51 protein-coding genes, 1 tRNA gene and 1 pseudogene (1 of these 53 cut by a window edge) are annotated in these 57,475 nt (G+C 59.7%); 31 read left to right on the top strand and 22 right to left on the bottom strand.

Annotated features, from left to right (window positions below; all coding sequences use genetic code 11):
• Positions 1 to 452, bottom strand: partial view of a hypothetical protein gene (locus CP556_RS18600; RefSeq protein WP_098726972.1) — the beginning only. The gene continues 550 nt to the left of window position 1, outside the view; the window shows 452 of its 1,002 coding nt (coding positions 1–452); it begins with the start codon at positions 450 to 452; its stop codon lies beyond the left edge, outside the window.
• 128 nt (positions 453 to 580) lie between these two features.
• Entirely contained in the window at positions 581 to 1,951 is a 1,371-nt protein-coding gene (locus CP556_RS18595) for a hemolysin family protein (protein ID WP_098727476.1), read from the bottom strand.
• Positions 1,952 to 2,301: 350 nt separating this feature from the next.
• On the opposite strand from CP556_RS18595, the gene CP556_RS18590 reads away from it, so the two are divergent.
• Both CP556_RS18590 and CP556_RS18585 read left to right on the top strand, forming a co-directional pair.
• Positions 2,302 to 3,054, top strand: a complete 753-nt coding sequence (locus CP556_RS18590; protein WP_098726971.1) for a competence/damage-inducible protein A — start codon at positions 2,302 to 2,304, stop codon at positions 3,052 to 3,054.
• A gap of 203 nt (positions 3,055 to 3,257) precedes the next feature.
• A complete protein-coding gene (locus CP556_RS18585) occupies positions 3,258 to 4,223 on the top strand; it encodes a M48 family metallopeptidase (RefSeq protein WP_218011975.1) in 966 nt (321 codons plus the stop codon).
• Positions 4,224 to 4,287: 64 nt separating this feature from the next.
• On the opposite strand, the gene CP556_RS18580 is transcribed toward CP556_RS18585, so the two are convergent.
• The gene (locus tag CP556_RS18580) at positions 4,288 to 4,932 is read right to left on the bottom strand and encodes a metal-dependent hydrolase (RefSeq protein ID WP_098726970.1); all 645 of its coding nucleotides are present in this window, start codon (positions 4,930 to 4,932) and stop codon (positions 4,288 to 4,290) included.
• A gap of 192 nt (positions 4,933 to 5,124) precedes the next feature.
• Between CP556_RS18580 and CP556_RS18575 the strand changes: the two genes are divergently transcribed.
• The gene (locus tag CP556_RS18575) at positions 5,125 to 5,835 is read left to right on the top strand and encodes a helix-turn-helix domain-containing protein (RefSeq protein ID WP_098726969.1); all 711 of its coding nucleotides are present in this window, start codon (positions 5,125 to 5,127) and stop codon (positions 5,833 to 5,835) included.
• 113 nt (positions 5,836 to 5,948) lie between these two features.
• On the opposite strand, the gene gcvH is transcribed toward CP556_RS18575, so the two are convergent.
• Complete coding sequence (gene gcvH, locus CP556_RS18570) at positions 5,949 to 6,332, bottom strand: glycine cleavage system protein GcvH (protein WP_098726968.1); 384 nt, start codon at positions 6,330 to 6,332, stop codon at positions 5,949 to 5,951.
• Complete coding sequence (gene gcvT / locus CP556_RS18565; RefSeq protein WP_098726967.1) at positions 6,329 to 7,429, bottom strand: glycine cleavage system aminomethyltransferase GcvT; 1,101 nt, start codon at positions 7,427 to 7,429, stop codon at positions 6,329 to 6,331. The genes gcvH and gcvT overlap by 4 nt, the downstream gene beginning before the upstream one ends.
• A gap of 297 nt (positions 7,430 to 7,726) precedes the next feature.
• On the opposite strand from gcvT, the gene CP556_RS18560 reads away from it, so the two are divergent.
• Together CP556_RS18560 and CP556_RS18555 are read left to right on the top strand one after the other, a co-directional pair.
• A complete protein-coding gene (locus tag CP556_RS18560; RefSeq protein ID WP_098726966.1) occupies positions 7,727 to 9,208 on the top strand; it encodes an aldehyde dehydrogenase family protein in 1,482 nt (493 codons plus the stop codon).
• 350 nt (positions 9,209 to 9,558) lie between these two features.
• On the top strand, positions 9,559 to 10,029 hold the full coding sequence (locus CP556_RS18555) for an NYN domain-containing protein (RefSeq protein ID WP_098726965.1): 471 nt from the start codon (positions 9,559 to 9,561) through the stop codon (positions 10,027 to 10,029).
• A gap of 18 nt (positions 10,030 to 10,047) precedes the next feature.
• Here the strand turns inward: CP556_RS18555 and CP556_RS18550 are convergent, their stop codons facing one another.
• Positions 10,048 to 10,320, bottom strand: coding sequence for a DUF7513 family protein (locus CP556_RS18550; RefSeq protein WP_098726964.1), 273 nt, complete (start codon positions 10,318 to 10,320; stop codon positions 10,048 to 10,050).
• Entirely contained in the window at positions 10,317 to 11,888 is a 1,572-nt protein-coding gene (locus CP556_RS18545; protein WP_098726963.1) for a Na+/H+ antiporter NhaC family protein, read from the bottom strand. Before CP556_RS18545 ends, CP556_RS18550 begins: the two co-directional genes overlap by 4 nt.
• Before the next feature lie 229 nt (positions 11,889 to 12,117).
• Between CP556_RS18545 and CP556_RS18540 the strand changes: the two genes are divergently transcribed.
• The 6 genes from CP556_RS18540 (at position 12,118) to CP556_RS18510 (ending at position 20,084) form a co-directional block, all read left to right on the top strand.
• Positions 12,118 to 12,969, top strand: a complete 852-nt coding sequence (locus CP556_RS18540; protein WP_098726962.1) for a TatD family hydrolase — start codon at positions 12,118 to 12,120, stop codon at positions 12,967 to 12,969.
• A 169-nt stretch (positions 12,970 to 13,138) separates the two neighbouring features.
• Complete coding sequence (locus tag CP556_RS18535) at positions 13,139 to 13,717, top strand: DUF2150 family protein (RefSeq protein ID WP_098726961.1); 579 nt, start codon at positions 13,139 to 13,141, stop codon at positions 13,715 to 13,717.
• A 99-nt stretch (positions 13,718 to 13,816) separates the two neighbouring features.
• Positions 13,817 to 15,910 carry a hypothetical protein gene (locus CP556_RS18530; RefSeq protein WP_141551713.1) on the top strand — a complete coding sequence of 698 codons (2,094 nt, stop codon included), beginning with the start codon at positions 13,817 to 13,819 and terminating at the stop codon, positions 15,908 to 15,910.
• A gap of 115 nt (positions 15,911 to 16,025) precedes the next feature.
• Positions 16,026 to 17,363: a hydroxymethylglutaryl-CoA synthase gene (gene hmgB / locus CP556_RS18525; RefSeq protein WP_098726959.1), complete on the top strand. Its 1,338-nt coding sequence runs from the start codon at positions 16,026 to 16,028 to the stop codon at positions 17,361 to 17,363.
• A 724-nt stretch (positions 17,364 to 18,087) separates the two neighbouring features.
• Positions 18,088 to 18,759 carry a hypothetical protein gene (locus CP556_RS18515; RefSeq protein WP_098726957.1) on the top strand — a complete coding sequence of 224 codons (672 nt, stop codon included), beginning with the start codon at positions 18,088 to 18,090 and terminating at the stop codon, positions 18,757 to 18,759.
• A gap of 149 nt (positions 18,760 to 18,908) precedes the next feature.
• A complete protein-coding gene (locus CP556_RS18510) occupies positions 18,909 to 20,084 on the top strand; it encodes an AI-2E family transporter (RefSeq protein WP_098726956.1) in 1,176 nt (391 codons plus the stop codon).
• Positions 20,085 to 20,108: 24 nt separating this feature from the next.
• Here the strand turns inward: CP556_RS18510 and CP556_RS18505 are convergent, their stop codons facing one another.
• On the bottom strand, positions 20,109 to 20,888 hold the full coding sequence (locus CP556_RS18505; protein WP_098726955.1) for a DUF2270 domain-containing protein: 780 nt from the start codon (positions 20,886 to 20,888) through the stop codon (positions 20,109 to 20,111).
• 205 nt (positions 20,889 to 21,093) lie between these two features.
• Here CP556_RS18505 and gcvPA point away from each other — a divergent pair, with 205 nt between their 5' ends.
• Both gcvPA and gcvPB read left to right on the top strand, forming a co-directional pair.
• The gene (gene gcvPA, locus CP556_RS18500) at positions 21,094 to 22,431 is read left to right on the top strand and encodes an aminomethyl-transferring glycine dehydrogenase subunit GcvPA (protein ID WP_098726954.1); all 1,338 of its coding nucleotides are present in this window, start codon (positions 21,094 to 21,096) and stop codon (positions 22,429 to 22,431) included.
• Positions 22,428 to 23,951, top strand: coding sequence for an aminomethyl-transferring glycine dehydrogenase subunit GcvPB (gcvPB, locus tag CP556_RS18495; protein ID WP_098726953.1), 1,524 nt, complete (start codon positions 22,428 to 22,430; stop codon positions 23,949 to 23,951). Before gcvPA ends, gcvPB begins: the two co-directional genes overlap by 4 nt.
• 113 nt (positions 23,952 to 24,064) lie before the next feature.
• On the opposite strand, the gene CP556_RS26115 is transcribed toward gcvPB, so the two are convergent.
• Complete coding sequence (locus CP556_RS26115) at positions 24,065 to 24,241, bottom strand: DUF7838 family putative zinc beta-ribbon protein (RefSeq protein WP_176548244.1); 177 nt, start codon at positions 24,239 to 24,241, stop codon at positions 24,065 to 24,067.
• 132 nt (positions 24,242 to 24,373) lie between these two features.
• Between CP556_RS26115 and CP556_RS18490 the strand changes: the two genes are divergently transcribed.
• Positions 24,374 to 24,907 (top strand): cob(I)yrinic acid a,c-diamide adenosyltransferase, encoded by a 534-nt coding sequence (locus tag CP556_RS18490; RefSeq protein WP_098726952.1) that lies wholly within the window; start codon positions 24,374 to 24,376, stop codon positions 24,905 to 24,907.
• Between the two features lie 130 nt (positions 24,908 to 25,037).
• Here the strand turns inward: CP556_RS18490 and CP556_RS18485 are convergent, their stop codons facing one another.
• Complete coding sequence (locus tag CP556_RS18485) at positions 25,038 to 25,232, bottom strand: hypothetical protein (protein ID WP_098726951.1); 195 nt, start codon at positions 25,230 to 25,232, stop codon at positions 25,038 to 25,040.
• Positions 25,233 to 25,376: 144 nt separating this feature from the next.
• A complete protein-coding gene (locus CP556_RS18480; protein ID WP_098726950.1) occupies positions 25,377 to 25,793 on the bottom strand; it encodes a DoxX family protein in 417 nt (138 codons plus the stop codon).
• A 400-nt stretch (positions 25,794 to 26,193) separates the two neighbouring features.
• Here CP556_RS18480 and CP556_RS18475 point away from each other — a divergent pair, with 400 nt between their 5' ends.
• Together CP556_RS18475 and CP556_RS18470 are read left to right on the top strand one after the other, a co-directional pair.
• The gene (locus tag CP556_RS18475) at positions 26,194 to 26,460 is read left to right on the top strand and encodes a DUF7553 family protein (protein ID WP_098727474.1); all 267 of its coding nucleotides are present in this window, start codon (positions 26,194 to 26,196) and stop codon (positions 26,458 to 26,460) included.
• 40 nt (positions 26,461 to 26,500) lie between these two features.
• Positions 26,501 to 26,574 (top strand) — tRNA-Val (locus CP556_RS18470).
• A 1,309-nt stretch (positions 26,575 to 27,883) separates the two neighbouring features.
• On the opposite strand, the gene CP556_RS18465 is transcribed toward CP556_RS18470, so the two are convergent.
• The 3 genes from CP556_RS18465 to CP556_RS18455 form a co-directional block, all read right to left on the bottom strand.
• Positions 27,884 to 28,663, bottom strand: a complete 780-nt coding sequence (locus CP556_RS18465) for an HNH endonuclease (RefSeq protein ID WP_098726949.1) — start codon at positions 28,661 to 28,663, stop codon at positions 27,884 to 27,886.
• Positions 28,664 to 28,737: 74 nt separating this feature from the next.
• On the bottom strand, positions 28,738 to 29,781 hold the full coding sequence (locus CP556_RS18460) for a tyrosine-type recombinase/integrase (RefSeq protein WP_176548243.1): 1,044 nt from the start codon (positions 29,779 to 29,781) through the stop codon (positions 28,738 to 28,740).
• Between the two features lie 782 nt (positions 29,782 to 30,563).
• Positions 30,564 to 31,523, bottom strand: a complete 960-nt coding sequence (locus CP556_RS18455) for a restriction endonuclease (protein ID WP_176548242.1) — start codon at positions 31,521 to 31,523, stop codon at positions 30,564 to 30,566.
• Between the two features lie 792 nt (positions 31,524 to 32,315).
• Here CP556_RS18455 and CP556_RS25470 point away from each other — a divergent pair.
• Positions 32,316 to 33,017, top strand: a complete 702-nt coding sequence (locus tag CP556_RS25470) for a hypothetical protein (protein WP_141551712.1) — start codon at positions 32,316 to 32,318, stop codon at positions 33,015 to 33,017.
• A 711-nt stretch (positions 33,018 to 33,728) separates the two neighbouring features.
• On the opposite strand, the gene CP556_RS18450 is transcribed toward CP556_RS25470, so the two are convergent.
• The 3 genes from CP556_RS18450 to CP556_RS25465 all read right to left on the bottom strand — a co-directional run bounded on the left by CP556_RS18450 (position 33,729) and on the right by CP556_RS25465 (position 37,605).
• Positions 33,729 to 35,384: a bifunctional DNA primase/polymerase gene (locus tag CP556_RS18450; RefSeq protein ID WP_255291501.1), complete on the bottom strand. Its 1,656-nt coding sequence runs from the start codon at positions 35,382 to 35,384 to the stop codon at positions 33,729 to 33,731.
• Between the two features lie 279 nt (positions 35,385 to 35,663).
• Positions 35,664 to 36,674, bottom strand: coding sequence for a tyrosine-type recombinase/integrase (locus CP556_RS18445; protein WP_098726946.1), 1,011 nt, complete (start codon positions 36,672 to 36,674; stop codon positions 35,664 to 35,666).
• A gap of 562 nt (positions 36,675 to 37,236) precedes the next feature.
• Positions 37,237 to 37,605, bottom strand: coding sequence for an Ig-like domain-containing protein (locus CP556_RS25465; protein WP_141551711.1), 369 nt, complete (start codon positions 37,603 to 37,605; stop codon positions 37,237 to 37,239).
• Positions 37,606 to 37,789: 184 nt separating this feature from the next.
• Between CP556_RS25465 and CP556_RS18435 the strand changes: the two are divergent.
• A pseudogene (locus CP556_RS18435) lies at positions 37,790 to 38,424 on the top strand (IS6 family transposase).
• A 356-nt stretch (positions 38,425 to 38,780) separates the two neighbouring features.
• Complete coding sequence (locus CP556_RS18430; protein ID WP_098726944.1) at positions 38,781 to 40,508, top strand: sensor histidine kinase; 1,728 nt, start codon at positions 38,781 to 38,783, stop codon at positions 40,506 to 40,508.
• Between the two features lie 51 nt (positions 40,509 to 40,559).
• On the opposite strand, the gene CP556_RS18425 is transcribed toward CP556_RS18430, so the two are convergent.
• Positions 40,560 to 41,678, bottom strand: a complete 1,119-nt coding sequence (locus CP556_RS18425; RefSeq protein WP_098726943.1) for a response regulator — start codon at positions 41,676 to 41,678, stop codon at positions 40,560 to 40,562.
• Between the two features lie 175 nt (positions 41,679 to 41,853).
• On the opposite strand from CP556_RS18425, the gene CP556_RS18420 reads away from it, so the two are divergent.
• Together CP556_RS18420 and CP556_RS18415 are read left to right on the top strand one after the other, a co-directional pair.
• On the top strand, positions 41,854 to 42,675 hold the full coding sequence (locus tag CP556_RS18420; RefSeq protein ID WP_098726942.1) for a winged helix-turn-helix transcriptional regulator: 822 nt from the start codon (positions 41,854 to 41,856) through the stop codon (positions 42,673 to 42,675).
• A 250-nt stretch (positions 42,676 to 42,925) separates the two neighbouring features.
• A complete protein-coding gene (locus CP556_RS18415) occupies positions 42,926 to 43,567 on the top strand; it encodes a DUF7344 domain-containing protein (RefSeq protein WP_098726941.1) in 642 nt (213 codons plus the stop codon).
• 121 nt (positions 43,568 to 43,688) lie between these two features.
• On the opposite strand, the gene CP556_RS18410 is transcribed toward CP556_RS18415, so the two are convergent.
• The gene (locus CP556_RS18410) at positions 43,689 to 44,228 is read right to left on the bottom strand and encodes a DUF7344 domain-containing protein (RefSeq protein WP_098726940.1); all 540 of its coding nucleotides are present in this window, start codon (positions 44,226 to 44,228) and stop codon (positions 43,689 to 43,691) included.
• Positions 44,229 to 44,628: 400 nt separating this feature from the next.
• Here CP556_RS18410 and CP556_RS18405 point away from each other — a divergent pair, with 400 nt between their 5' ends.
• From CP556_RS18405 to CP556_RS18375, 8 genes are all read left to right on the top strand, one after another.
• The gene (locus CP556_RS18405; protein ID WP_098726939.1) at positions 44,629 to 45,441 is read left to right on the top strand and encodes a SipW-dependent-type signal peptide-containing protein; all 813 of its coding nucleotides are present in this window, start codon (positions 44,629 to 44,631) and stop codon (positions 45,439 to 45,441) included.
• A gap of 139 nt (positions 45,442 to 45,580) precedes the next feature.
• Positions 45,581 to 45,718, top strand: coding sequence for a SipW-dependent-type signal peptide-containing protein (locus tag CP556_RS25460; RefSeq protein WP_141551710.1), 138 nt, complete (start codon positions 45,581 to 45,583; stop codon positions 45,716 to 45,718).
• Between the two features lie 67 nt (positions 45,719 to 45,785).
• Entirely contained in the window at positions 45,786 to 46,613 is an 828-nt protein-coding gene (locus tag CP556_RS18400; protein WP_098726460.1) for an IS5 family transposase, read from the top strand.
• Between the two features lie 132 nt (positions 46,614 to 46,745).
• Positions 46,746 to 47,996, top strand: a complete 1,251-nt coding sequence (locus CP556_RS18395) for a vWA domain-containing protein (RefSeq protein ID WP_098726938.1) — start codon at positions 46,746 to 46,748, stop codon at positions 47,994 to 47,996.
• A 233-nt stretch (positions 47,997 to 48,229) separates the two neighbouring features.
• On the top strand, positions 48,230 to 48,397 hold the full coding sequence (locus CP556_RS26110) for a hypothetical protein (RefSeq protein ID WP_176548241.1): 168 nt from the start codon (positions 48,230 to 48,232) through the stop codon (positions 48,395 to 48,397).
• Positions 48,394 to 49,578: a hypothetical protein gene (locus CP556_RS18385; protein ID WP_098726936.1), complete on the top strand. Its 1,185-nt coding sequence runs from the start codon at positions 48,394 to 48,396 to the stop codon at positions 49,576 to 49,578. Before CP556_RS26110 ends, CP556_RS18385 begins: the two co-directional genes overlap by 4 nt.
• 1 nt (position 49,579) lies before the next feature.
• A complete protein-coding gene (locus CP556_RS18380; protein ID WP_098726935.1) occupies positions 49,580 to 50,902 on the top strand; it encodes a signal peptidase I in 1,323 nt (440 codons plus the stop codon).
• Positions 50,892 to 51,743, top strand: coding sequence for a hypothetical protein (locus CP556_RS18375; RefSeq protein ID WP_098726934.1), 852 nt, complete (start codon positions 50,892 to 50,894; stop codon positions 51,741 to 51,743). Before CP556_RS18380 ends, CP556_RS18375 begins: the two co-directional genes overlap by 11 nt.
• Positions 51,744 to 51,839: 96 nt before the next feature.
• Here CP556_RS18375 and CP556_RS18370 read toward each other — a convergent pair whose 3' ends face one another.
• Positions 51,840 to 52,253 (bottom strand): hypothetical protein, encoded by a 414-nt coding sequence (locus CP556_RS18370; protein WP_098726933.1) that lies wholly within the window; start codon positions 52,251 to 52,253, stop codon positions 51,840 to 51,842.
• Positions 52,254 to 52,434: 181 nt separating this feature from the next.
• Between CP556_RS18370 and CP556_RS18365 the strand changes: the two genes are divergently transcribed.
• Both CP556_RS18365 and CP556_RS18360 read left to right on the top strand, forming a co-directional pair.
• A complete protein-coding gene (locus CP556_RS18365; protein ID WP_098726932.1) occupies positions 52,435 to 53,052 on the top strand; it encodes a metal-dependent hydrolase in 618 nt (205 codons plus the stop codon).
• Positions 53,053 to 53,152: 100 nt separating this feature from the next.
• Positions 53,153 to 53,743, top strand: coding sequence for a DUF2238 domain-containing protein (locus tag CP556_RS18360; protein ID WP_098726931.1), 591 nt, complete (start codon positions 53,153 to 53,155; stop codon positions 53,741 to 53,743).
• 861 nt (positions 53,744 to 54,604) lie between these two features.
• Here CP556_RS18360 and CP556_RS18355 read toward each other — a convergent pair.
• The gene (locus CP556_RS18355) at positions 54,605 to 56,560 is read right to left on the bottom strand and encodes an archaea-specific SMC-related protein (RefSeq protein WP_098726930.1); all 1,956 of its coding nucleotides are present in this window, start codon (positions 56,558 to 56,560) and stop codon (positions 54,605 to 54,607) included.
• A gap of 66 nt (positions 56,561 to 56,626) precedes the next feature.
• Positions 56,627 to 57,253 carry a rod-determining factor RdfA gene (gene rdfA / locus CP556_RS18350; protein WP_098726929.1) on the bottom strand — a complete coding sequence of 209 codons (627 nt, stop codon included), beginning with the start codon at positions 57,251 to 57,253 and terminating at the stop codon, positions 56,627 to 56,629.
• Positions 57,254 to 57,475: the final 222 nt, after the last annotated feature.

Here is a 57,475-nt window from a genome sequence, read left to right as displayed (position 1 = left end):
AACGGGGCGTCGACGTCCTCGCCGAAGGTGATGCCGTCCTCGAGGATGGTGTCGCCGTACAGGCCATCGTCGGCGTAGAATCCCGTGCTCGCGAAGGCGACGTCGCCGGCCTCGAACGTGCCGGAAACCGTCGCTCGAGAACAGGAGTCGAACGTCACGTTTCGTTCCGTCTCGCCGTTCGAGTCGTCACTCTCGTTCTCGGTGTCGTCGTCCGAACTCTCGTCTCCCGTGTCCGTCTCGCCGTCGGAACTATCGGTCTCCGCGTCGCTGTCAGCTGCCGAACCGTCGGTTCTTCCCTCGGTCCCGTTCGTCTCCGAGCCGGTCCCGGAATCCAGCCGGTCGGAGCCGTCGTTCGTTCCGTTCCCGCCGTCCGTTTCGTTGCCGTTTAGGTCGAGACAGCCCGTCAGTCCAACTCCGAGTCCCGCGGAGGCGATGAGTGTTCGACGGTCCATATCTGGACCAGTCCGCCCCGCACCATAAAATGTAGGAGAAATGTTATGTCCGATTACAGTCATCGGCCCGGACGTAACGGGTCGGATTGACATGTAACCCGTTCAAGGCGAAAATCGCCGTCGAGTGCTCAGCCTGAAGACTCCTCGGCCTCCGGAACGGCCTCACTGACGGTTACGCTCGAGACGCGAGTTCCTTCGACGGCTTCGACCGTTACCTCGTAGCCGTCAGCCTGTATCGCGTCGTCGACCTCGGGCGGGCGACCGAGACGGCTTAACACCAGTCCGCCGATGGTGTCGAACGCGTCGCTTTCGAACGCCGTTCCGAGGGTCTCGTTCACCACGTCCAGCGGGACGCCGCCGTCCATCTCGTAGCGGCCGTCGGCGAGTTCCTCGATCGAGGGCTCCATCGACGCCACGTCGAACTCGTCTTGAATCTCGCCGACAACCTCCTCGATGACGTCTTCGATCGTCAGGATTCCCTCGAAGGCGCCCCACTCGTCGATGACGACCGCCAACTGGACGTTTTGTCGGCGGAAATCCGCGAGCACCTCGTCGATCCGGCGCGTTTCGGGGACGATGATGACGTCTCGAGCGAGGTCGCGAGCGGTCGGCTCGTCGGCCGGTTCCTCGTCCGACTGCCCACCGCCGTCCGCGGCCTCGATCGCTTTGAGCACGTCTTTCGCGTGGACGAAGCCGATGACCGGTTCATCGGCCGTCTCGTCGACGACGGGGAACCGGGTGTAGTTCCCGCTCGCGGCGACGCCTCGGAGCTCCGAGAGGGGCATCCCGGCGCGAACGGTGACGACGTCCGGTCGGGGGACCATCACTTCGCGCGCGATCGTATCGCCCAGATCGAAGACGGCCTCGATCATCTCGACCTCGTCCGCGTCGACGGCTCCCTGGTCTCCCGACTGCGAGACGATGCGCATGATCTCTTTCGGCGTGTGGCTCTCGTCGCGCTCGGAGGCCGGCGCGACGCCGATGAGTCGCGTGAAGAAGTTCGCCGTCCCGTTGAACACGATGATTCCCGGGATGAAGATGTAGTAGAAGAACTTCATCGGTGCGGCGACGAGCAATGCGATCCGCTCGGCGTCAGCGATGGCGAGCGTCTTCGGGGCCAGCTCACCGAAGACGACGTGCAGGAACGTGATGATGCTGAATCCGATCGCGATGGAAACCAGATGGAGCGTGCCGGCGGGAAGCACCGGCCCCAGTACGGGCTCGAGGAGCGAGGCGATGGCGGGTTCGCCGACCCATCCCAGTCCCAGCGAGGCGATCGTGATCCCTAACTGGGTGGTCGCGAGGTAATCGTCCAGGTTCTCCTCGGCCTCCTGGACGAGCTTCGCCGACGACCGGCCCTCGTCGACGAGGGTCTGAATCTGCGTCGGCCGAATCCGGACGTACGCGAACTCAGCGGCGACGAAAAAGCCGTTCAGGAAGACCAGGAAGAGAGCGAAGAGGAGCCGCCCGAACGAGAACGCGAGATCCACTTCTACCATCAGTTCCACCCCGGCGGCTGTGAGCGATGCCGTCCCGTCATCGTCCTGTCGGGTCCGCTCTGTGCTCGAGTACCGATTCGATGGATTTCCACCGTCGATCCGACGGGACAACAACCATCGCTCGGCGGCGAAGACGAGACGGCAGTCCCGCCGCCGGTGAAGACGACCATACAGTCAGTTGGCACACGGGTTACAAAACCGTGGCGCTGGCGATCGCGAGAGCGTGCGATCCACAGCATGCTCGAGCGGTTTTCGGCGATCGGTCGACTGTCCCGACGCCGACCAGCAGTCGGATCCGCTCGCCGGTCGGGTCCCGGAGCCGATAACTACCCGGAACTCGAAGCCGGCCCATGAACGTGGCGATCGTCACCGTCGGCGACGAGATACTCGCGGGATCGACGACCAACACCAACGCGTCGTGGCTGGCCGAGCGGATCACCGAGCGCGGCAGCAACGTCGAGCGGATCCTGACGATCCCCGACGACCGCGAGCTGATAGCCGACTACGTCGCCCGGTGGAGCGACGCGTTCGACGCCGTGATCGTCACCGGCGGCATCGGCGGGACTCCAGACGACGTGACCGTCGAAGCCGTCGCCGACGGCTTAGAGCGGGAGTTCGTCGTCCACGGCGAGATCAAGGAGCGGCTGGTCGAGAAGGCAGCCGCGTTTCGGGACGAGAATCCGGAGATGGTCGAGGAGTACGATCTCCAGCTCGACATCGACGCGGCGGCCTCGATTCCCGAGGGCGCGACGCCGATCGTCGTCGACGAGGGGTGGGCTCCCGGCTGCATCGTCGAGAACGTCTACGTCCTGGCCGGCATCCCCGACGAGATGAAGGCGATGTTCGAGGCCGTCGCCGACGAGTTCCAGGGCGATGCAGTGGCCCGCACGATCTACACACCGGCACCCGAGGGATCGCTCCACGAGGCCCTCGAGGGCGTCACCGAGCGGTTCGACGTCGCGGTCGGGAGCTATCCGCGCAGCGAGAACCGACCCGGCCGGATCCGCGTCTCGAGTACCGACCTCGAGACGGTCGAGGCGGCGATCGGGTGGCTTCGGGAGCACGTCGAGACGACCGAGCCGCCGTCGACCGAGGAGACGTGATGGAGTGGCGGACGGCGAGGTTCTTTTACGGACGGTTTGCGGTGCGATCTCCATCTCCGTCCATCCCTCTCCGAGACGCTGAACTGGATCCATCATACCTCCGACTACGGAAACACTCCATTCGTCACGGCGAGCAGCTGAAAGTATAGACTCGATAGAATCGGTAGAAAATACTTGGTAGAGAACGGAGGTCGACATCTAAAATGCGACTGACGACACCGGTCGGACTCATAACCCGTGCGACGCTTGCGACGGTTACCAGTGTCGCAGTGCTCGCCGGTAGTCTTACCGTCGTACTGGTGATCGCGATCACCAGTGGAATGGTGTTTTCCGCGTATGCGGCCGATTTGCTGGGTTTCACTCATATTTCCCTTCCCAGTGTGGTATGGTCAGTCGTCTGGTCGCTTTGCGGTCTCTGTGCGGTCGTCTGGTTCACTCGAGCGATTGCAAGCGCCGTTCGAACCGGACGCGCCGATTTACTCCACCGAACGACACCTCTCTCGAAGACAGCGGTAGACGAACCGTCGACCATCGAATACACAGTTGGTCGTCTCGCGAGGCAGATAGATGTCCCAAAACCGCCGATACGAATCGACCCGACGGCGACGCCGCTTGCATACACGACATCCCGACCAGACGACCCGATTGTCAGAACCAGTCACGACGCGACGCCGGTTATCGTCGTCTCGCAGGGACTCATCGAGACGCTATCGGAGTCGGAGCTATCGGCGGTCCTCGCACACGAACTCGCCCATATTTCCAACGACGATCTTCGACTACTCACGGTGGTACTCGTCCCCCTCATCGCTGCCGAGACGCTTACACCGGACGAAGGGAGTACGTCAACTGTCTTCGAAGTCTGTGGCCACATCCTCAGTTTCATCGCAGTGATTGGAGTCGGTGTCTTCTCCCGAGGTCGAGAACTGGCCGCCGACCGCGCCGCTGCGGAGCTAACCGGCGATCCGGCTGCACTCGCGACTGCGCTCGAGAAACTCGACGAAGCAGCGTCTGCCAAACCGACAGCGGATCTTCGCGAACACGCTCGATCGACGAAAGCGATCACTATTCTTCCGACTGTTGGTGATGGACCCACCAGTACCGGTCTTCGTTCGACACACCCGCCGCTCGAGATGCGCCTCGAACAGCTTCGCTCGCTGGCGGCTGACTGATATGATGAGACGATAGTGACCGATTCGAGCGTCACTGTCGATCCGTGTCACAGGCAGTCCGCGATCACGCTGATCGGCGGTCCTCGACGATCCGAACGAGAACAGCTGTCAGTCCGGCGACAGTGAGGACGAACCGCTCGCCGGTCGCCGCGATGGGAAAGATTCGCTCGACCCCCGTGGCCGGTTCGTCTCGGGTGGGATCGAATCCCGTCCTGTAGTGGGTATCTTCGGTCGTCCCGCGCGCCGTCGACTCGGCGACACCTCCGGGATCGAGTTCGACGAACGTCTGGACGAGTCCGCGCTGGTCGGTGATGAGCAGCGACCCCGAGAGATCGTAGAACCGATCGTGGACCGGCCAGAAGAGATTGACGCCGTTGAAGAAGGCGTCGAACAGGACGTGTGCGAACAGCAACGCAGCGAGCGTGGTCCACGCGACGCGAGGCGCGGACCCACCCCACCGTTTCCGGACGATCGACTCCTCGCGGATCGCGCCGTCCCAGAGCAGGGCGGCGGCGGGGACGAGTACGATCCAGACGTTGTGCAACGCGGCGCGGTGGGTACCGGGGACGACGACGCCGATCAGCGTATCGAGATCGAGGAGGGCGCTACAGCCCATCACGAACAGGATCGCTCGCGTGTCGAACTCGTCGCCGAGCAAGGCGACACCGAGCAGCCCCGCGAACGCGACGTGGACGACGGTCGATGGCATATCCCGGCGACTCGAACCGTGGGGGCTTGATCTTTTGGGGCGCTCGAGCCGCTCTCGCCGTCGACCGATTGCTGATCTCGCTCGCCGGTCCAGCCGATCGATCGGCGATGCGGACATCGCTCGCTGACTCCGCCAGTCGAACGATCGACCCGTCTCCGGTAGCTACTTGGATCGACCGCACGACCGTCGCGTATGAGCGGACGCGGACCCAAACGGGAACTTGCGGAGAAAATCGCCGGGGAGATCACGTTGAGTGAGGATCCCGGGGCCACGCTCCGGAAGTGGCGCACCGACTTCAGCGTCTCACAGACCGATCTCGCGGCCGAACTCGATGTCTCGTCGTCGGTCATCTCCGACTACGAGAGCGGCCGCCGGGAGAGTCCCGGCATCGGCGTCGTCGGCCGTCTCGTCGAGGGGCTGCTCGAGATCGACGAGCAACGCGGCGGCGAGCGCATCAGACAGTACGGTCGGGTCCTCTCGGCGGGCTTCGACAGCGACATCGTCTACGACCTCCGGGAGTACGCCACGTCGCTTCCCCTCACGCGGCTGTACGACGACCTCGAGGCGACCGAAGTGGCCTCGAGCGGCACCGATCAGGTCAGCGGTCACACGGTCATCGACAGCATCGAGGCGATCACCCGCCTCTCGAGCGAGGAGTTCTTTCGGCTCTACGGACAGAGTACGAGTCGCGTGCTCGTGTTCACCAACGTCACGCGCGGGGAGGGCGTCGGCATCGCCCTCCGGATGATCAACCCGACGCCGAACGCCGTGATTCTCCACGGACTCGAGGAGGAGGACCTCTGGGACCACGCGCGGGAGCTCGCGCGAATCGACGGCTACTCGCTAGCCGTCACCTCGGCACCGCTCGACGACGTGCTCGAGCACCTCGTGACGCTCGAGTAACCCGGGGAACGCCGTCGTGTGAGCGGCTGCGCAGTCGACGGGTGGGATGGTATCGTCTGGCGTCCTCGACAGATCTGATAGCCGCTACAACGGATCCGTCATCGCAACGGCAGTCAGGCGATCTGGTCCTCGTATTCGTCGGCGGAGAGGAGGGCCTCGAGTTCCTCGAGGTCGTCGGCCTCGATCTCGAGCATCCAGCCCTCGCCGAAGGGGTCCTTGTTGACGAGTTCGGGGGCGTCGAACAGCTCGTCGTTGATCGCGACGACTTCGCCGCCGACCGGCGCGTAGAGGTCCGAGACGGCTTTGATCGATTCGACGACGCCGAACTCGTCGCCTCCCTCGAGTTCGTCGCCCTCGTCTGGGAGTTCGACGAAGACCACGTCGCCGAGCTCGTCCTGTGCGAAGTCGGAGATGCCCACGCGGACGACGCCGTCGGTCTCGAGTGCCCACTCGTGCGATTCCAGGTACCGTCTATCGTCGGGAACGTCGAAGCTCATTGTACTGTGTCGATGAAGGGTGTGGTTTCAACTCTTGCTTTTTTGGACTGCCCGCGGACGACCACTTGCAGCGTCGTCCCCGGTTCGGCGTGCTCGACCGGCACGTAGCCGAGGCCGATCGGTCGCTCGAGGGTCGGACTCATCGTCCCGCTGGTGACGGTGCCGATGACGCGACTCTCCGTCGTCGTGATGTCGTAGCCGTGTCGGGGGACGCCGCGATCGATCAACTGGAAGCCGACGAGTCGCTCCTCGACGCCCGCCGCCTCGATCTCCGCCAAGGCGTCCCGACCGACGAACTCGGTCTCGAGGGCGACGGTAAAGCCGATGCCGGCCTCGTACGGCGTCCGCGGATCGGTGTCCGCGTCGAAATCTTGGCCGGCGAGGAGAAAGCCGGCCTCGATACGGAGCGTATCGCGCGCGCCGAGCCCGCAGGGCTGGCAGTCCAGCGCCGTCCAGATCTCCTCGGCCGCCGCCCAGGGGACGAGCAACTCGAACCCGTCCTCGCCGGTGTAGCCCGTCCGGGCAGTCCAGCAGTCGACCCCCCCGATCGTCGCGTACCGAGCTTCGAACCGCTCGAGGTCGCTCACCGACTCCTCGGCGACGCCCTCGACCAGATCGACGGCGTTCGGGCCCTGGACGGCGAACATGGCGTACTCGTCGGTCCGGTTGTCGACGGTCGCCTCGAGGTCCCACTCGTTGCGGTAGCTGAGCCACCGTTCGTGGGTCGTCTCGTCGGTGCCGGCGTTGGGGACGAACAGGTACGTCGCCTGCCCGCCGTCATCGGGGAGCCGATAGACGACGGTGTCGTCGATGATGATCCCGTCCTCGTCGGTGATCGCGGCGTACTGGGAGTCGCCGACCGCGAGCCGGGAGACGTCGTTCGACGTCAGTCGTTGCATCAACTCCGTCGCGTCCGGGCCGGTAACGTGAATCTGGCCCATGTGCGAGACGTCGAAGACCCCCACGTCCTCCCGGACGGCGGCGTGCTCGGTTCGAATCGAATCGAACTCGACCGGCATATCCCAGCCGCCAAACTCCGTGAACTTCGCTCCGCGCTCGTCGTGTAACCCACGTAACGGCGGCGTCTGAAGCGGCATACTCGAGATATCTGCCGCGGAGTAGTAATGTCTTTTCGTCGGTCGGACCCACTGGCCATCCCGGTATCGTAGCCACTGACAGTTACTGCACAGTTGACGCATGTCGGCCGCCTGACCTTCACGAAAATCGTTTCAGCGTCATCTCTCGGTATCAAACGGCCGATCCGGGAACGCGAACCGTCGCTCGTCGAGACCGATATCCACCTCGTTTCCGTAACCGTTTGCCGTTACAACGGCGCGGACTATCGTCTCCGGTTGCCGAAGGTATATGCCTAAAACTAACGTAAACGCCGCCGTATGAGTTCTCCGAAACTCGAGCCACGGGCCGACTGGAACCGACTGTACATCGACGGCGAGTGGCGTGACGCCACCGGCGGCGAGACGATTCCCGTGGAGAATCCGGCGAAACAGGAAGTGTTTACGGAGGTACCAGCGGGAACCGAAGACGACGTCGACGCCGCCTACGAGGCCGCCGAGGCCGCCCAGTCCGACTGGGCGGCGACCCCTCGGGAGGAGCGCAACGAGATCGTTCAGAACCTGCTGGACGAACTCAACGCGCGCTTCGAGGAGATCGCCGGCCTGCTCGCGACGGAGGCCGGCACCCCGGGCTACCGAGCGATGGGCGAGTTCGCGACCGCGACCGGCGACGTGGAGATGGCGCTGGAGCTCGAGCCGCCGGCGGAGGAGGTTCGGCCGTCCTCGTCGATCGAGGACAAGGACAATCACATCGTCCACGAACCGGTCGGCGTGGTCGGTATCATCTCGCCGTGGAACTTCCCGCTGCACCTCTCGCTTCGGGCCCTCGCACCCGCGATCGCGCTGGGGAACACCGTCGTTCTGAAGCCGGCGACGGACACCCCGATCACCGGCGGGCTGCTCATCGCGAAGCTCTGCGAGGCGGCCGGCGTCCCCGACGGCGTCGTCAACGTCGTCACCGGCCGCGGCTCGGCGATCGGCGATCGGATGACCGGCCACCCGACGCCGCGCGTCATCTCCTTTACCGGCTCGACGGCCGTCGGCAAGGGCGTCGCCGAAAACGCCGGCGAGAGCCTCGCGCTGCCCGCCCTCGAGCTTGGCGGCAACGCGCCCTTCGTCGTCACCGACGAGGCCGACCTCGAGCGGGCCGCGCGCGCCGGCGCGTTCGGTTCCTTCTTCCATCAGGGCCAGGTCTGCATCTCGATCAACCGCCATCTCGTCCACGAATCGCTGTACGACGAGTACGTCGACCTGCTCGTCGACCACGCGGAGTCGCTCGTGATCGGCGACCCCTCCGAGAGCGAGGACGTGACGTTCGGCCCGGTCCAGAACGAGACCCAGCGCGACGAGCTGGTCGAGTTCATCGACGGGACGCTCGAGGCGGGTGCCACCCTCGAGACGGGCGGCGAGGCCGACGGCCTGTTCGTCGAGCCGACCGTCCTCTCGGACTGTACGAACGACATGCCGACGGCGTGCAACGAGCACTTCGGTCCCGTCGCGCCCGTGATTCCGTTCTCGGACGACGAGGAGACAATCGAACTGGCCAATGACACCGAGTACGGCCTCTCGGCCTCGGTCTTCTGCGAGGACGTGGATCGCGCCCGCGACCTCGCCGATCGAATCGAGGCGGGGATGGTCCACATTAACGATCAGCCGATCAACGAGGACCACAACGCCCCCTTCGGCGGGGTCAAGCAATCGGGCCTCGGCCGGTACCACGGCGAGTGGATCGTCCGGGAACTCACCGAGCCGAAGTGGATCTCGGTTCAGGGCGAGGAACGGGACTACTTCGTTTTCGAGTAATCGAACGATAGGAAGCGGCTTTCACCCGTTTTACAGCCAGTAGCCGACTGCTCGATCGAGGCGAGTAACAGATCGCTTCGGACTGGTCACACTGCGTGCAATAGCGCACGCTGGGCCGCGGTGAACGAACTGACCCGTGAGGAGACGGGCAGTCGGCTCATGAGCAGACGGGTGCAAGCACCCGTGTAGAGAATTCGGCCGGGAGGGCGTGGAAATTCCCGTTGCCCCGATAGCGCGACGTTCGTTTCCGTTCAGAGTAGCCTGAGGATGCTGGTTCATCCACGGACTCACCAGACAGGCCCACGCGGCGTTTCGTCACATCTATCTCGCGGCCGCGGAAAGCACGGGTTATGTTTGACCGCGTTCGCGCTCGTCTCGCCCGACTCGGGGACTCACGGACCACCGCCGAGCCGGCAGTCGGTCTGTTCGTCGACGGGCCGAACGTCTTCCGCGACGAGTTCGATGTCGATCTCGACGATCTGCGCGACGCGGCCCGCGAACTCGGCCGCGTCGGCGTCATCCGACTCTATCTCGACGAGCACGCGACCCCCGGCCTCATTCAGGCCGCTGAAGCCCGCGGCTTCGAAGTGATCGTCACCAGCGGCGACGTCGACGTCAAGCTCGCCGTCGACGCGACCGCGCTCGCCGGCGACGGCACCATCGATCGATTCGCCATCGCCTCGAGAGATACCGACTTCAAACCCGTCCTCGAGTACGCGGGTACCGTCGGCGTGGAGACGATCGCGATCGCGCCCGGGACGCACGGCCGCTCCGACGCGCTTCGGAACGCGGCCGACGAAGCGGTCACGCTCGAGCCGTGACGGCGAGGGACAGGAAAATCAACCGCTGTAGGAACTCTCACCGACGATTTCGAGGAGTTCGCCGCGACCCGTGGCGGTCGTCTGGTCGAATTCGGTCACGCGCACCCGCACCTGTTTCTCGACCGTCTCCGGACCGGCCCCGTCGATCACCAGTTCCGTGTCGCCGATGTACGCCCGGCCGCTGGTCCCGTTCGTCTCCGCGACGAAGACGTCGATCTCGGATCCGGTCTCGAGCGTCGGTCGGTTCGCACGGAACTGCCAACCTTTGAGGTACTTCTCGAAGAAGCTCATACGCGCGCCACCTCCTCGCTCTCGCGATCGATGACGTACTCGCGGCCGAACCCGGTCAGCGCCGCGAGAACGAACACCGAGACGAGCAACCAGCCTTGGAAGACGAACGGGACGACGTCGATCGGCGTGACGACCATCGACTGGTCGAACCAGTCGTACTCGCCGGGGAGGTTCTGCATCGCGCTGTAGCCGGCGAGCACGCCGCCCGACCACGGGAAGATGTAGCCCAGGGCGGCGGTCTGGCCGTCCAGGATGTTGGCTCGCCGGTAGCCGTTCAGATTGAATCGCTCCCCGATCTTCGAGATGTAGGGACCGATCGCCACCTCGGCCGCGGTGTTGATGGTGATGATCGCGTTGATCAGCGCCGCGGAACCGACCATCGTGAGTTCGGCGTTGCGGACGTTCGTCGCGAGGTTCTCGAGCGACCACTCGAGCAACACCTCGAACGCGCCGCCGCGGATCATGATCTGGGCCGCGCCGATGATCAGCAAGACCAGGATCGACAGCTCGAGGAAGCCAGCCACGCCGTTCATCAGGCTCCCGCCGACGCCGACCGCGTCTGGATCCTCGACGATCGTGAGGATCGGCAGGCCGGACAGCGGTTCGGCCAATGGCGCGTCCGGCGGCGCGTTGAACATGACGATACCGCCGAGGCCCTCGAGGCCGAAAATGAGGTTGAACGCGACCGCGATGACGATCCCCCACGAGATGGCCTCGACGATGTGGCGGCCGGCGATCGCCGCGCCGATCACGGCCAGCATCGAGACGACGTGAATCAGGCCGATCGCTTCGCTTCCCTCAAGGAAGATCGCCTGGGCTTCGGCGCCGATATCGCGGCCGTCCATCGCTCCGCCGGCGACGACGTAGCCGAGGAAGGCGACGATCGCGGCGATGATGACGTACTTGAATCTCGAGGCGACGACGCCGCCGATGTCGGCGTCCTGCGTGACGGCGCTGACGATCGTCGTATCGCTGACGGGCGCGAGGTTGTCGCCGAAGATCGCACCGGAGAGGATCGCGCCGAACAGCAAGACGGGGTTCGCGCCGAGCAGGACGCCGGCGGGGAAGAACAGCCCGACGAAGGCGACGGTCGCGCCGTAGCCCGTCCCGATCCCCGTCGTGAAGACGGCGGCGAGGACGAACGTGATCGCGGGGAACAGCGCCGCGCCGACGCCCGCGGTGTCGGCCAGCCAGACGAGGCCGCCGACGAAGCCGCCGTCCTGTAACAGCTGGGCGAACATGCCGGCCCAGATCCACGCCACGATCGCCGTCACCGCGACGGGCTGGGTCATCCCCTCGAAGATCGTATTGGCGTAGGACTCCCAGTTCCCCCGGACGAAGAACATGCCGAGGATGAGCCCGACGAGGATCCCGACGATGAGCCCGCCCGTGTCCCCGATCCGCCAGAGCGCGGTCTGGACGATGGCCCAGACGATGAAAAACGCGATCGGGAACGCGCTCATCCCGCGGCCGCCGTAGAACTCGACTCTCGGCCCGCTCTCTTGATCCGGCTGTGTGAACTGATCTGCCGGTCCGTCACCGGCCGGCCCGTCCCCAGTGTCACTCATACGTGATCACGCATATTGATACATTGCGGCACTAATTACATCCGCCATAATAACTATTACCGACAGGTGCGCTCACCGGCGCTCATTGTCCGATACCTCTCCTACGGTGGATAATCATCGAACTGTCGCTCCGGGTTGACATCTTTCCGGCGACCGAGGCGCGTCCACCGTCCGTCGAAATGACTCGGAAATCAGTGACTTTTCGAGCGCGGAGCGCTCACTAGCGGGTATGATCGACGAGACGCCGGTACTGGACGACCACCTCCACCTCGATCCCGACAGTCACCGAGGCATCGACGCCGTTCGTGACTTCGCCCGCGTCGGCGGCACCCACCTGCTCGTGGTGAACAAACCCTCCTGGCACCTCGGGTGCGAGGCCGAGACCGGCGAGGACTTCCGCGAGGTCTTCGAGCGCACCGTCGAAATCGTCGACGAAGCCTCGAGCGAACTCGAGGGCCGAGCGTGGCCCGTCCTCGGCGTCCACCCCGGCCTCGTTTCGCGGCTGGTCGACGACCGCGGGTTCGCGCCCGAGGACGCCCGCGACCTCATGCGGGCCGGAATCGATGTCGCGGCCGAGTACGTCGAGTCGGGCGACGCGCTGGCGCTGAAATCCGGCCGGCCACACTACGAGGTCGACGACGACGTCTGGGCCGCCTCGAACGCGGTCATGCGCCGCGCGTTTGACCACGGGGCCGACCTCGAGTGTGCCGTCCAGCTCCACACCGAGGCCAGCGAGGATCTGACAACTGTCGCGGAGTGGGCCGAAGCCGCCGGCATGCCGGCCCACCGCGTCGTGAAACACTACGCGGGCGGCCGCCTCGAGGGGCCGACGCCGAGCGTGATGAGCGAGAAAGATCGCCTCGAGACCGCGGCCGAGCGCGGCGAGCCGTTCCTGATGGAAACCGACTACATCGACGATCCGGATCGGCCGGGAGCGGTGCTCGGACCCAAGACGGTCCCACGGCGGGTTCGGTGGTTGCTCGAGAACGGTCACGATACCGCGGTTCGGATCGCCCACGTCGAGACGCCAAAGCGAGTCTACGGGATCGACACGGAAGCGACGCTCGAGCGATCGGAGTAATTGCTGATTACGGATCGACTGTTCGGGGAACCAACTGCAGGAAGCGCCGTATCTGGGCCACTAGGTCGGTCGTAGTCGGGTATTGTGTATTCGTTCGGTCTCACTAAACAGTCACTCACGGCGGCTAGTGTAGAGAAAGGCATTTCAAGCGGCCGGTGTAGGTGTCTGTATGAGCAATCCCCCGACCGAGTTCTACTCGGAGGAACGCTGGCAGAACTGGATCGGTCGAATCAACGACGAAGAGATCGATCCGGAAGACGAATCGTCGGCGCGGCTCCTGCTCAATCTGCAGGATGACACGGCAATCGCTATCGCGAAAATCGTCGCTGCCTACGACGACGACGAACTCGACCAGGAGGATGCGCTCGAAGAGATCGCGGACGTCCGCGAGATCGTTCTCAGCGAGGTCGATATCGAGGACGAAGAGAAGCTGATCCTCGTCGACGGCGTCCAGACGAGTCTGGTCTGTGTCTTCTTCGCGGCCGAGGAGTATGTCGCCAACGGACCTGCCGACGAGGGCAGCGTCAGCGACTACCTCGGCGCCGCGGCCGACGCCGAGGCCGAAGAGGATCTCGATGCCGCACTCGGCTACGCGGCCCAGGCGGGGACGCTCATCATCGACGGCAACGAGCTCGACATGACCGTCGCCGAGGACCTCGAGTACGGACTGGTCACGGAGTGGATCAACGGCCTCGACAGCCTCCAGAGCGCGATGAGCGATCCGGAAGTCGTCGAAGAAGACGAGTAACGAGTCCGCGCGGCCGCTCGGGCGATACGTTTGTTTTGGGCGGTGAGTTCGCCGTTCCGTAGCCACCAGACGTTTACGTTATCACGACTATCCTCGGCTATGTCATTGCGGAGAGACGAGCGTGCAGTGACCGTCCAGATCGGGGCGGTGCTGCTGCTCGCTATCATCTTCGCCGCGCTCGTGCTTTATCAGGTCAACACGGTCCCTGCGGAAAACAGTGCGCTCGAGTACGAGCACAATCAAAACGTTCACGACGAGATGCAGGAGCTACGGAACGCGATTCGAAACACAGGCACAACGGGGAGCTCACAATCTGCATCGATCACACTCGGGACGCAGTATCCGACCCGAACGTTTTCGATGAATCCGCCTGATCCGAGTGGGACAATCGAAACTATCCGACCGGAAGCCAACGTAACGATCGTTTCGGGGAACGAAACGGACGAGTACGAAACTCGGTTTCTCGTGTACGAGCCCGACTACAACGAGTACCGCAACGCACCCCGGACTATACTCGAACACTCGCTACTGTACAATCAGTTCGAGCGGGCGAACGTTTCAGTCGGGAGCCAACAACTGATCGGGAGTGAGCGGATCACGCTTACGCTTCTCGATGGCAGTCTACAGGAACGGAGTTCGGGAACTGTGTCGATTCCCGTCGAATCCCTCGATCCGGTTCGAACAACGACACTCGAAGCCGGCTCCAGAATCACGGTACCGACCGAAAGTCCAGAGCGATGGAAGGTCGAACTTGAGTCGACCGAGGGAGCTAGATACGACGAAGCAGGCAGCGGAAACGGTACCGCATCGATCGTCCTAGAGGAAAAGTTCGAACTCGATATCGCTCGAGTCGGCGTCGGGAACGGGGGGAGTTCAGCGAAAAATTTTACTATTGGTACCGAACGTACTGGCAACGATTACCGGACGAGTGGCAGTTACGACGTTTCATTCGATGAACCCTCTGGGAACGTAGAGCGGTGTGACGACGCTGAGAGCTGTGATTATTTTTTCGTGGCTGGAACGACAGTAACGTTCTCGGCCACGGCAACCGCGCAAGCAGCTGCGTTCGATTTCGCTTATACGACGAGCGACGGCGTGACGGTCGACACCTTCAGTGAATATAGCGAGGACGGTATCGTAGACGTTATCGCCGACGGGAACGGCACGATTGATCTATTCGTTTCGAGCGGTGGTGTCAGTGATACGATTGTCATTGACGTGAGGCAGCCGGACGAAGGGCCCGGTTCCGAAACGGACGGAATCGCGTGGTCGATCACGGACGACACGACGAATAACGTCGCTCAGTACGCTGTTTCGTACAACGTGAGTGCGGAGTCGTTCGATCACGTCCAGATCGAGTTCGACAATATAGATAGTGGGACGACGACGGTTGAGAATCGATCCGACCCCCGTGGGACCGTCGAGTACAGCGAGGGTGGATCCGGCGGAGACTCGTATACGATCACGATAACGGCGTACGACACCAATGGGGACGTAATCGACACGAGGAACGAGACGGACACGGCAGATGGCGTGAACCCGGACGCAGATGACGACTTATCGTCACCGACGAGTCCGCGACTGAATGGAAGTCGCGTCGACGACTGGAGTCAACCGAACGACAACTCTGCGCATTACTTTGTCTCCTACGATGTCAGAAACCGGGACGAGTTCGACCGAGTCGAGGTCAGCTTCAAGAACCGCGACACCGGTGTGATCACGACCGAAACTGCGACTGACCCCCGCGGTCGACTCGAGTTCTCTGGGAACTCTATCGGCGACGAGTTCGGAATCGAACTTCGCGTGTACGATACCGACGGAGTGCTGGTCGACAGCCGGTCGTTCGGTGATACGGCCGACGGAACCAATCCGACTGCCAACGACGATTTGGCTGCGTCAACGAGCCCGCAGTTCCAGTCGGTATCCGTTACGGACAACGGAAACAACGGTCAATCGAGGTACACCGTTGACTACACCGTCGACAGTTCGTCAAATCTCGGAACCGTCTGGGCGGAGTTCCGAAATCTCGACAACGCGTGGGCGACCGAAATCGCAGAGCAACAGGACGCAAACGGCCAGTTCGTCCACGAGCCCGGCGGCGGGACCGGCGGCGACGCGTACGAAATCACGCTTCTAATCTTCGATTCGGACGGTGCCGTTGTCGAACGGTGGGACGACGACAATCCGGGCTAGTCACGACCGAGTTGTTTACTTACGATGTGACTGCGGGAGCCGGTGGAGTAGGAGTTCGACAGGTGACGAAATGCCGAACGACAATACCTTGTATCATCACCTGTATTGACGAGACATGACTGCAGTCGGCATCGACGCCGTCGAGATCTGGACCGGGAACCTCAAACTGGACCTCCCCGGCACGTTCGCCCCGGAGAAGGGCGAAGACCCGGAAAAGTATACGAAAGGGCTCGGGCTCAACGCGAGTTCGTTCCCCGATAGCTACGAGGACATCGTCACGATGGGGGCGAACGCCGCTCACCGACTGATGGAACGGAAAGGACTCGAGCCGGCCGATATCGGTCGAATCGATGTCGCGACCGAGAGCGCCTTCGACAACTCGAAGCCGGTTTCGACGTACGTCGCTGGCTGCCTCGAGCAGGTGTACGACGACGACTTCCACCACGCGAACAAGGGCGAGCGGAAGTTCGCCTGTATCGCGGGGACCCAGAGTCTGGACGACGCCTACAACTGGATCCGCGCGGGCCGCAATCGTGGTCGCTCGGCGCTGGTCATCGCGACCGACACCGCGCTCTACGCGCGCGGCGACGACGGCGAGGCGACCCAGGGGGCCGGCGCCGTCGCGATGCTCATCAGCGAGGAACCGAACCTCGTCGAACTCTCCGCCGAGCAAGGCTACGGCTCGGCCGACGAAACGGACTTCCTCAAGCCAAACCAGCAGTTCCCGTCCGTCGACGGCAAACGCTCCGTGCAGGTCTACCTCGCGCGGATGCGCGAGGCCCTCGAGGACTACGAGAGCGTCGCGGGCGAGGTCCACGAGGAGGATTTCGTCTACGCGCCGTTCCACACGCCGTTCCCGGGGATGGTCCGGAAGGCGGCGTTGCTCGCGTTCCGCCACATCACTCGGAACACGGAAATCGAGGACGAACTGGCCGAGGAAATCGGTCGGCAGCCCCGACCCGAGGCGTTCGACTCCGACGAGGAGTACCGCGACGCGCTCCGGGAGTACATGGATCTCCTGAAGGACACCGACCGCTACGCGGAGTGGTACGACACGACGATCGATCCGACGCTGACCATCGCCCGCGAGGTCGGCAACTGGTACACGGGCTCCGTCCACGTCGCCCGCGCGAGTGCGCTCAAACACGCTCGCGAGCAGGGCCGGGAGATGACCGGCGAAAAGATGCTCATCGGCTCCTACGGTAGCGGTGCACAGGCGGAGATCCACTCCGAGACGATTCGAGAGGGGTGGGCCGAAGAGATCGACTCCCTGAACGTCGACGAACAGCTCGCGGATCGCTACGAGATGTCGTGGGATGACTACGAGGAGATCCACGACGCCCACAATCACGAGATGGACGTCGACGTCGAGGAGTTCACGACGCCCACCGAGGAGTTCGTCTTCGACGGCTGGGGCCGCATGGGCGAGCGGAAGTATCGGTACGTGGAGTAGCGCACGGAGCGATGCTTCTCAGACGGAACTAAAGATGGTTAGAAGGACACTTTCTGCTCAACTAACGTTCTTAACAGTCGTTAGATTCACTCCAGAATATCACGGTTTTTCACTAATCGGTCGTACACGATCGTCACGATAAGACACCTTTCCGCGGAATCAATCTCGGTAGTTCGTAAGGGAACATCATCGACAAACCCATGGACAGCGACTATTTCATCGAGATCGGAGATATCTACCACGGACTTCCTGTCTTTCTTTGCATCTACTCTCAACGATACCCAGTCCTCGAGTCCTTGTTTCGTCTCGGTAGCGAAGTGAAACATATTGGGCTCTGATGTGTTATTGAAAACCACGAAGTATAGCGTGCGAGGTGCAGAGAGGACGGTGGGAAACCGACTACAGCCAGAAAGTAGTGCAATCGTCGCACCGGTGCCTAGCAAGAACCTGCGACGAGTTAAAATCACATTTTATATACAATTCTATTGTCACATATTCTTTCTGCCTATTCGAGCAGGGCCTAATCTGGACTGAGCGATTGGTCTCTCACGGTCTGCTGTCGGAGAGTAGTGGGGTAGAACTAACTGCTCAGTAGAGACGAGGTCGAAGAGTTCTATTGTAATCCATTGTTAGTCACTATCTCATCTGAAACAGTCGTTACACGGAGTGGCGACTTGTCACTGAGAACAGAACAAATATCCAATTGGATCCCGTACAAAGACGTATGGACAGTCGTATCGGAGCACTCCACGGAAACAAACACTTCCGCACCATCGTTGGCACAGTCGGCATACTTGCCCTCCTCGTTGTTTTCACCGATATGACGATCCGAACAAGCGTTCCGCTGATACTCGTACTTGGTGCGATGGTGGTACACGATGTCGTCGATGAGTCACACAACTTGCCCGAGGGGGCGAACTGGCTCATTTACGGGATATCTGTGTTCGCTGTCGGTACATACTGGATACTCATCTCCCCGCTCCCGTGGGTTGGCAGTTTCTTGGCTCTCGCAGGTCTCTGGTTCGTCTTCGATGGCGTGACGGCCATCCGACATGGGCCATCTCGGGAGACACACGAGTACATCTCCGACCTCGAGGAGGACCAGATGGGGGAGACGCTGCTTCGAATGCAGACGTTGAACGTCGTGTATCAGGGTCTGAGAGACGCCCCTGAACCGCAGACAGCCCCAGAGCTTGCTACTGATCTCGATCTCACTGAATCACGCGTCGGAAGTGCCCTCGGATTTCTGGAAGGCAAAGGCCGTGTAGAGCAGGAGGGTGACCACTACCGTGCAGAGCCGCCCCGATGGGGTCGACTGACTCCCGTCGTCCAATTCCTTGTCTGGGTACCGCGTCGGATTGGCCGCCCGTTTCGCCGGGTGACCGCCAACGCATAGCTCCGTACTGAGCGATACGTGAGTTCCCGGGACTGAGCATTCGTTAGGGGTGTGAGGAGAGTCTGTGAATTGTTCCAGAGTTCTTGGAAATCAAACTGGTCGCAAATCGTATCAGTGGACTAATTTATAGGGGTATTGCATACTCGGACATGCCAGACAGCCCCGAGCCACCGGACTGGATTGTCGAGCAGCCCGGGTTGACCGTGTTCGCACTGTTGAGCGGTCTCCTCGCACTGTTCGTCCTCCTCCCGTATCTCCAGTACGTCTTGTTTGGCGTCGTTCTCGCGTACATTCTGCTGCCCGTCCAGCGACGCCTCGAGCAGTACATCAGACCCACGTTTGCAGCGATCACGGTGGTGATTGCCACGTTACTCGTCGTGTTGATACCGCTCGTCTACGTCATTTCTGTCGCGGTTCGACAATCGCTCGGGCTGGTCCGCTCGATCAGGCAAGGCGAGATCGATGTCGAGACGGTCGAGGGAGCGCTCGAGACCAATGGCTATGCCGTCGATCTCGTGGACCTGTACGAGTCGAATCAGGGTCGAATTGCGACCGCCATTCAGGAAGTCACGTCGGGGGCGATCGGTCTCGTCGGTAGCTTGCCGAGCATGTTCATCGGTCTGACCGTCACGCTGTTCGTCCTCTTCGCGCTGTTGCGGGACGGGGAGCGACTCGTCGCGTGGTTCCAGTGGGTGTTGCCGATCGACGACGAGATTCTGGACGAACTCAGCACGGGGCTGGATCGGCTGATGTGGGCCTCGGTCGTCGGGAACGTCGCCGTCGCGGCGATTCAGGCAGTGATGCTCGGGGTCGGGCTAGCGATCGCCGGCGTCCCCGCCGTCGTTTTCCTCACCGTCGCGACGTTCGTTCTGACGCTGCTCCCGCTCGTCGGCGCGTTCGGAATCTGGATTCCGGCGGCGGCCTACCTGGTCGCGATGGGGCGGCCGACCGCTGGCGCGGCGATGACCGTGTACGGGCTGCTTGTCACCTTCTCGGATTCGTATCTGCGCCCCGCGCTGATCGGCCGGACCAGCGCCTTCAACTCCGCTATCGTCGTCGTGGGGATTTTCGGCGGCCTCATCGCCTTCGGTGCCGTCGGGCTGTTCATCGGCCCGGTCGTCCTCGGGGGCGCGAAACTCACCCTCGATTGCTTCGCTCGAGCGCGCACCGATCAGCCAATCGCGGGAGCCATCACTGAAGGTGAGGGAATAGACGCTGGCCCTGCGGAGTCGGCCGGCGAACCAGAATCCGCGACCGAGTCGGACGAAGGCGGAGATGTTGAGACAGCGGCCGATCCGGACGACGACTTGCGTTCCGACTCGTAATCGAACGTACCACAGCTGACGCCGTTACTCGTTCTTCCACTCGCCGGGTTTTGCACCGTGAATCTCGCCTTTCGCCTCCCGTCCCCCAGGCCACAGCCCGAGTGCGATTACGGTCACAAAAAAGAGACCGAGGACTGCCGCCACGACCGCACCGTGAATCCCCGGTAACTCGGCGGCTTCCGTCCACTGTTGCTCAGGGGTAAACATCGTGACTTTGAACAGCCAGCCGACCCCGGCCACCGTGAACAGGAGCCCGTACACGCGACGAATACGCCGAGAGAGCCCCTCTCGAGTCGATACCTTGAACGTCGGATTTCGGAGATCGTCGCTCAGTTCCTCGCGCCAGGCCGGATGTTCGACGCCGACGGGTTCGAGGGCGTTCGCGAACACGTTCTCCTGAATGAACCGGACGCGGGCGCGCCAGTGGTCGTAAAACCGGTAGCGCCGGACTTCGTAGAACAGGAAGATCGAGAGGACGAACATCCCGATCAGGAGCAGGAAAGCGGGCATGTTCCGACTCGAGAAGACGATCGAGAGCAACGCGGCGAGGAGGGTGATCGCCCAGTCGGTCGTCCGATCGATTCGGTCCTGCGCGCTGTTGGCCTGGCTGACCTCTCCGCGATAGAAGTGCGGGAGCACGCCGAGCAGTGAGTCGGTGTCGGCGGCGGCCGTCGCACCGATCTCCTGATCGCCGCGATCGAGCGGGCCGTCTCGAGCGTCCCGGTCCTCCCCGCCGTCTCCCTCGAGTTTCCCGTCTCGAGTCTCGCTGTCGTCCGCACGTGTCTCGTCCCCTGCGTCGACCATGCGCCCCTCCGACACCGGCGTCCGCTATAGTGGTCTGTGTAGCGCCTGCAGGGTGGAAGAGACGGCGACGACCGGCCCGTCAGTCCGAAACGAGTGCGTTCATAACCCCGTGCCCGCTAGAGACGTGTATCGTGTCTCGGATCGAACGACGCAATCGACGCGGGTGGGGGCAGACCGGAACGATCGATCGGGACCACCGCTAATCATGCACGGATCACACGCCACGGGGAGTCCGTACGCTCCCCACACGAACGAGGACCGCGCGGCGATGCTCGAGGCGGTCGGTGCGGGAAGTGTCGAAGACCTCTTCGACATCCCGGCCGACGTCGCGTTCGAGGGCCGCTTCGGCATCGACGCACGAACGGAACGGGAAACGCGACGACTGGTTCGATCTATCCTGGATCGCAACGACGACGTGACCGAACTGCTCGGACGCGGCCACTACGGCTACTACATTCCGTCGCTGGTCGACCACCTCGCGGACCGCTCCGAGTTTCTCACGTCGTACACGCAGTACCAGCCGGAGATCTCCCAGGGGTTCCTGCAGGCCCTGTTCGAGTACCAGTCGCTGCTGGTCGAACTGACCGGCCTCGCGATCGCGAACTGCTCGATCTACGACGCGGCGACGGCGCTCGGCGAAGCCGCCACGCTGGCCAACCGCGTCCGCGAGACGACGGGCCACCGCGTGCTCGTTCCCGAACTCCTGCGGGCGGAACGGCGAAGCACGCTCGAGAACTACGTCGCTGGGACCGATCTCGTCGTCGAAGAGTATCCGATCGACGACGGGAACGTCGACGTCGCAGGGCTTGAGGCGGCCGTCGACGAGGAGGTCGTGATGATCTACGCCGAGAATCCGACCGTGCGCGGGACGATCGAGGAGCACCTCGCGGCGGTCGGCGACCTCGCTGACGACAACGACGCGCTCTACGCGCTCGGTTCGGATCCGATCGCGCTGTCCCTGCTCGAGCGGCCCGTCGACATCGGTGCCGATGTCGTCGTTGGTGACGCGAGCGTGCTCGGCCTCCCGACGAGTTACGGAATGGGGCTCGGCCTCTTTGCGACGCGCGAGGAGTACCTGCGCCAGGTTCCCGGCCGACTGGTCGGTGTCAGCGAGGACGCGACCGACCGCCGGGCGTTCACGCTCACCCTCCAGACCCGCGAACAGCACATCCGCCGGGAACGCGCGACGAGCAATATCTGTACGAACCAGGCCTGGGTCGCGCTCCGAACCGCGATACACGCTGCCGTCCTGGGGCCGACCGGAATGGTCGATCTCGCGAAACGCGACGTCACCCGAGCCCGAGACCTCGCTGAGCGCCTCGACGACATCGCCGGCGTCAAAGCCCCGGTCCACGACCGCCACCACGTCCGGGAGTTCGTCGCCCGCGTCGACCAGCCCGCACGGGCCGTCGCCGAGGACCTCGAGCGACTCGGCTTTGCGGTTCACGTTCTCGATGACCACGAGATTCAGCTCTGTATCGCCGGCGTTTCCGACGACCGGATCGATCGATTCGTCAAGGCTCTCGAGGAGGTGGCACGATGAGTGACGACGGATCCGACAACTGCGACGCCGCACAGTCGCGCTACGACCAGGCCCGGTATGTCGAGAACGGCGAGTACGAACCGCTGCTCTCCGAGAAGGATCAGACGCGGGTCGAGATCGGCGTCAGTGGGGACGACGGCAACGGTGCCAGTAGCGAGGACACCGGCTCACCGCTTCCCGACGACCTGACGCGGGACTCGATCGAGTTGCCCGAGCTCTCCGAACCCGAGTTAGCGCGCCACTACACGCGGCTCTCGCAGATGATCTACGGGATCGATAGCGGGCCCTACCCGCTGGGGTCGTGCACGATGAAGTACAACCCGAAGTTCACGGAGGACGTTGCCGCGCTGCCGTCTGCCGCAGTCCACCCCGATCGGTCCGAAGGGTCCGTTCAGGGGACGCTCGAACTCCTTTACCGGTTGCAGGACTACCTCGGCCGGATCGGCGGGATGGACGCGGTGACGCTCCAGCCGCCCGCCGGCGCGGCCGGCGAGTTCGTCGGGATCCGCGTCGCCGCGGCATACCACGAACACACCGACGAGGGGCATCGGGACGAGGTCATCATCCCGGAGAGCGCCCACGGGACCAACTTCGCCAGTGCTGCGCTCGGTGGCTACGACGTCGTCTCCCTGCCCAGCGACGACGAGGGACGGGTCGACCTCGAGGCGCTCGAGGCCGCCCTCTCCGAGAATACCGCAGCGCTCATGCTGACCAATCCGAACACGCTCGGGCTGTTCGAGCGCGACATCACCGAAATCGCGGCGATGGTCCACGACGTCGGCGGCCTGCTCTACTACGACGGGGCGAACCTGAACGCCCTGCTCGGCCGCGCTCGGCCGGGCGACATGGGCTTCGACGTGATGCACTACAACGTCCACAAGACGTTCGCGACGCCCCACGGCGGCGGCGGGCCGGGTGCCGGTCCGGTCGGCGTCGTCGACGACCTCGCCCCGTTCCTGCCCGCGCCGCGCGTCCGCGAGCGCGACGAGGGCTCGAACGGGGGCGATCCGATCTACGAGCGGTTCGATCCCGACCACACGATCGGCAAGGTCCACGGGTTCGACGGTAACTGGCTAGTGCTCCTCAAGGCGTTCGCTTACATCGCCCGCCTCGGCGACGAGGGACTCGCGGACGCGAGCGCCTCCGCGGTGCTCAACGCGAACTATCTCGCGGAACGGATCGAGTACGACATCCCCTACGGCCCGTTCCACCACGAGTTCGTCGCCAGCGCCGGCGAACAGGACGCCGCCGACGTCGCAAAGCGGATGCTCGACTACGGCGTCCACCCGCCGACGACCAAGTGGCCCGGGATCGTCCCTGAGGCCCTGATGACCGAACCGACCGAAATCGAGAGCAAGGACACCCTCGATCGACTCGCCGCCGCGTTCAACGCGGTCGCCGGCGAGGACGATGCGACGCTCGAGGCCGCGCCGGAGCGCACTACTGCCCGTCGAATCGACCAGACGAGCGCCGCGCGGAACCCGCGACTGTCGTGGCAGGCGCTTTCGGACGACTCCTAAGCGATCGATCGGTTCGCGGTCTTCGTTCTGTCGTACGGTTCAACGACAGGAGGGCGATCAACAGACAACTCCGCAGAAAACGCGAGCCGAGCCGGTCGGTTTCGGGACCGAAGCTATGCCGTACTCGAGTCCACGGCTGTTCCGTTGTCGCCGATCCGGACGAATCCGTAGTTGCAGTCAGGGCAGTGCCACTTGACCTTCTCACCGAGGTGGAGCATCGTGCTGGCGGCGCGGTAGAACGTCTTCTCGCCCCCACAATCGGGACACTCGTGTACGAGTTCCAGAGCCATACGTGACCCAAGAGAGCGAAGCGAGTTTAACGTACTGATTTTCGAGCCCTGAATCGAATCTCCGGAGTGGACGCGACTCGCGGCGCGTTGAGTGACAGGGAAGTTAAGTGCGATCCCTCCGTCGGTTCAGCCATGTCGATCTACACCGGTCGCGGCGACGACGGGCAGACGGATCTTCGAGACATGACTCGCGTCTCGAAGTCCAGCGCCCGCATCGAGGCCTACGGGACCGTCGACGAACTCAACGCCCTGCTCGGGACGATCCGACCGACCGACCACGACGATATCGACGATCGGCTGGCGTCGATCCAGAACCACCTCCACGTCGTTCAGGCGGACTTCGCGAATCCCGATCCGGACGAGGACGACCCCGCGGTCCGTCCCGATCACGTCGAGACCGTCGAGGACTGGATCGACGAGTACGACGACGAACTCGAGCCCTTGACCTCGTTCATCCTCCCGACCGGTAGCGAACACGGGGCGGCGCTTCACCACGCTCGCACGGTCTGTCGGCGAGCGGAGCGGCGGGCGGTCGCGCTCGCCGGCGAGGAGGAGATCAACGAGGATGCGGTCCAGTACCTCAACCGGCTCTCGGACGGCCTGTTCACGTTCGCTCGCGTGGTTAACGCTCGCGACGGTGAACCGGAAGACGCGCCGGACTACTAGGTGCAACCGGTCAGCAAATCGGCTTTGATTTCCGTGGCAGCTATTTTCGAGACGACGGCTCTGGCACTCGATATCGGCTCGATCAGTATCGTCTCATCGCGGCCCGCGTCTGGCCCCGAACGGCGTGGAACTACGAGCGCTCGGTTTCGGTCATCGGCGGTAATTCGATAGCGACGAGATCGTGTCCCGTCTCTCGTCGGTGGTCGGTTCCGATTCGGGTCGCTTCGTCGCGGCCGTCTGCTGATTGCTCGTACCCACAGCCGTTGCATTCCACGAGGAACCGTTTCCGCTCTCGGGAGCCAGAGGCCGTCTCGTTCGTTGCCATACTCCACTAGTTGACGACCGACTGCTTGAACTGCCCTCCAAAACAGATTGGATTTCGTCGCCGGTCGACACGGCGTGCGGACTGGGTTTCGGTCAATACGCTCTCTCTACTGGCCGCAGAGACGACTTCGTTTGTCCGGACGGGTTACAGACCGATATTCAACGCGTAGCCCCACGTCTCGCCGGCGATGACCAGCACGATCAGGGACGCGCCCAGCAGTTCGACGTTCTTGAGGAAGTGGGTCATCTCGCCTTGCCGTTGGTCCTCGGGCACCGCCCAGAAGTCGTGCATGAACGGCGTCACGACGAGGAAGAACACGGCCAGCATCCCCGCGGCGACGACTGGATAGACGCCGAAGACAATGCCGAACCCGCCGAGAACCAGTATCATGCCCGACGCGACGACGCCGAACCCGGCCGCGGGAACCCCCTTCGACTGCGCGTAGCCGGACAGCATCTCCGTCGCCACGAAGTGATTGAGTCCCTGGTACACGAGGAGACCACCGAACAGGAGTCGCCCGGCGAGCAGGAGCGCCGCGCCGATGCCGCTCTCGAACGCCATCAGCGACTCACCGCCGTCCGCGAGGTCGTCGATGGTCGTGAGTGACTCCGCTGCAGTCGGGTCTGCGCCTCGAGTCGCGATAGTAGTCGCATTACGTTAGCTGGTTCGTATCCGAACCCGATATAGTCTCGCTAACGGAAGTGTTACCGGGTGAAACGCCCGTTATCGTCGGATCTGGGTTGTCGAATGCTGCCGTGCGACACGGGCTGCTCGAGCCCGAGATTCCATCCGCTTCGAACGCTCGGGCTCGAGCGGACGACCACGGTAGCCGTTCGCGAACCCGGGTCACTTCACTCACCGGCTCGAGATCCTGTCACGACGCTGCTGCACCGCACGCTCGAATTTTGTCGTCCGCGAAAGAACTATATTCTCGTCCGGCCTCTCTATGGGAGAGTGTCACATGAACAAACACTTCCACGACAGCCTGTACTACCTGCGACGAGCCGCCGAGCACGCTCGACTCGGCGTAATGGAGCAGATGGACGGGGTCACGGATCGGGTCCGATCGTTGCTCGGCCGAGAGCGCGACCCGGAACCCGGCCGCATCGACCGGGTCCGCGAGGACGTGACCGACCTCGAGCGACGAGCCGAAACGAGGGTTTTCGCAGCGCTCGATTCCGCGCGTGACCGCGTGGGCCGCTCGAGGGTGGCTGCGGACGATCGCTGAAAGGAAGCCTTAAGTCAAACGCACGGGAATTTCCTCGTGCGGGTTGGTGATCTAGTTGGTTATGATACCTCCTTCACACGGAGGAAGTCGGCGGTTCAAATCCGCCCCAACCCATACACTCACTTCGTTCGCGTGAACCCACAGACGGCGTAGCGACCCTCTTAATAGAGCCGGTTTCTCCATCAGTGAACCCATTAAGTCGCTTCTCGGGCATCACTCCCGTATGGTGGTTTGGCTAAAGGAAGAATCATAGATAAGTGTTTCTCCCTTACAGGCAAAAATAGAATTTCAGTGAACACTGTGATAGCTTCTAAAAAGTAGACTGACCCGGTGGTATCTTAATGAAGTCTGGAAGTGCCCGAAGCATGTTTCTCTGGTTCCTTCAGGCAGGAATTTTCATTGAGGGACCTTGTTATACCCCTTCCAGTCTGTATAGATGCAACAATCTATGTTATTACTGATAATAATACGATGTTGGAATCAGAACCCCTTGGAATAGAATGCCAGAGGTTAACTAAATATAGTCGAGAAGCCATTCCCACACTATGTAATAAATATTATAATAACACTAAACAGTCTAAAATATTATATAATGATGCGGGATAAGGAGTATGATGGAGCCACTGTATACTCCGAATATAGTCACTGCTGAAAAGAATACATCCTTCTGTTATCCGGTAGGGAGTAACAGAGCAATGTAGGCTGTGCTGTTGCTGTACGTTGCTGTGCTGTAAGCTGTACTGTTGCTGTACTATGCTTCCAGACTTTACTATAGTACGCTGTACGTTGCTGTGCTGTAAGCTGTACTGTTGCTGTACGTTGCTGTATGCTGTACTGTTGTTGTACTATGCTTCCAGACTTTACTACAGTACTACTTCCTTCTGTTACGCTACTACAGCAGAAGTACAGAAGTAGACTATTAGGCTACTACAAGAGACAATATTTTAGCTGAAATCCATTCTATTCCTATATCAGGGCAGAACCCACCCGGTCAAATCAATTTTAAGGTGCCTCAGTCGCCGCCTATGCCACTCCATAAAACCGTGAATGGTTTTCATTGTCTCGAGTGGAAAAAGCTCTCAGAACGCCCACAGATTTGTTGAGTGAGTTTTCTAAATTATTAGTAGATGTTATCTGTATGTTCAAGAAATCATTCTCAAGTATCTCCGCCCATATTGATCTATCAGATAGTATGTTAAGAATTCTGGTATATGATCCTACTGTGCCACAGACTTAGTTCTACCAGGAGGAATTGGAAGTTCTTGGAGGTTAGAACATGAACTCGTAGCAAGAATAGACAGGTAACGTAACCCGACTCGAGAAATTCTATGTTTTTGCTATAATAGGGTGAATCTGTTCTGCCCCCTTCCAGCCTGTTCCAAGGAACACATCTTTCTAATATGCCATCAGCTACCTCAATAAATCAGTCATTCAAAGATGATTGGTGGATCTCTTCAGTTAGTTTATTAGCTCTCTTTTGTTCTGCTTTTGCTCGAGAATTTCTTCCTTTATAGAGGTCAGAACACATATATGAACGGCGTTTTGCAACCTCGAACCACTGTTTTGCTGCTTGGCTCTCTAAAGAATTCTCATTCTTGTTATTTTTGTAGATTCGCGCGTAAGATTCTGATGCTCTCCGAAAGTAGCGTTTTGCCTCTAACCATTCTTTCTGTTCTAAACATTGTTGACCATCTTCCATAAGCTCCATTGTGTAGTCCCAACGGCCAGATGAGTCAATAGTTTTTAATGCAGTATAGTTCTCATATGCAGTCGCACCACAAATATAAATAGTAATACCAGTGAATATCACACTGGTTATTGTTCCTATAATAATAAGCCTAATACTCCCCGAGTAGAGTGATGATATTAAGATTAGAATTGCAGGCGATAGTATTATTGACGTATATATCCAGTATTCTTGTCGCTCACTAAAGGTGGTTGAGTTCTCGATTGTTATTTTTCGAGCAGTAGTTCGTCCGGTAGAACTATTGTTATGTATTTTTCTGTGACATTCCTCGCAATGAGTTATAAGATTTGACTTTTTGTGAGGTCCTCCCTTGCTTATGGCTAAGCTATGGTGTGCATGAAGTTCTGCGTCTCCATGTGGACCTCCTCGAGCGCCACAACTCTGACAGGTGTAGTTGTCACGTTTATATACCTCCTTTCGCCTTCTATCCCAATCTGATGGGTATTTCTTCCCCATTTCATGCTTATTACAGTGTCAAATAGAAAAATGTTGCTTATTTAGATACTTTCTTAGTTACAAGTATTCTATCCCTACAATGTAGATTGATCTCCTTTAAAGAACTGTGAGGCTCTTGTTTTTCTTTGACCCTCCTTTGTTGATTCGTCGTAATGTTCTTTCAAGACACTCACTGATGCATCAAATCTCCCAGAGGCTGCTTCATATGTCCAATTTTTCTGGTCAAGGTGGTATGTGATAGATGTTCGTCGCATTGGGTGTGGTGATAATGAGGATGGACATTTTGATGCTGATTCGTAGTAAGCTGCCTCGCACTCCTCTTCATCCCGTTGGTGGGGGCAGTCATTAGCGTAGTAGCAAGGACGGGTAAGAGCGTAGATAAGCGCTTGAATATTCGATTTAGAGTGGCGTCCATTAGGACCGGTCACAAGTGGCTTTCGACCATGTTCGTCCTGTATATCTCGGCGCTTCATCTCGAGATAATCTTCAATCACTTCTGCATACTCTGGCCAAATCATAACTTCGCGTTCTCCTTCTTTTCCGTTCTTCAGCGGAGTCCCTGTTTCTGGCCGGTGCTTGAAGGTCAAGAGAGCATATGTACCGTGTTCCCGCTCTTTGCATGGTGCATAATCAGATATATCTAAACCTCGTAGTGCGCCACGTCTGCACCCTGTATGCCAGAATATTAGGAAGGTGATGTGCTTTTTTGTTCCATATTCGAACTTACTGAGGTAATCCAGTAACCGATTCACCTCTTCAAAATCCATCAATATGTCGCGGGAGAGGTCACCCTTAGCAAAGTCTGGTGTTTCTAACTTAGTGGCAAGTTCCTGCCCTTTTTCTGTCGCATCAATACGATAGCAGAATTTAAAGAAAGTGCGTAGAGTACTGAAGTGGTTCCTGATGGTAGAATCTGAAACAGATTGCCGTAGATGGAATTTATACTCGAGAAAGTCTTCTCCGCCAAGATCACGGACGGAGTCAATCTCGTTTTCTTCACACCAGTCACAGAACTGGCGTAGATGGCCTTGATTGTTGTAGAGGGTTGACTTCGACTTTTCGCCGGTTCGGTCCTTGATGAATAGCTCTGCGAGCCGTTTCGGGTTGGTGGTTGCCATTTGGTATCGTAGTCCACCATAGGGGAGCAACCGCCCGGAGCGGAGCGAAGGGCGGCGTCGGCGGTTCAAATCCGCCCCAACCCACTCGCTCACTTCGTTCGCGTGAAGTAGCAAACCACCAGAGGGTGGCATATTCGTCTTGCACTCCTCCAGCAATTCACTGAGTCGCTTCCCAATTCTGTGTGGAATCGCAGTACGGCGTTCCCTTACTCAACAAGTAGTTGCGGGAATGCTATAATGCGCGTTAATAAGCAAAAATCTCCCCCTTCTCGAATTAGCGACGTATCTATGACTAATGCTGGATTCCTCGAGAGCATTATTTCAAACTCAACACGGGACTTCAAGTGATCTACAGCATTGAGGCAGGTGGTAGAACAACCGACTCAATGATGTGAAACGCCCGGATAGAACATTCACTGCGCATACTTGGGCGTATATTTGGTAACTTGTCCAGCGAGATTTCTGACTGAGACTCAGGTTTTCACCAGACCCGTTTGGCACGAAGCTACCGGTAGGTAGATGCACAGACTATCAATGAATCGAAGCATCGAGGGGTGTGAAGAACCTCCTACAATATGGCAAGCAAATGTTCGGGTTCAGCTGGCCCACACGCACTCCGTCGAGGGTACGTGACAGAAGCACTGAATGCTGGCCAACCTCGAGAGGTGACTGCAAATCGAGTGGACATGACGATAGAGGTCTTAGACAAGCACTATGACCCTGCAACGAGGGAGGAAAAGATGGAACGAAGAGAAGACTGTATTTTTAGACACATAGCTAATTTATTTAACAACCCTTGTGTATAGTTCTTTGCCGTGGTTTTGCGACATATCTGTAACTTCAGTTCCGGATAAAGGTTGGTCATAAATATGTTCCAGTATCAAACTTGATATTTTGGCTTGACGCTGTGGTAAGATACGCTCTCCGCGTTCAGTTTCAATTGCTAAATAGAATGTGTCCGATTCCTTTGGCGGCATTACCATCTCCACACCTCCAGCACCGCTACCATAAGCTTCACTCAGAGCTATCACCCATCCATAAGTTTTTGCAGTTTTCTGAAATTTTAGCCAAATTTCCGGATTGTCAGAAGAAAACTTCACTTTATGCATGGTACCCATGACAGAGTATTCACTTGTGTCTCCGCTTTCTCTGTTAATATCGAAATAGAGGATTCTTTGTTCGGACTGGCTAATTGCTTCCCTCAACCTCCGAAAGTAGACTTGATAAACCTGAGCAAGGTCCTCCTCCGACTCTGAAAGTTCCTCCGTTGAAACTTCATTTGGTCTGGCTGAATTCTCCTGTTTTGTATTGGTAGTAGACTTGCTGATTACTTGTTTTAGGTCTTCCTTCGAAATATGGTCAATTGCGGCTTCTGAAATATTATTCCCATTTATAGTCTTGATATTGAGTTGCTTTGCGAGCTCAAGTGCCTCCGTTGTAAATCTGGAGGTAGTGACTACAATTACTGAATCGGCATCGGGTACCTGCTGTTGGAGGGTGTTATATTGTTGAATGGCTGGTCTCCCCACCTTATTGCCCGGACTATACCGTTTAGCCTGTATCAAGACCTTCTCATCAACGATACCTTCCCTTGTCGCAATTATGTCAATTCCTTTATCGCGACCAGATGGCGTTACTTTGGTTTCCCATCCCATTGAGTCCCATACCGAGGCAACAAATTCTTCGAAACGATTTGCACTCAATTCTTGTAATGAAGATTTCAACTTCTGCGGGTTTTGCATATAGAGACCCATCTTAGCTGCACGCATATATCACTTCATGTGAATTAAAACTGCCCAAGTGAATTCGCGATGAATCCATGAGGTTTTTCCGAAGATTTTGCGGCATTGAGGCGGGGGTAACGTCGATGGAAGCCACCACTACCACAAACTATCTCCCCAGTCTGTCGAAGGACCGAGGGCGAACTCACGGTCGGCGTCGCAATCCTATATGAGATCCATCTCGATCTCTACGAGGAACTTCCAGAGTGATCTACTGCATCGAGGGTTGGGAAGAACAACCGACTCAATGCAGTGAACCATACAGACAGCTACGTAGGCTATCATTGGAAACGACAGCAAGAGACAGCGCCAATTCTACGCCGAGATCTGGACGAGAGAGCAGTGTTTGATACATCGAAAGAATGAGATTACGCCTACCAAAGATGGCCCCACAAGACTGCAGTTAGAACAATGAAGGTCGTTTCGAACGCGTATATTTGGTTACCTGCTTAGAGAGATTATGAGTTTCTCGAGCGGATTTCAGGTATCTATTCTTGCGATTCAGTCGGCCCGCACGCACTCTGTCATGGATACGTAACAGAAGCACTGAATGCTGTCCAACCTCAAGATGTAACTGCTGATCTGGTTAATATGGCTATCGATGTATTAGATAAGCACCACGACCATGTGACAAAGAGTGAAAAGATGGAACGTCATGAAGAGTATCTCCGGGCAATTTAGCTGAAATATATTTTATGCCTTTATGTTAGATATATCTATAACCTTTAGTAGAGGGAACGCAAGGGTCTGATCATGGCAGAACAACATTTTCCGAATACTCGTTTTAGGCTAATATCAGTACTTCAGGAACCGAATGTACCCCCAAATGGCACTGTTGATATAGATCTCTATTTTAGCGGAGTAGGAACACCATTTCCTAATAAGTTTCAAGTAATACTACCAGATCAATCTATTCTTGATGATGAGAATGTGGGGGTAGTGAAATCAGGATATGGATACAGAGAGACAGACCAAGAGGATACAGTTGAATTAGTGGGTATCAATGAGGCCGAAGAAAAAATAGATGCTAACATATCGTACGTGGGCTTCACATCCACCCTCCCTGAATGGTTCTTTGCCAATGTTTCTCCAGACTTTGGTGAAAGTCCAGAGCAGTCAGAAATGGTCTATCCAATGAATGTGTCCGAGACAAAGATAAGCAAGAATCTGGGGAACAAGGATACAGATGAGGGAAGAAATAACGGAGATTTTGAAGCTCTTGGACCCGCACCAATGCACATTAGTCTTAACCTTGACTCAGCATCACCTGGTAACCACCAGGTGGAAATGACATTTGTTTACCGTGATGGTGCTACGTTCTGGATGGAGGAAGAATCAGTAAAGTTTCATGTGTCGAGTTGGCCTGAACGGCATCGCCTGTTAATCGCTACAGCAACTATATTGAGTGGATTCGCAGTTTTCGGAATTATACTGCAGTTGATCAGCATGATATAGGCCCGTTGACGGAAACCCAATTAGCTTAATTCACAATGAGTCCGTGAGGTTTGTCTGAAGGTTTTGCTGCATCGAGGACGGTGACAACGTTGCTGAGGCCCGCCACTACCACAAACTATCTCACCAGGCTGTCGAAGGGGTGAGGGGGAACTCACAATCGGCGTTGCGATACTGTGAGATCCGACCCAATCTCTACGAGGAACTACCAGACGATCTACTGCATGAGGGGCGGGAAGAACAACCGACTCGATGAAGGTATCACAGGTGTTCGACCACTTTGAGGTTGGAACCCACTTGCCAGGATCATCGAAATCCACGGGTGTTGGGAATAGGAAAACGGGGAGTATGGAGACTCGTAGTAGGCTCGCACCTTCCTCTTATGGGGATCCACAACGTGCCACCGGGGAATCATCACGGAACATTTGGACGGCGTGACCAGCCTGTTGTTGGCGCACGCTGACCGCGTCATTACCTCTTGGAGAAATGAATTGATTGAAGCTACTAATCCCTTTATAAGAAACATCAGCACCGACGAGAGGTACCCCGTCGCAGTACCGCGTTCTCGCAACATAACTTAGTGGTGGTTGTTGTGGTGGTATGGGGACTGAAGAAAAAGTGGTGTAACCATTCATCGAGGTAGGGTGAAGTAGTCACGTTCCTCGTGGATAGTGGATGCCGTCTATGCAGATAGTTACAGTAGGAGGGCGAGTATCACGTGGGTTTTGGGGGTACGTCCACGTTGTCGTACTCCCTGAAGTCGGGGTCTTCGACTATTCCCCTGAGGAATTGCCATGTAATCCTCGGCTTGAACGTGGAGCCGTACTGCTCCTTGAACCACTCCCAAGTCGGTTGCCAGCCGTTCTGAAGAAAGCGGCACGCAACACGGATCCGCTCCTTATGTGAGAGTGTTCCAATCCCCTCCTGTTCGGCTTTCCATTGGAGGCCTTCCACGTCCGTCCCCCAATTCTCACGAGCAGGCCATATTGTTCCTGTCTCTCTGCTAAACTCATTCGACCTTGATGCAGTCGTACACTTCGAGCCGGACACCGTGGAACCAGACGCACCAACATCGTATCCCTTCTCGGAGAGATAGTTGAGCGCGGTGTCACGCCCGCCCTTATCGCTTGTGAGCGCGTGGCCAACTTCGGTGGCTTCCCACGAGGAGACGCTGAAGATTCTGGAACTCCCGCTTTTCCCGCCGATGATGACGACCTTTTCCCCGTGTTCGTAGTCCCACTTGCGGTAGTCCTTCTTCGACAACTGGAGCGGCGCGTGAACGTCCTGTTTCGTGAACCCACCGTTACACCCAACAGCACCGTAGAAGTACGCTGGCACCATCGTCGCCCCACAACGCTTGTTCTCTCGAGCGAACACCCCGCCTTTCACGCGAAGCGCCGCGACACTTCGAGGGTTTCCTGATGCGTGAGCATATGGAGAGAACTCGTGTGCGTTGTACATCGACCACTCCGGAACTTCAGCGGGGTCTTCGGGATACGCCACCTGCTCGATGAGGGGAGTCTCGATCTCGTTCTCCGGTTCATCGCGTGTGAACTCCAAGAGCGTCTTCTCGGGGTCAAGCACCTGAAACAGATTCTGCGACCGGTTCATTTCAGGGCCAATTGTCCCGACAGTGAGGCGTTCCTGCCCGAACACATCCCACAGTACATCAGCATACGTTGCAGGCGTGCTTGGGTTCGCTCCGTTTGCCTTACGGAAGATGCGGGTTCTGTCCCAAGTCGGTTCGATTTCGACCTTTGGGATGCCGGACTTTGCGTGTTCTACGCTGGGAATTCGAAACAAACTTTTCCGATCGTAAACACTGATGTCGAGTTCAGCCCTCGCCTCATCGCAGTACAACTTGGCCAGTTCCTTCAACCGCTCCCGGTCGGCTTCCCCCGATACGAACCGGGGAACGTGAACGTGGATGGAACGATTCCCCGAGAAGTACAGCGTACACGTGTTGAACGGTGCTTCGAGATAGTCCTCTACGAACTCCCGAAACCACGTGATAAGCGTATCCGGTCCCACCTCGTGGTATGCGTCGGACTCAATGTGAACGGGACAGAGTACGCGGTCATCGTCCTCACACTCGTCCTGTATCTCTGTGGCTTTCATCGAGTAGCCACCATCGACCAGGTAGGGGTTTTCCATATCCCGTTGACGTTCATACTGCTCTCTCGAGATTTTGTAGATGGGGCTGGCGGTATGGGCTTCATCGGGAATCGGCTCGAAAATCGTTCGGAGTTTCGGCGCTCGAAGCGGCCCCTTCCCCTCAGGAAAACCATACTGGATGCACGCGCAGTAGTCGCTGTTCGACGTTGTCTCTGTACTGCTCGGAGATGCCGCTGTGGATGTATCTATACTCATAAGTCAGAGATAATGAAGACTCTCAGCGGTCTGTTCTACTCTCCCCTCGATGTGGCGATACCCTAAGAGGAACCCGATAGTTGTGACTGGTCGGTTGGAGAGTTCCGCGAGAACTTGTCTTCACTGTATAGACGGCATCCACAGGGAAATAGATACCGGTATTCGCAAGAAGGCGACGAGATAGTTCTACAAAAATCCAAATGTGTAAGGTGGTTTTGGGCGGTCGAACCCTTGGGGAGAGACAGCGAGATCTGTTCAAATCTTGCTTGACCCTTTTCCTCAGTCCATCTTGAACATCTCTCGTCGTAGATTCCGCTTCTCTGACTCAGTTCGAGCGTCGTAGTGTTCATCGAGCGTTTTCACGCCGACGTTCATCCGTTCGCTGATCAGTTCCTTCCGATGGCCTTCGTTGAGCCAGTGAGTGATAGCCCCGCGTCGGATTGGATGTGGACTGACAGAGCCAGGGCACTGAGAAGCAGCACGATAGTCCAGGGCAGCTTCGCATTCGTCTTGATCCCGTCCATGAGGACAATCCCCTGTATAGTGGCACGGACGGGTGAGGCGACGGATGTGCATCCGTAGGTTGGAGAGAGACATTCGACCGTGACGGGAAGCTAACAGGGGTTCTCGATCGTGATCGTTGGTCACTCCTTTGTGGTTCATTTGGAGATAGTCGTCAAGAATCTCGGATGCCCACGAGTGGAGATTGATCTCCCGATTAGCCTCGGAATTGTTTTTCAGCGGTGTTCCCTGATCGGGACGATGCTGCACCTCAATGTATTGTTCCTCTGGATGGTAGTCATCCACGTCAAGAGAGCGGGCAGTCCCAAGTCGGATTCCTGTATCCCACAAGAGCGCGAACAGCGTGTGACGAAGAGTAGCGTACTCAAACTGGTTGAGGTAGTTGCGAATTATCTCTGCTTCCTCAGCGTCCAGCTTGTCAGAGCGAACCTTATCGTCCGGTTCATTGAGGACCATATCTTCGATCACCCACGACTCAATGAGTCCCATCGACTTGCACCACTTCAGGAACGATCGGAGGGAACTGAGTTCGTTGTAGAGGGTCATCTCGCTGATACCGTCATTCCGACGAGTGGATTTGAAATCGGATATGTGGAAGCCGTCGATATCGCAAATGTTCTCGAGGTCGTCTTCTTCGCAGAACTCGAGGAATCGAGAGAGCGATGAGCTGTAGTTGTAGTACGTTGATTCAGCCCACTCTGGTTTCATCTCGGAGAGGAATCGGTTCACAGCCCGTTCGGGTTTCATCTGAGTTTGGCGTTCGGTCATTGTTATCTGACGGGAACGCCGCGTTGGTTGGCTCACACCGTTGGATTAGGAAGTCTCCATCACGCGGTTGCGAGCGGAGCGAGCGAGGAAGTCGGCGGTTCAAATCCGCCCCAACCCATTTTTCCGACGCACCGACGAGGAGCGTAGTAACGAGTCCGGGTCGGAAAAATTGTAACGGACGGATTTGAGCCCAGAGGGCGAGCGAAGCGAGTCCTCGTGGTTCAAATCCGCCCCAACCAATAAGACTTCTTACTGGTTTTGAAAGACTGTGTAGCCGAGTTGTCTGGCGATTTTCTGCTAAAAGTGGATTCGATTTCATGCAGTCAGCACTTCTTTTTGTCCGAACCCAGTGACGGGATACGGTTCGCTCAGAAGGACGTGCTCAAGGTCATCGAACCGTTCCCTGTTTCAGTGGATAGTCGCAGAGTGCGTTAGCGGCTGCCGCCTTATCGAACTTAAAGAAGCAGATCCGCTACGATGTTTGTTGTGAACGGAAGTGATCAATACAAGATGTGTATAGAACACCGTTCAGAAATGGTGTTTACTCTTTTGACAGATACCGTCATTCCTCAAGCGTAACATGTTGGCAATTTCCAATTAAAAGAATAGTCGGGGATTCCCCCGGATCACCTTTAATCCAGACTTCGATACCTTCCCAGTTTCCTTTAGGACACTGATTGTTCGGGTCAGTGAATTCCGGCCACGGCTGTTCAAACTGTTTTCCATCGACAGTCACGACGACGGTATGTGGGTCGGTTGTCTCAGGGAACGTTGCGTCCTCATGAGCTTCATTGTCGTCGGAAAGGGAGTAGTCTCGTTCGAACACAACCGCTCCATCATCCTCTTTGATCGTGACGGTGACATCACGGACAGCATTTCGATTATGCAAATAGACACTCACAGTGTGCGCGGGTATCTCTGCGCTAATCACATCGCTACACCCGGCAATCCCTCCGATTCCACTCACCGCTATTAGGCTGAGAATAGTGCGACGAGAGGGCATATCAGATATGTTCGGTAACTAACACCACCTCTGATAAGAGCCTTTGGGCTGAATTCTAGGGCGCTGTTCAGATACGGTCTGAAAAGCGAGGCGGTCAGAATTCTAGGTGTCCATGCCCGAATTCAACCGCCTTAACGGCGCTAGTAGCGGCATTCAATTAGATTTTGTGGAGCGAGAGGCGACACTGCGCGAGCTGATGCGATTGAGTATCCAGCTCCATTTGTCGAGATTATCATTTTCGGATACTGTTTCTGTCTTAGAGAGATTCGGTGTCGAATGGGCGAGATTGACGATTCATAATTGGGTACAAAAAGCCAATCTACAGCCGACAACGGGAAGCCAACCGGATCACGTTGCGCTCGACGAAACTGTGATCCAACTCGACGATCAGCGCTACTGTCGTATGCTGCTGTCGATCCTGGAACGAACGAATTTCTTCACGTTAAACTCTATCCAACGCGTACAACCGCACTTACGGAGCTGTTTCTGAGTGAACTGAGAGAGAAACACGATATCCAAGATGCCGTGTTTCTTGTCGATTCAGCTCCGTGGCTTAACGCCGCACTCCATCATCTTGGGCTCCGATTTCGATACGAGAAACATGGAAATCAGAATGCCGTCGAACATCTATTTAAAGAGATAAAATGACGTACCACTCAGTTCGAAAACTGCTTTAGAAACGCCGATCCAGCCACCGCTGAAACATGGTTGCAGAGCTACGCATACTGCTGGAACCAGCTAATCTGAACAATGCCGCAGTTGCATGTCCAAACTCGAGCCCCGAGTGTTCGTCCGTGTGAAACGCGTAATTCCGCTCTCTTCGCAGTGGTCCTGCAACGTTCCGGGGCACCTATTCTTCGTCTCGGAATCGTTCAGGTGGCCACCGGTACCCGTGTGATAGCCGTGTCGACATACCGGGACGCGAACATCGCCGAACCAACGGTAGTCCCACCACACCGAGGTGCCATCCGTGCCACGAAAAGCGGAAATCGCATCGGAGTACCCGGTTCGAGACACAGGCACCGTCTCACTACATCTCGTTCGAATTGAGGACAGTAACCGACCTGTATCTATATATTCCTCGAGTAACGTTTCAGCACGTAATGGGGTGGCAGCACACGATATATGCCTATCCGATCCTGTTCGCGACCGCTGTCTCACTCGGTCTGGGGGCGTACGCGATCAGGAGTCGACGTGAGCACGGCCACAGCCCAGTACTTCTCATATTCGGGACGATGAACGTTGCAGTGGCTATCTGGACCGGATTTTCGGCGATTAAACTCCTGAGTACGACCCCGGAAGTGAAGTTTCAGCTGTACAGACTGCTGTACGTTGGAAGCGAGTTGATCGCCCCGTTGCTCCTCCTGTTCGCGCTCGCGTACACTGATCGAACGGACTGGCTGCGTCGCCGCGTCGTCGTCGGGTTATTCGTCGTTCCTGTCGCGTTTTTGCTGCTTCTCTTTACGAACCCGTACGATCTCGTTATCGTCGAAACGCGGATCGTCAAGATCGACGGGCTAGTTGTCTGGCGGGCCGAAAACGGCCCGGCGTACGTCGTCCTCAGTTATGTGTACGTGTTGACCCTCGCACTGCTCGCGCTCGGAATCATCGCCCACCAAGCCGTCCGTCTCGGCCGTTCCTATCTCCCACAGGCCGCGCTACTGGCGATCGCCATCGTCACGCCGATGACCGCGAGTTTCCTCACCTCGGCCGGCGTCGCACCGTTCGACCACGACGGTGTCAACCTCGTGCCCGCCACGGCAGCAGTTTCGTCCATCGCCCTCGGAATCGCGACGTTCAGGTACCAACTCTTGGATCTCCCGCCGATCGCGTACTCGACTGTCGTCGAACGCTCCCCGGACGGCGTCCTCGTTCTCGACTCGGCCGAGCGAATCGTTCACGCGAACGAGACCGCATACTCGTTGCTCGGACTGTCTGCGTCCATCGTCGGTCAACCGGCCCATGCTGAACTGCCGGCGCTCGACGTGACTACTGCGTCGAGTCGGACGGTCGAGTTCTCCTCGGACTCCGGACGAACGGAGTATCTCAACGTGCGGTCCCGACCGCTCCGACGACGCGACGACATCGTCGGATGGGTACTCGTCCTCAGGGACGTCACCGAACGACGGCGGCGGGAACGCGAACTCGAGGCGTTTACCGGGGCGATTTCACACGATCTTCGGGCACCACTACGAACGACGGAAGACTACCTTCGCCTGCTCGATGAGTCGCTCGAGGAGACGGCCGACGAGGACTGCGAGGAACTGATCGCGGTCGCACGGCGAAACAATCGACGGATGCAGGAGATGATCTCCGGGTTGTTACAGTACTCCCGAATCGGGCCGTCGGCGACGGCCTTCGATTCGGTCGACTGCGATCGGGTCGTCTCGGCGGTCCTCGAGGCGCTCCGGTTCGAGATCGAGGAACAAAACGCGACCGTCGTCGTCGGGGATCTGCCGACCGTTTCGGGCGTCGAACACCTGCTCAGGCGACTGTTCCAGAATCTACTGGAGAACGCACTGACACACGCCGATAGCGGATCGCCGGAAATTCGCGTGACGGCGAGTCGGGGAGACGACGGATGGCGGTTCCGCGTCCGCGACGACGGCAGCGGGATCGAACCGGACGAACTCGATCGGGTCTTCGATCTCTTCACGCAGGGGTCCGGCACCGACCCCGAGTCGGGCACCGGGATGGGGCTCGCGATCTGCAGGAAAATCGTCGAACAACACGGAGGAACGATCGACATCGATTCGGAGCCCGGGGAGGGTACCGAGATCGCGTTCACGATTCCCGACGGCGAACGGGCGCGAACGCGGGAGTCGTGGTGAGGCCGACTCGCGGACCGCCACCCCCTGACCGGTCGTGAGCGGTCGGCGTCGCTACGATCGACGGACCCGCTCGAACGTCGTCGTCACCGTCGTTCCGGCGGCGTAGGTGTCCTCGACCGCGATCTCGCCGTCGACGTCCTCGAGGACGGTCGTGACGAGATACAGTCCGATCCCCATCCTCGCTCCGTCTTCGTATCGGGAGGACGGGTTGACGAGCAGTTCGCGCTGAGCGTCGGGAAGCCGAACCCCGTCGCCGGCGATCGCCACCGAGACCCGGTCGTTCGATGCGTCGACGCGTACGCTCACGGCCGACGACCCCCGGCGTGCGCTATCGACGACCGTCGACAGGAGGTGCGTGAACGCCGACTCGAGCATCGGCGTGCCGTAAATCGTCATCGGGTCGTCGACGGCGTCGGTTCGGTCGATCGTGATTGGGACGTCGGACTCCCGCCGGACTCGCGTGACCGCCGCGTCAAGCACCGCGTTCAGATCGCGGGGTTCGCGTTGTAGGTCGTCCGGCGACAGGACGTCCATCAGGCCCGCGGACGTGTCCGTGAGTTCGACGAGGTGTTCGGCCGCGTCAAGCAGCGCCTCGAGGGCCGCTTCGTCGCTCGAGTCGACTCGGTCCCGGAGCTGGTCCCCCCGGCCGACGATCATGCTCGCGTCGTTTCGGATGTCCGTTCTGATGATCCGATTCAACAGTGCGAGCCGATGGTTTCGGTCGAGGAGTTCGCGCTGATTCCGCTTTCGTTCGATGGCGTACCGGAGCGTGCGAACCAGCACCGTCGCGGTGATCGATCCCTTGACCAGATACTCCTCGGCGCCGCGCTGAATCGCTTCGACGCCGATTTCGGTCTCGTCGTGCCCGGTCAGCACCACGATCGGCACCGCCGGCGCGCGCTCGACCATCCGATCGACCGTCTCGAGCCCCGAGCTGTCGGGCAGCATGAGATCGAGGAGAATCGCGTCGGGCGTCCGTCGCTGCACTCGATCGAGTCCGTCGACGAGGCGATCGACGTGATCGAGTTCGTCGATCACGATCGGCCCCGTGGTCTCTCGGGGTTCGGTCTCCGACTGGTAGTTGCTCACTAGCCGCTGGACGAACCGGGCGTCGTCCGGGTTGTCCTCGACCAGCAGAAGGTCGACGTCGCGTTCGTCCCCGGCAGTCATAACCCCGTTCGCGTGACTCGAGCGGGGAGCCGCCGCGAGGCGATCGAACCTCGTGTGCGGAAGCGGTCGACGAATGTCCGACTATTCCGTTGTCGCACCATTATGTGACACCATGTAGAGTTTCGTGACTGTTTTCACAGGCAACAATTTTATAGCTAGGGGTGAAACGAGCGGTATGGGCCGCCCACGGGTCGATGTCTCGGCCGATGCCCGCGTGGCACTCGACGTCCTGTCGATACTCTCGAATAAGTGGCGTCCAGTCGTCGTCGTCGCGCTGACCCACCACGGCCCCAGCGGATTCAACGAGCTTCTGGACGTGATCCCCGACATCTCGGGAAAGGTCCTCTCCGAGACGCTCGAGACGCTCGTCGAGGCGAAGCTGGTCGACCGGACCGTCATCAGCGAGTCTCCGCTTCGAGTCGAGTACGAGCTCACGAGCGCCGGCGAAGAGATGGAACCGATCTTCGCGGCGCTTTCCGAGTGGGGGACGCGCCACCTCGAGACGGACGCGCCGACGGTCCTGATCGCGGACGGTGACCGGCGGCTTCTGGACATGTACGGTGAATGGCTGAGCGACCAGTACGAGGTGGTGCGCGCGCCCGACGGACGAGCGCTCGAATCCGCGCTCGAAGACGGACCGACCGTCGTCGTCTTCGAACTGGGACTTCCGGGAGCGGCTCCCGACGACGTGATCGAGTCGGTTGGCGACCGCTGTCGGACGATCGCTCTCGTCGGTGACCGGCCGACGTTCGATCTCTTCGCGCTCGAGTGCGACGACGTGCTCCGGAAACCGATCGTTCGAGAGACCGCACTCGAGGCGATCGAGACGCAATTATCGCGGATCGGCGAACCCGACGACCGGCGCGAACGGGCGGCGATCACCGCCAAACTGTCGTTGTTTCGGTCAGTGCACTCCCGAGAGACGCTCGAATCGAATCCGCAGTACCTCGAGGCTCGTTCTCGGCTCGAATCCCTCGAGGCGGCGGTCAACGACTGACGCGGATCATCCCCCTGGAAAAACCGTCCGGCGGCCTTCGTGAGGGGGCGTTCCGCTCGTACTGGGTCGTCTCACCGGCAGTTCTCCACTCGTGCTCGGCCCGGATTCGTCCACTCCGTTTCTCGATACACGATCGGGAGCGAGATGCTCGGTGAAGTAACTTACTTCAGACTCACCTTGGAGCTTACGGGCTGGTTAGCTTGCGTTTAGTACGCTTCGGTTCGTGTGACTGTCACGAGGGAATGGGAAAATGGCACGTTCACAGCTCGAGTCAGTGACGGAGCGATCTCAGGACGGTGAACCGGGAGACCGAACCGAATCGACGCCGGACGATCGAGAGACGAGCGGAGGCGCGTCGACGGCATCGAGCGACGCGGCGGAGCGATCACCGACGTTGCCGGTCGACGACGTGTTCGGAATTCTGTCCAACCGTCGGCGGCGACACACGATCGCGTATCTCAACGAAAACGGGAGCGACCCGGTTCCGATCCGCGAGCTTGCCGCCTTCGTCGCCGCTCGCGAGAACGATACCTCGGTTCAGGACGTGACGTACAAGGAGCGAAAGCGCGTGTACACGTCCCTCCACCAGTTGCATCTGGAGAAGATGGACGATCTTGGTATCGTCGAGTACGACAGGGACAGAGGGCTGATCGAACGGACGGAGACGACCGAACGGTTCGGGACGTATCTCGACTCGGTCGCCGCTGACGGTATCGCGTGGAGCGACGTGTCCGTCGCGGTCGCGACCTTTTGTCTGGTCGGTGTCGGTCTCGCCTGGTCCGGGCTGGTACCGATCGGTTCCCGCGCCGGATTCGCCGTCGCGTTCCTCGTCGCGGCCGTCTTCGCACTCGTCTCGAGCGCCCACGCGGTCGACGCGCGTCGAGAGCGGTGACGAACGCGGCTCGCTCGTCTAGTAGCCAGTGACAGTCACTGCACGCCCGATACCTTTCGAACGGGGTTGCGTTACTCGAGAGTCGATTCAACGGTCGGTCGGTGAGAGCCACGCCAGTGTTTTAGCGGGTCCCTGACGATCGAAGCACTCGCAGTAGCGACCCGCGTTTCTGCCAGAGTTGATAGCCCGTCGAGAGCCCGAAGAGAACGAGAAACGCGACCCCCCAGAGGAGGGGATCGACGATCGCCACGCCGGGCAACTCCCCCAGGGACGTGACGACGACGAAGAGCCCGACGACGCCGAGCGACCGGTAGTATTCGGCCCAGCTGAGGCCGATCGGAGTTTCGACTTCCATGTACAGCGAGATATGACGCGCCCCGTCTCGGGCCGTGACGATCTTTCGATCATCGTCGTACTCGACGATCCCGAGCTCGTCCAGTCGCGGGAGGTGCGTTTGATGGAGCGAGTTGTAGACGCTCTCGCGGACGTTTCGCGGGGCCGGTGACGTGCCCGACTCCGCCGACGCGACCCGCTCCGAGAGTTCGCGCACCGTGATCGAACCGCCCGCCCCCCTGAGTTGCTCGAGCGCTTCGCGACGGCGCGCGCTGCTCAACACCTGATGAATCTCACGTTCCGGAACTGCGAGTGTTCTCGATAGCATCTGTCGACATCCCTCCCCGCTAGTGGGGAGAGTGAATCGGGGATCCGTATGTATGAGCGATATACCGGATCGCAGGACTCTGTTGCCGGTCGTGACTGCCTCCCGCCGCTCGAGTATACCGGGTATACCCCACGGAGTCGGTCTGTCGCCGGTGAGGGCGAAAACGGTTCCGTCGCAGTCGGTCGTCGGCCGGATCGGGCGGTCTGTCGCGGAATAACGATCGATTCAATCGAGCAAACCGTCCGTTCGCGACGTGGGATCCGAGAGGGGACGCTTCGAACCGGTCGTTGAGTGGTATCGAATGGACTCATAGATAAGGGGGGACACTCAGTGGAAGAAACCAGCCCCTCCGGGCCGGATCGGCGGACTCGATCGCGGACTCCGGGCGGGGAACCCAACCATGACGGACAAACAGATACACTCGCTGTCCAGGCGGCAGCTCCTCGGTGGCGTCGGCGCAATCGGCGTCGCATCCGCGGGGGCCGGCCTCGGCACGACCGCGTACTTCAGCGACGAGGAATCGTTCGATGACAACACGCTCTCCGCCGGCGAACTCGACTTGCTCGTCGACTACGAACTGTCCTACGATCAGGGAAGCGCCGGCTCCGGCGGGACGAGCGGAACGATCAACGGCGACGTGCAGGTCGTCGACGAAAACGGCGACGACGTCGCGGAGGGCGATGCGGTCTCGCTCACGCTCGACGACGTCAAACCCGGCGACAGCGGCGGGGCGGAGTTCTGTTTCCGGATTATCGATAATCCCGCGTACCTGTGGCTCAATGGCGAACTGACCGCCAACGACGAGAACGGGTACACGGAACCGGAACCCCAGACCGACAGCGCCGGGGATGTCAACGATCCCGGCGCTTCGGACGGTACTGGCGAACTCGCCGACAGCATCGAGGCGACACTCTATTACGAGGGCGACGATCCGGCCAACGGCGTGATCGTCGAGGGAACGCTCACCGAGGTGCTCGCCGCGGCATCGAACGGTGTGTTGCTCGACGGCGACGGCTCCTACGGCGTCGAAGCCGGGGAACAAGCACCGTTCGACGGTGGCGAGGATGCGGAGAACCCCTGTATATACCTCGACTGGGAGATTCCGGTCGAGGTCGGCAACGAGATCCAGACCGACCTGGTCGAGTTCGAATTCAGCTTCTACGCGGAACAGTCGCGTCACAACGACGGCACGAACAACCCGTACAGTAGCTGATCGAACCGCGTCCGAATCACACACCACCTTCCCCACGTGACGGACCGAGCGCCTGCCCGGCAGGCTGCTCTGGCCGATACCGGCCGTTGCGGCGGTTCGACTCCGCCGGTGGGCTTCTCCTTAACGGGAGAGACGAATCATGACAGAAGACAAATACGGTCTGTCGCGGCGTCAGCTTCTGGGCGGACTCGGCGCGATTGGCGTCACATCAGCCGGTGTCGGCCTCGGCACGACCGCGTACTTTAGCGACGATGAACTGTTCGGAAGGCTCTGGTGAATCGTTGGACGGCGTCGGTTTCGACCGTCAGAACTAGGAGTATGAAGCGGGAAACCGCCGATGCTCTATGTCGAAAATCTCCCGCTTCACGAGCAAAGTCGTTCAGTTAGCTAAAAATGCTGTTGGTGAGCGAGGCGAAGTCGCCGCCCCCGAAGGGGGTGGCGGCTTCGCCGAGTATGCGGTAGTGTCGCTGCACTGTCTGCGGGTTTACCTGGAAAAATCCTACCGAGAAGCACTCGATTTGCTGAGCGAGATGCCACAAATACTCGGGGAGATCGGCCTTGAACCGACCGATCTCCCCGATCACTCGACGCTAGTCAAGTGGTTTGATAGGATTAAGACCGCACTCTGGCGAGTGCTGCTGCGCCTCTCGGCGCAGCTGCACGGCCAGAGCGGTCACGCCGCCATTGACGCGACGTTTTTCGACCGCGAAAACGCTAGCAAACACTACTGCCGTCGGACGAATTACCGGGTTCAGACGCTCAAAGCGACAGCTCTCGTCGACACAGAAAGCCAAGCAATTCTGGACGTTCACTGTACGACCGAGAAACGCCACGACACACAGCTCGGCTGGCAGGTCGCCCGCCGCAACGCGGGCGACCTCGCCAGCCTCGCTGCCGACAAAGGCTACGACTGGATGGATTTACGCGAAAAACTCCGCGAAGACGGCGTGAGACCGCTGATCAAACATCGTGAGTTTCGGCCCATCGATCACGCGCATAACGCGCGGATCGATGGGCCTCGATACCGCCAACGAGCGATGTGTGAGACCGTCTTTTCAACGATCAAGCGCACGCTCGGCGACGCCGTGCGTGCGCGAACTTGGTACGGTGAATTTCGTGAACTCGTTTTGATGTGTGTGGTTCACAACACCAAGCGATCTCTAAAACAGTGAAATCAAGCTACGTCTGGCGATTCACCACGGCCGTTCGGAAACAACAGTCTCGCATCGGGAGAGCTCGATCTCCTGCTCGACTACAAGGCCACGTACCACGGCGGCCCGGGCCGTCTGGAGGACATTCGGGAGATGGGGTACGACGGTGCGACGGAACTCGAGGACGAAGCCGGGACCTACCTCCTCGAGGAGGTGCCCGACACCGGCGATATCGACGACTGGGACGAGTACGTCCTGAACAACGGGTTCTGTGGCGAAGATGCCCGTGAGATGCTGGTCAACGGTGAGGAGGTCGCACCGGTCCATCTCGAGGACGTCAAACCCGGAGACTCCGGCTGCCTGTCGACGAGTCTCCACCTCTGTTCAAATCCGGGGTACATTTGGATGAACGGCGAACTGGTGGCAGACGACGATAACGGGTTAACCGAACCGGAATCGGCGGTCGACGACACCGGCGGCGAGGGCGAAGGCGACCTCGCCGACGCCGTCGAAACTCGCGTCTGGTACGACGAGAACTGTGACTGCGAGCTGGATCGGGAGGGAGCGGACGGCGGCGAGATCGACGTCGTCCTCGTCCTGGACCGGTCCGGGTCGATGTCCGGATCGATGGGTGCGATGATGGACGCGGCGAACGGACTCATCGATGAACTGGGCAGCAATGCGAACGTCGGTCTCGTCAGTTACTCGACCAGCGCGTCGCTCGATCAGGAACTGACCGGCAGCCACGGTGACGTCCAATCGGCTATTAACGGGCTGTCGGGAGGCGGGCAGACCCACATCGTGGACGGTGTGGAGACGGCCCAAGACGAACTGCACAACGGCTCGAACGCTCGGAGCGGTGCCGACAAGATCATGGTCGTAATGTCCGACGGGGAACACAACCAGAGCGGCGATCCCGTCGTCGCTGCAGACGACGCGAAAAGCGACGGTACTGAACTCTACACCGTCGGGTTCGGGTCGGCGGACGCCTCGACGTTACAGTCCATGGCGAGCAATCCGTGGGACGTCCACTACTTCGATGCTGCAGACGACGACGAACTGATCGACGCCTTCAGTCAGATCGGTCAGGCCATCGCCGGCGAGCGAGTCATCTTCGAAGGGACGCTCGCGGAGCTCATGGGAATCCTCGAGACGGACCTCGGAATCCCGCTCGATGGCGACCGGGAAACGGAGTACAACGAGGTCGAAGCGGGCGCACCCGCGGCCGGCGACGGCGAGGGTCGTGCGTGCTTCGAACCGGGCGTAACGACGTGCGTCAGTCTCGAGTGGGAACTGCCGGTCGACGTCGGAAACGAGGTCCAGACCGACTCGGTCGCGTTCGACGTCGGATTCTACGGCGAGCAGTGCCGGCACAACGACGGGGCCGGATCGACGGCGGACTGACCGACGATGCGCCCCACTCGATGAGCGGCCGTTCGGGGTCGGTGTCCGGCCCGGTCTGTATCCGGTCTCGAGCCGGTATATTCGGTATATGTGCCGGTATAACCGGTATACGCGTCGGTATAGGGGTCATACATATCGGGTAGTGGTACCCAGAGACCCGACGAGAGCGACACCGAATCGATGGAAAGGGATCCATGTACGAGATGATCGAACGGCGGAGACGACGTGATCCGATGAGCGGCGACGAGTTACTCGTGAGTGCCGACGAGGCGACGCTACAGCCGACCGGGACGAAACTGGACCGATCCGAATCGATCTCGAACAACCGTAACGCGGTCGGTAGTCACCTCGACGGACGGAGGACGGAGAACCCGCGACTGACGGGGACCGGAGACCCATGACCGATAAACGAACGTCAGATTCCGATACCGACGGAGCCGACAATCGGGGAACCGACGGCACCGGAAACCGGGGAGTCGTTTCCCGCAGGCGACTTCTCTCCGCGCTTGGCGCTGCCGGAGCGACCGGAATCGGAACTGGAGTCGCCGCGGAGCAGTTCCTAGGCGATACCGAGCGGGCCGGGATCGACCTCGAGGCCGGAGCGTTCGACTTGCAGGTCCACTGGGACGTCCTCGAGGGGGCCAGGAGGGGGCTCAGTGGTAGCAGCGACGGAGCGGTCCGGATTCCGATCGAGTACGACGCCGATCACCGGAGCGGTGTTATCCGACTCCGCGTGGTACACACGGCAGTCGACGGGAACAACCCGGCGGCGATCTGGCTCCGGGGATCGTGTCCGGAATCGTTCGGAACGCTCGGCGAAGTCGCGACGGTCACGCTTTCGTCCGCCGATTGCGACACCGGTGAGCCGACTCGGCTCCTGGCGAGCGGCTCCATGCGCGACGTCTTCGAGGATCTCACGACGGGGCTCGCCCTCGACGGGGCTCCCGAATCCGACAGGACGGACTGCTTACAGCCGGACGCGCCGGTGTGCCTCCGCCTCGAGTGGGACCTCGAGGGGTACGTCGGCGGTGAGTCGGCGACCGTCTCGCTCGCGGCGATCGGTCGTCAATGTCGCCACGACGGGCGGTCCTCCCCGCCGTTTTCGCCGGGATCCGGCTGCCCGCCCGCCGATTCGTGTCCGTGCTGTCTCGATGTCGGAAAACTCGAACTCGAGGCGGGCGGCCCATCGGGGATCGGGGAGAACGCGATCGAACCGGGCACCTACTCGTTTACCGAGGGAACTGCCGAATACGAACTGCGAGTGACGGACACCGAATCGAAGGGGAACGGCGAGACGGTCGCGATGGCGTTCGAACTCGTCTCCGACGACGGCGCGTCAGCTCCCGATCTCTGTCGCGTCGATGTCGCTGGCGGTCCGGGGTCGGGCCCCGGTCCCGGAACGGTAACGTACAGGCCCTCGAGCGAGGGTCCGTTCGAGACCTCGACAAGTGCTCTGACGGACGCAACCGGCGGACTGCTGTTCGCCCAACACCGGACTGAATCGGGGAGCGACCCGGACGACTATCATGCGATCAGCCACGTGACGGTCGCGATCTGTGCGGCCGACGGGAGGTGCGACTGAAATGAACGACAACGACACGACCGATGGACCGCAGCCGTCCGATGTCGACGGGTCGGCCGAAATCGAAACTGAGAGCGATGAGCCGACCGAGAACGACGAATCGATCGACCCGACCACATCTCGAGGACTCGCGGATCTTCAACCGATGGTTTGGCGGGCAGTGCGAATCGTCGGTCTGATTCTCCTCATCGCGCTCGTTCTGCCGTTCGTCGCCTACGCCGTCCCGCAGGTCGCCGGCGCGGAGCACAGCTTCGTCGTGCTCTCCGGCAGTATGGAACCCTCGATCTCACCCGGAGACGTCGTCCTGGTCGCCGGCGTCGAACCGGAGGCGGTCGAAGAGGGCGACGTGATCACCTACCAGCGCTCCGAGGGCGAGAGTCCCACGACCCATCGAGTGATCGAGGTCGACTCCGGTAACGATGTGCAGTTCCGAACGAAAGGGGACGCGAACGAGGATCCGGACCAGACCGCGATCGCCGCCGACCAGCTCATCGGGCGAGTGACCGTTACGATCCCGGCGATCGGTCACGTGATCACCTTCGTCAATACGCCGGTCGGATTCGGACTGCTCGTCGCGCTCCCGCTCGTCTCGTTCGTCCTCTCCGAGGCCTGGGAGCTCCGTTCGAAGCGTCGGAGCGACGACTCGGACGAGCCGGAAGCGGCGGCCGATTCCCGGTCGGACGGCAGGGTCGAACCGGCCGAAAACGGGATCGGCGGATCTCGAGACGGCGGAGCGACCGCGACGGAAAGTGGCGGTCCGACCCGGTCGACAGAGCCGGCAGCGGCGTCGCAGTCGACGGACCGATACGTCGTCACGAAATCGGACCTGCTGTATTCGATCGGTGTACTGGCGGTTCTCGTGGGGTACAGCGGGTGGGCGACCTACACGAGCTTCCTTCGAACCGGAGCGCCGGAGGTCGTCTCGATAACGGTGTTCACCGGTTCGACGACGACGCTCGTCCTCGCACTCGCCGCGCGCTCGAGGCTCCCCGACGAGTCGGAACTGGCCCGGACGGAATCGAACGATTCGGGACCATCGACCTCGGCTGACCCGGACGCGTCCGATTCGGACGATGCGGTCGAACCGGATGCGACACGTGGCGAATCCGACGATCATGATGCAGCCACGCCGGAGGAGATTCCACGGAACGGACCGTCCCCGTCGACGTTCGACTGGCCCGATCCGGACGAACCGTCGGAAGGCACACGAACTCATTCCCCGGAACAGACGGAGGCTGACGTACCGAGTCCCGGGACGGGGACGGCCGTCCGCGGCGATGCGATCGACGACGGAAGACCCAGCGGTGATACCGATGACGAGTAAGCCCCTCGTTGCGACGCTGGTTGCGATCGTGTTCGTCGGCAGCGCTCTGAGCGTCGGCTACACCACGGGCGCGTTCACGGACACCGAAGAACTCGAGATCACCGTCGCCGGCAACGTTTCGGTCGACGAGTACGAGGGTGGCCCGCCCAACGGTGACGCTCGTGGTCCCCCTGACGACCGCGGTCCGCACGACGCTGATACGGATAGTGCGGCCAGTTCGACGGTCACAGCAGGATGTGGTGGCGACGAACGCCTCGAGAACGGAACGACGAACGGTGCGGCAGATACCGCGCTGAATCCCTGTGACGGGACTCTCACCGAAACCGACCCGAAGACCGGCTCCAACGAAAGCAGCGGCGACGAAAACGAGACTGAAATAACTAGTCCCAAAACGGACGACGGATCGGGTGAAACGGATGATGGCGCTGTTGGATCAAACGACAGCGATGCTAACGCGACAGATGCGGCAGAAAATGAGTCGGTCGGACTGACCGACGAACCCGACAGCACTCCGACGAACGACACCGTCTCGGATACGTCGAACCGAACCGAAACTGCCGACACTGTGAACTCGAGTGCCGGTGACAGCGACGGAGACGGGGAGAACGCTCTCGGAAACGCAACTGACGGCGGCAATGAGGGCTATTCCGTCGGCGAAAACGAATCCAGTGATGGAACCGAGTCCAGTATCGGGAACGTATCCAATGACGAAAACGCGTCCAGTGACGAAAATACGTCCACCAGCGACACTGAGACCAGTAGCGCAAGCGAAGACGAGTCCGGTGGTACCGGGACCGATTCGAGCGCCCCCATCATTGCGGGAGAAGCCACTGGCGGATAATATAGGGTCACCGCGGGCAACTGCTTATCCTGATCGTCTCTTCGTCGGACGAGGACCGCTGAACCGATCGGTTCCGCGTCCCGGTGACTCCGGGAATCAGGGGCCCTCGTGTGCTGATTCCCGCGAGAGAAACGCCGAGAGGATCGCGGTGTGGACCGTCCGGAGGTCGGTCTCTCGGATCGTGGCGGCCGCCTGAAAGCGTTCGCGAGCGGTGGCGATCGTCTGGGGATCGGCCGCGAGATGGGCGAGGACGAACGCGTCGGAAGCAACGCCTCGAGGGGCCTCGAAATCCGCCTCGTCGTACAGTTCCGCGAAGTCCGCCACGACCGCCGAGACGAGCCTGTCGGTGGCATCGGCACCCGGATCGCCCGCGGGGACCGTCGAGGCGGTTGGATCGAAATACTCCTCGTAGTCGACGACGCCGGCGTCTTCGTACAGGAATTCGTCGAGTGCGTCGAAGACGTCCTCCGAGAGGTAGACACCGAACAGTTTGTATCCATCGGCGGCCATCACGCTGTGATTCCGTGTCGAACCCCATCAAAGATTGCCCTCGAGAACCGTGACGGTCGTCGGACGGTCGTTCGCCGATAGAGGGCCGAACGAAACTGCAGAACGCGACTCTGTCGGCCGACCGATGCTGGCAGCACTGACCGACATACTCAAACGGCTGTGTTGCCTGTAGTACGACATAATGATGCTGCCAACGCACGCGCTCGTCGGGCTGGCCCTCGCCCTCCCGCTTGTCATACTCGCCCCCGAATTCGCCGGCGTCGCTCTCACTGCCGGCCTGCTCGGTGGTATTCTCCCCGATCTGGATATGTACATCGGTCATCGGAAGACGCTGCACTATCCCGTCTATTATTCGGTGCTCGGCGTCGCGGTCGCCCCGTTCGCGGTGCTCCTCCCGACGGCGGCGACGATCGCCGCGACATTCCTGTTGCTCAGTGCGGCCGTCCACAGCGTCATGGATATCTTCGGCGGCGGGTTGGAACTGCGGCCGTGGGAGGCGACCTCGAGTCGCGCCGTCTACAACCATCGTCGAGGGCGGTGGCTCGCGCCGCGTCGCTGGGTCCGGTATGACGGCGCGCCCGAGGACTTGCTGCTCTCGCTCGGTATCGCCGTCCCGCTCCTGATCGCTCTCGACGGCGTCCTTCGGTTGATCGTGGGAGCCGCGCTGGTCGTCGCGGTCGTGTACACTGCCGTTCGACGGCTGCTCCCGACGATTGCGGAAGTCCTCGTGGTCCAGACGCTTCCGGATCGCTTCCTGGTACTGCTCCCCGCTCGGTACGGACCCGAACGCGGCACGTGACCGACTTCCGCGCTGGTAGCAACCGCTGACCGACGGCAACCGCGAGCTCGTCTCCTTTCAGTATCGTTATGGACCTCGACTGCAATCTGCCACCAAACCAATGCAGACATCGGTAGCCAACGAGGCCGATCGCGGTGTCCGGTACGCGATTCTCGCCGTCCTCGTCGTCGGTTTCCGGCGGCGTGATCCGGGGGCGGTTTTCAACGCCGTCGTCTCGATCGCGGCGACGTACCTCCCCGGGGCCGTCGAACGCCGGTACGACGTGACGTTCAAGCCGTGGCAACGTGCGTATCTGAGTACGGCGATGCTCACTCACTCAGTCGGAATGCTGGGTCCGTACGATGATGTCTGGTGGTGGGACCACGTGACCCACACGCACTCGGCGACGATTCTCGGCGGCGTAACCTTCGCTGCGGCCCGTCGCCGCGGACGCGACCCGCGGCTCTGGGTCGTCGCCATCGTCGCCTGCGCCGGGGTACTGTGGGAGATCGCCGAGTACGGTATTCACGCGACCGCCAATCGCCTCGGACTCGAACCCGTACTCGTTTCCTACGGGGCGGCCGACACGTTCTTCGACCTCGTCTTCGATATCGTCGGCGCTCTCGTCGTGGTCGTAGTCGGTGACTCCCTCCTCGGGAACCTGGTATCGTCTGACGAGAACCCGCCGTCGGCTCCCGATTCACAGCCCTGACGGCGGACGGTTCGTCCGCGTGACGGTCGGCCGCCTCTGGCCGCGACCGCCGATCGTCGATCGGAGCGAACTCACGCGCTGCACGCAGCGGCTGTTTCGTCCCGCCGGTACCATGCGTTCACACGAGATCGCCGCTTCCGCGTGCGGACAGAGTGACCTCGAGCGACGAGCCAGCCGCCGCCCAATGCCATCGCCCCGCCGACGAGCGACCGGTCGCTCGTCGGGACAGTAGCGCCCCATCGATCGGTGAACGCGCCATCTCCCTCGATCGCACCGGTACCATCATTGAACGGGCCCGTATCGGTCTCGTCTCGGAATAGTTTACACGATAAATAGGTCGGCGGTGATATTGTAGCTTACAATCGCAAATCCAACGTACACCCGTGTTCGGTCACCGACGATGCCAGTACCCAAGCCGCTCGAGTCGCGTCAGACCCGTGTACTGTACACACCAATCCGATGCCACTAGTTGACCGTTTCGTAAATTTCTCTCGATATGACAGACTATTCAGGCTGCCGACTACTTCCTCCCGCCATTCATACGAGAAATTTGACTGCTATCGTACTCCACTATTGATCTTATTTTACAAAAAAACCCTCGAGGGAGAGCCCCTCGGATGGGGGAGGAGAATACGAAACCGTGAGACAAATCGATTCGACGACGAATATTACCGACAGAGAGTGTGTTTTTATCGGGTTTCACCGATCAGACGGCCATCGACCACCGGATAGAGAAAAAATCTCTGAACTGTCTTCGCTTGTAGTATCATCACAAATATACCATTTATGAGGTACTGTCGGAAGCATCGAACGAATTTCACGAACCGATTCAGTCGTTCCGAATCGGCATCGCTCAGCGGCTTATATCTCCCGAACGTAGGCGTACTCGTCCGAGAGCGATTCGGCGTCCTCGCGGAGCAACGCGACGACGAGACAGTCGACGTGCTCCTCGAAGTACTCAACGAGATCGGCGATCCGGGTCGAGTCGATCGCCTCGAGCGAATCCAGCAGCATGAACGGAACGATTTCGTAGACGTCGTGAACCAGATAGCCTGCGAGTGCGAAGACCAGTCCGGTGACTTCGCGTTCGCTCTCCGAGAGGTGGTCGACGGTATCCTCGTACGTCGCGCCGTCGTCGGTCGACCGGACGATGTGCAGGTCGAACGCGGTTTGCGTGACCTTCCGCCGCCCCTCTCGGACCGTCTTCTCGCGACGATCGATCCAGATGCGGTCGATGTTTCGGTACTCGAGGATCGATAGGATCGACTCCATGTGCTCGTTGAACGCGTCGACGGCGTTTTCTTCGATCCGGTCGACGCGCGTCCTGAGGTCGGTCAGCTCTGCTTCGACGGTCTCGCGGCGGTCTTCGAGTTCACTGCGCGCCTCGATCTTCCCCTCGATTTCTTCGATTCGGGCCTGCACGTCGTCACGGTCGTCCTCGAGTCCCTCGAGTTCGAGTTCGAGACGGTTCAGTTCGCGGTGGGTGTCGATAACGTCTCCGTACTCCGCGTTTTCGAACGCTTCGGCCTCGGATTCGAGCTCGTCGATACGCGTCCGTTGCTGTTCGACTTCGGTCTCGAGTTCCTCGATGCGCTGTTCGCGGCGCTCGAGCTCGTCGTCGATCGCCGACAGCCGCGTTTCGATCTCTCCTCGTCGCTGCGTTCGCTCGCGAAGCTCCTTCCGACGCGAGGAGAGGTCGTCGATCTGTGCCTGCAACTCGCTTCGTTCCTCGAGCTGGTCCTGGCGGAGCGATCGCAATCGCTCGAGCGTCGACTCGATCCGGTCGCGACCGACTTGCGAGCCACACGTCCAACAGACGACGTCGTCGTCCGCGAGGAGCTGTTCCGTGATGTCGCCGTCGTCTTCCTCCCCCGACTCGACGTGGTCCTCGAGATCCAGCTCGACCCCGTCGTCTGCGAGCCGTTCCTCGTTGAATCGGATCACGCTCTGTAGTTCGCTCACGGTCGTATCGAGCGACCGCTTCCGGGCACGAAGTTCCTGGATCCGGCCTTCGAGCCGATCCGGCGACTCGTGATCATCGTCGTCGAATGCCTCGAGTTCTCCCTCCAACTCGTCGCGTTCCCGCTCGAGTTCGGCGTGGCTCTCCCGTTCGGTCTCGAGATCGTATTCGATAGACTCGAGCTCGGTCCGCGCCGTCTGGAGGTCGGCGAACGCCGATTCGATCTCCGCTTTCCGGTCGCGGCTCGCCTCGACATCGAGATCGAACGCCTCGAGCTCGTCCTCGAGGTCGGCGATTTCCTCGGTCGTCGTTTCAATCTCGTTCTCGAGTTCCCGTTTCTTCGACTCGAGCCCCGGAAGTTCGGAATCGAGTTGTTCGAGGCGCTCGAGGCGATCATCGAGGTCGCGTTTCTCGGCCTCGAGGGTGGAAATGTCGGCTTCGATCTCGTCCGTATCGATCGGACGCATGATGAGTTCACGAAGCTCGTCGCCGCGTCTCACTGCTCGGCGCGCTTCGTTGGATTCGAGCAGGAAGGCAAAGAGGTCCGCGAGTTCCGGATCCTCGAGATAGGGGTCACCGTCGAAGACCACTTCGCCGTTACGTCGCTCGAGATATCGCTCGTACCGTTTACCGTCGAATTCCAATTCGGCGCGACCGGCGTCCGCATCCCCTTTCAACGAGGAGCGCCGACTGCCCAGCGCGGCCATGATCGTCTGGAGGAACGACGTTCGATTCGTCGCGTTTCGTCCAGTCAGGACGTTAACGCCGGGTTCAAGGGTAACCTCGCTACTATCGATACCGCCGATATTCTCCGCGAGAACGGTAATCGACGAGGTGACTGACTCTGGAGATGACACGACGGTTATTTCACGCCGCCGGCTATAAATGCTATGCGGTAACGGCCGATTTTCCGACGTGTCGCGTTACGATGTCTTCCCGGCCTCACAGTCGCAGCCACCCTGATCGAGTAACTCGGCGACGGAATAGTCGGTTCCGCAGTTCGCGCAGATGGTCCGGACATCGACGAAGACGTCGTACTCGCGATCCGTAATCTCCTCGGCGTTTCTCAGTTCTTCGAGCGTAGATTCCGTGACGACTTGCGTTCGGCCGGCGAGTCGCTGAACGGTCTCTTTCTTTCGCTCGAGCCGGTCCTCGGTGTCCTCGTCGGGAAGAGACGCGTTGCGAACGTTCGTCAGATACGTATAGATCGTCTGGTGAGTGACGAAATCGGAGCGGACGGCGTCGATGTCGATCCCCGACCGTTTCAGTTCACGTCGCTTTCTGACCGCGTCCGAGCGCGACACGTCGTCGTCCGTCAGCGTTTGATACAGAATTTCGATATCGGAATCGAGCACCGACCCGCCCGCATCGCGGAGAGCCGCTCGGAGGACGGCCTTGTTGAACTCGGTCGCGAGGTCGCGGAGACTCGTTCGATCCGTTCCGTCGCCGACCCACTCGGTCTCGAGACGATCCCCCCACGACTCGAGGTCATACTCGTCTATCACTCGCTCGACCTTGGTCCGACGCCCACCGCTCGAGTCGTCCGTCATACCCGTAGTCACTGAGGCCTATCGTACATATGTTGTGGTTATCGAACTAGATTCCTGGCCCTTCAGAAACTCAGCTGACAGATACCTGTCGGGGATGGTATCTATCGTTAATTTATAACTAGGAACATATGACGGAGTTCGAATGTTACTAGTTAGAATATAACATTTTGATTACTATAGAACAGTGGAAAGTACTGTAAGAGTGTGAATGGGGCGATATTT

Origin of the sequence: Natrinema sp. CBA1119, from assembly GCF_002572525.1 — an archaeon.
GTDB lineage: Archaea > Halobacteriota > Halobacteria > Halobacteriales > Natrialbaceae > Natrinema.
Note: the sequence above shows the minus strand (reverse complement) of the source record. Positions and strands in the feature narration are given on the sequence as shown.

Excerpts from the sequence above, each read along its gene's own strand:
- CP556_RS18530 (WP_141551713.1), top strand. The coding sequence starts at position 13,817 with ATGTCATTGCGGAGAGACGAGCGTGCAGTGACCGTCCAGATCGGGGCG.
- CP556_RS18590 (WP_098726971.1), top strand. The coding sequence starts at position 2,302 with ATGAACGTGGCGATCGTCACCGTCGGCGACGAGATACTCGCGGGATCG.
- gcvPA (WP_098726954.1), top strand. The coding sequence starts at position 21,094 with ATGCACGGATCACACGCCACGGGGAGTCCGTACGCTCCCCACACGAAC.
- CP556_RS18405 (WP_098726939.1), top strand. The coding sequence starts at position 44,629 with ATGACGGACAAACAGATACACTCGCTGTCCAGGCGGCAGCTCCTCGGT.
- CP556_RS18585 (WP_218011975.1), top strand. The coding sequence starts at position 3,258 with ATGCGACTGACGACACCGGTCGGACTCATAACCCGTGCGACGCTTGCG.
- CP556_RS25470 (WP_141551712.1), top strand. The coding sequence starts at position 32,316 with ATGGCAGAACAACATTTTCCGAATACTCGTTTTAGGCTAATATCAGTA.
- CP556_RS18455 (WP_176548242.1), bottom strand. The coding sequence starts at position 31,523 with ATGCAAAACCCGCAGAAGTTGAAATCTTCATTACAAGAATTGAGTGCA.
- hmgB (WP_098726959.1), top strand. The coding sequence starts at position 16,026 with ATGACTGCAGTCGGCATCGACGCCGTCGAGATCTGGACCGGGAACCTC.
- CP556_RS18515 (WP_098726957.1), top strand. The coding sequence starts at position 18,088 with ATGGACAGTCGTATCGGAGCACTCCACGGAAACAAACACTTCCGCACC.
- CP556_RS18415 (WP_098726941.1), top strand. The coding sequence starts at position 42,926 with ATGGCACGTTCACAGCTCGAGTCAGTGACGGAGCGATCTCAGGACGGT.
- CP556_RS18410 (WP_098726940.1), bottom strand. The coding sequence starts at position 44,228 with ATGCTATCGAGAACACTCGCAGTTCCGGAACGTGAGATTCATCAGGTG.
- CP556_RS18460 (WP_176548243.1), bottom strand. The coding sequence starts at position 29,781 with ATGGCAACCACCAACCCGAAACGGCTCGCAGAGCTATTCATCAAGGAC.
- CP556_RS18445 (WP_098726946.1), bottom strand. The coding sequence starts at position 36,674 with ATGACCGAACGCCAAACTCAGATGAAACCCGAACGGGCTGTGAACCGA.
- CP556_RS18540 (WP_098726962.1), top strand. The coding sequence starts at position 12,118 with ATGATCGACGAGACGCCGGTACTGGACGACCACCTCCACCTCGATCCC.
- CP556_RS18365 (WP_098726932.1), top strand. The coding sequence starts at position 52,435 with ATGATGCTGCCAACGCACGCGCTCGTCGGGCTGGCCCTCGCCCTCCCG.
- CP556_RS25460 (WP_141551710.1), top strand. The coding sequence starts at position 45,581 with ATGACAGAAGACAAATACGGTCTGTCGCGGCGTCAGCTTCTGGGCGGA.
- CP556_RS18560 (WP_098726966.1), top strand. The coding sequence starts at position 7,727 with ATGAGTTCTCCGAAACTCGAGCCACGGGCCGACTGGAACCGACTGTAC.
- CP556_RS18505 (WP_098726955.1), bottom strand. The coding sequence starts at position 20,888 with ATGGTCGACGCAGGGGACGAGACACGTGCGGACGACAGCGAGACTCGA.
- CP556_RS18400 (WP_098726460.1), top strand. The coding sequence starts at position 45,786 with ATGTCGAAAATCTCCCGCTTCACGAGCAAAGTCGTTCAGTTAGCTAAA.
- gcvH (WP_098726968.1), bottom strand. The coding sequence starts at position 6,332 with ATGAGCTTCGACGTTCCCGACGATAGACGGTACCTGGAATCGCACGAG.
- CP556_RS18450 (WP_255291501.1), bottom strand. The coding sequence starts at position 35,384 with ATGAGTATAGATACATCCACAGCGGCATCTCCGAGCAGTACAGAGACA.
- CP556_RS18360 (WP_098726931.1), top strand. The coding sequence starts at position 53,153 with ATGCAGACATCGGTAGCCAACGAGGCCGATCGCGGTGTCCGGTACGCG.
- CP556_RS18385 (WP_098726936.1), top strand. The coding sequence starts at position 48,394 with ATGACCGATAAACGAACGTCAGATTCCGATACCGACGGAGCCGACAAT.
- CP556_RS18380 (WP_098726935.1), top strand. The coding sequence starts at position 49,580 with ATGAACGACAACGACACGACCGATGGACCGCAGCCGTCCGATGTCGAC.
- CP556_RS18420 (WP_098726942.1), top strand. The coding sequence starts at position 41,854 with ATGGGCCGCCCACGGGTCGATGTCTCGGCCGATGCCCGCGTGGCACTC.
- CP556_RS18425 (WP_098726943.1), bottom strand. The coding sequence starts at position 41,678 with ATGACTGCCGGGGACGAACGCGACGTCGACCTTCTGCTGGTCGAGGAC.
- CP556_RS18395 (WP_098726938.1), top strand. The coding sequence starts at position 46,746 with ATGGGGTACGACGGTGCGACGGAACTCGAGGACGAAGCCGGGACCTAC.
- CP556_RS18595 (WP_098727476.1), bottom strand. The coding sequence starts at position 1,951 with ATGGTAGAAGTGGATCTCGCGTTCTCGTTCGGGCGGCTCCTCTTCGCT.
- CP556_RS18550 (WP_098726964.1), bottom strand. The coding sequence starts at position 10,320 with ATGAGCTTCTTCGAGAAGTACCTCAAAGGTTGGCAGTTCCGTGCGAAC.
- CP556_RS18465 (WP_098726949.1), bottom strand. The coding sequence starts at position 28,663 with ATGGGGAAGAAATACCCATCAGATTGGGATAGAAGGCGAAAGGAGGTA.
- CP556_RS18490 (WP_098726952.1), top strand. The coding sequence starts at position 24,374 with ATGTCGATCTACACCGGTCGCGGCGACGACGGGCAGACGGATCTTCGA.
- CP556_RS18480 (WP_098726950.1), bottom strand. The coding sequence starts at position 25,793 with ATGGCGTTCGAGAGCGGCATCGGCGCGGCGCTCCTGCTCGCCGGGCGA.
- CP556_RS18575 (WP_098726969.1), top strand. The coding sequence starts at position 5,125 with ATGAGCGGACGCGGACCCAAACGGGAACTTGCGGAGAAAATCGCCGGG.
- CP556_RS26115 (WP_176548244.1), bottom strand. The coding sequence starts at position 24,241 with ATGGCTCTGGAACTCGTACACGAGTGTCCCGATTGTGGGGGCGAGAAG.
- CP556_RS18485 (WP_098726951.1), bottom strand. The coding sequence starts at position 25,232 with ATGGCAACGAACGAGACGGCCTCTGGCTCCCGAGAGCGGAAACGGTTC.
- rdfA (WP_098726929.1), bottom strand. The coding sequence starts at position 57,253 with ATGACGGACGACTCGAGCGGTGGGCGTCGGACCAAGGTCGAGCGAGTG.
- CP556_RS18580 (WP_098726970.1), bottom strand. The coding sequence starts at position 4,932 with ATGCCATCGACCGTCGTCCACGTCGCGTTCGCGGGGCTGCTCGGTGTC.
- CP556_RS18510 (WP_098726956.1), top strand. The coding sequence starts at position 18,909 with ATGCCAGACAGCCCCGAGCCACCGGACTGGATTGTCGAGCAGCCCGGG.
- CP556_RS18430 (WP_098726944.1), top strand. The coding sequence starts at position 38,781 with ATGGGGTGGCAGCACACGATATATGCCTATCCGATCCTGTTCGCGACC.
- CP556_RS26110 (WP_176548241.1), top strand. The coding sequence starts at position 48,230 with ATGAGCGGCGACGAGTTACTCGTGAGTGCCGACGAGGCGACGCTACAG.
- gcvPB (WP_098726953.1), top strand. The coding sequence starts at position 22,428 with ATGAGTGACGACGGATCCGACAACTGCGACGCCGCACAGTCGCGCTAC.
- CP556_RS18375 (WP_098726934.1), top strand. The coding sequence starts at position 50,892 with ATGACGAGTAAGCCCCTCGTTGCGACGCTGGTTGCGATCGTGTTCGTC.
- CP556_RS18370 (WP_098726933.1), bottom strand. The coding sequence starts at position 52,253 with ATGGCCGCCGATGGATACAAACTGTTCGGTGTCTACCTCTCGGAGGAC.
- CP556_RS18475 (WP_098727474.1), top strand. The coding sequence starts at position 26,194 with ATGAACAAACACTTCCACGACAGCCTGTACTACCTGCGACGAGCCGCC.
- CP556_RS18535 (WP_098726961.1), top strand. The coding sequence starts at position 13,139 with ATGAGCAATCCCCCGACCGAGTTCTACTCGGAGGAACGCTGGCAGAAC.
- CP556_RS18545 (WP_098726963.1), bottom strand. The coding sequence starts at position 11,888 with ATGAGTGACACTGGGGACGGGCCGGCCGGTGACGGACCGGCAGATCAG.
- gcvT (WP_098726967.1), bottom strand. The coding sequence starts at position 7,429 with ATGCCGCTTCAGACGCCGCCGTTACGTGGGTTACACGACGAGCGCGGA.
- CP556_RS18555 (WP_098726965.1), top strand. The coding sequence starts at position 9,559 with ATGTTTGACCGCGTTCGCGCTCGTCTCGCCCGACTCGGGGACTCACGG.